The sequence below is a fragment of the Paracoccus liaowanqingii genome, from assembly GCF_004683865.2.
GTDB classification, from domain to species: Bacteria; Pseudomonadota; Alphaproteobacteria; order Rhodobacterales; family Rhodobacteraceae; genus Paracoccus; species Paracoccus liaowanqingii.
In genome coordinates this window covers 3121459-3177243 of the sequence record NZ_CP038439.1, presented here as the reverse complement: position 1 = coordinate 3177243, position 55785 = coordinate 3121459, and the positions used below count along the sequence as shown (strand labels likewise).

At 67.3% G+C, this 55785-nt stretch carries 51 protein-coding genes, 1 tRNA gene and 2 pseudogenes (2 of these 54 cut by a window edge); 28 read left to right on the top strand and 26 right to left on the bottom strand.

The genetic code is table 11. The features are described from left to right. A protein-coding gene (locus E4191_RS15375) for an aminotransferase class IV (RefSeq protein ID WP_135314175.1) crosses the window boundary here: on the top strand, positions 1-798 show its 3' portion. The gene continues 117 nt to the left of window position 1, outside the view; only the last 798 of its 915 coding nucleotides appear in the window; the start codon falls outside the window, past its left edge; its stop codon occupies positions 796-798. Between the two features lie 422 nt (positions 799-1220). Here the strand turns inward: E4191_RS15375 and E4191_RS15370 are convergent, their stop codons facing one another. Both E4191_RS15370 and E4191_RS15365 read right to left on the bottom strand, forming a co-directional pair. Then, positions 1221-3014: a TniQ family protein gene (locus E4191_RS15370; protein ID WP_135314174.1), complete on the bottom strand. Its 1794-nt coding sequence runs from the start codon at positions 3012-3014 to the stop codon at positions 1221-1223. Then, positions 3014-3967 (bottom strand): TniB family NTP-binding protein, encoded by a 954-nt coding sequence (locus tag E4191_RS15365; protein ID WP_135314173.1) that lies wholly within the window; start codon positions 3965-3967, stop codon positions 3014-3016. Before E4191_RS15365 ends, E4191_RS15370 begins: the two co-directional genes overlap by 1 nt. Positions 3968-4161: 194 nt before the next feature. Between E4191_RS15365 and istA the strand changes: the two are divergent. Both istA and istB read left to right on the top strand, forming a co-directional pair. Beyond that, positions 4162-5770, top strand: a pseudogene (istA, locus tag E4191_RS15360) (IS21 family transposase). After that, the gene (gene istB, locus E4191_RS15355; RefSeq protein WP_135312210.1) at positions 5703-6431 is read left to right on the top strand and encodes an IS21-like element helper ATPase IstB; all 729 of its coding nucleotides are present in this window, start codon (positions 5703-5705) and stop codon (positions 6429-6431) included. The pseudogene istA and the gene istB overlap by 68 nt, the downstream one beginning before the upstream one ends. Before the next feature lie 271 nt (positions 6432-6702). Here istB and E4191_RS15350 read toward each other — a convergent pair whose 3' ends face one another. Next, a complete protein-coding gene (locus E4191_RS15350) occupies positions 6703-7119 on the bottom strand; it encodes a VOC family protein (RefSeq protein WP_135314172.1) in 417 nt (138 codons plus the stop codon). A 369-nt stretch (positions 7120-7488) separates the two neighbouring features. Here E4191_RS15350 and E4191_RS15345 point away from each other — a divergent pair, with 369 nt between their 5' ends. After that, positions 7489-8337, top strand: a complete 849-nt coding sequence (locus E4191_RS15345; protein WP_135314171.1) for a phosphotransferase family protein — start codon at positions 7489-7491, stop codon at positions 8335-8337. Between the two features lie 135 nt (positions 8338-8472). On the opposite strand, the gene E4191_RS15340 is transcribed toward E4191_RS15345, so the two are convergent. From E4191_RS15340 to E4191_RS15330, 3 genes are all read right to left on the bottom strand, one after another. Then, positions 8473-9822, bottom strand: coding sequence for a DUF4041 domain-containing protein (locus E4191_RS15340; RefSeq protein ID WP_135314170.1), 1350 nt, complete (start codon positions 9820-9822; stop codon positions 8473-8475). A gap of 117 nt (positions 9823-9939) precedes the next feature. Continuing rightward, positions 9940-10539 carry a tyrosine-type recombinase/integrase gene (locus E4191_RS15335; RefSeq protein ID WP_135314169.1) on the bottom strand — a complete coding sequence of 200 codons (600 nt, stop codon included), beginning with the start codon at positions 10537-10539 and terminating at the stop codon, positions 9940-9942. A 77-nt stretch (positions 10540-10616) separates the two neighbouring features. After that, positions 10617-11654, bottom strand: coding sequence for a DUF429 domain-containing protein (locus tag E4191_RS15330; protein ID WP_135314168.1), 1038 nt, complete (start codon positions 11652-11654; stop codon positions 10617-10619). 360 nt (positions 11655-12014) lie between these two features. Between E4191_RS15330 and E4191_RS15320 the strand changes: the two genes are divergently transcribed. Beyond that, a complete protein-coding gene (locus E4191_RS15320; RefSeq protein ID WP_135314166.1) occupies positions 12015-12290 on the top strand; it encodes a hypothetical protein in 276 nt (91 codons plus the stop codon). Positions 12291-12355: 65 nt separating this feature from the next. On the opposite strand, the gene E4191_RS15315 is transcribed toward E4191_RS15320, so the two are convergent. The 6 genes and pseudogenes from E4191_RS15315 to leuB form a co-directional block, all read right to left on the bottom strand. Next, positions 12356-12655 (bottom strand): hypothetical protein, encoded by a 300-nt coding sequence (locus E4191_RS15315; protein WP_135314165.1) that lies wholly within the window; start codon positions 12653-12655, stop codon positions 12356-12358. 44 nt (positions 12656-12699) lie between these two features. Continuing rightward, positions 12700-12792, bottom strand: a pseudogene (locus E4191_RS24210) (IS5/IS1182 family transposase); the annotation flags it as partial. A 61-nt stretch (positions 12793-12853) separates the two neighbouring features. Beyond that, positions 12854-13219, bottom strand: a complete 366-nt coding sequence (locus E4191_RS15310; RefSeq protein ID WP_135314164.1) for a hypothetical protein — start codon at positions 13217-13219, stop codon at positions 12854-12856. Between the two features lie 419 nt (positions 13220-13638). Continuing rightward, positions 13639-13715: transfer RNA gene (locus tag E4191_RS15305), tRNA-Pro, on the bottom strand. Positions 13716-13763: 48 nt separating this feature from the next. Continuing rightward, positions 13764-14717, bottom strand: coding sequence for a DMT family transporter (locus E4191_RS15300; protein WP_135314521.1), 954 nt, complete (start codon positions 14715-14717; stop codon positions 13764-13766). Positions 14718-14723: 6 nt separating this feature from the next. Next, the gene (gene leuB, locus E4191_RS15295; protein WP_135314163.1) at positions 14724-15845 is read right to left on the bottom strand and encodes a 3-isopropylmalate dehydrogenase; all 1122 of its coding nucleotides are present in this window, start codon (positions 15843-15845) and stop codon (positions 14724-14726) included. A 181-nt stretch (positions 15846-16026) separates the two neighbouring features. Between leuB and E4191_RS15290 the strand changes: the two genes are divergently transcribed. The 6 genes from E4191_RS15290 to E4191_RS15265 all read left to right on the top strand — a co-directional run bounded on the left by E4191_RS15290 (position 16027) and on the right by E4191_RS15265 (position 21432). After that, positions 16027-16536, top strand: coding sequence for a hypothetical protein (locus tag E4191_RS15290; protein ID WP_176562724.1), 510 nt, complete (start codon positions 16027-16029; stop codon positions 16534-16536). Between the two features lie 78 nt (positions 16537-16614). After that, a complete protein-coding gene (locus E4191_RS15285) occupies positions 16615-17817 on the top strand; it encodes an MFS transporter (RefSeq protein ID WP_135314162.1) in 1203 nt (400 codons plus the stop codon). Then, the gene (locus E4191_RS15280) at positions 17814-18854 is read left to right on the top strand and encodes a glycosyltransferase family 4 protein (protein ID WP_135314161.1); all 1041 of its coding nucleotides are present in this window, start codon (positions 17814-17816) and stop codon (positions 18852-18854) included. Before E4191_RS15285 ends, E4191_RS15280 begins: the two co-directional genes overlap by 4 nt. Beyond that, positions 18851-19537 carry a glycosyltransferase family 29 protein gene (locus tag E4191_RS15275; protein WP_228461381.1) on the top strand — a complete coding sequence of 229 codons (687 nt, stop codon included), beginning with the start codon at positions 18851-18853 and terminating at the stop codon, positions 19535-19537. Before E4191_RS15280 ends, E4191_RS15275 begins: the two co-directional genes overlap by 4 nt. A 263-nt stretch (positions 19538-19800) precedes the next feature. Continuing rightward, complete coding sequence (locus E4191_RS15270) at positions 19801-20823, top strand: aspartate-semialdehyde dehydrogenase (protein ID WP_135314160.1); 1023 nt, start codon at positions 19801-19803, stop codon at positions 20821-20823. 3 nt (positions 20824-20826) lie between these two features. Beyond that, positions 20827-21432, top strand: coding sequence for a DedA family protein (locus E4191_RS15265; RefSeq protein ID WP_135314159.1), 606 nt, complete (start codon positions 20827-20829; stop codon positions 21430-21432). Here E4191_RS15265 and E4191_RS15260 read toward each other — a convergent pair. Beyond that, a complete protein-coding gene (locus tag E4191_RS15260) occupies positions 21424-22071 on the bottom strand; it encodes a carbonic anhydrase (protein WP_135314158.1) in 648 nt (215 codons plus the stop codon). The genes E4191_RS15265 and E4191_RS15260 overlap by 9 nt on opposite strands. A gap of 141 nt (positions 22072-22212) precedes the next feature. Between E4191_RS15260 and E4191_RS15255 the strand changes: the two genes are divergently transcribed. From E4191_RS15255 to E4191_RS15245, 3 genes are all read left to right on the top strand, one after another. Continuing rightward, positions 22213-22590: a hypothetical protein gene (locus E4191_RS15255; protein ID WP_135314157.1), complete on the top strand. Its 378-nt coding sequence runs from the start codon at positions 22213-22215 to the stop codon at positions 22588-22590. 77 nt (positions 22591-22667) lie between these two features. Next, the gene (locus tag E4191_RS15250; protein WP_135314156.1) at positions 22668-24032 is read left to right on the top strand and encodes a leucyl aminopeptidase family protein; all 1365 of its coding nucleotides are present in this window, start codon (positions 22668-22670) and stop codon (positions 24030-24032) included. Positions 24033-24034: 2 nt separating this feature from the next. Continuing rightward, on the top strand, positions 24035-24871 hold the full coding sequence (locus E4191_RS15245; RefSeq protein WP_135314155.1) for a C40 family peptidase: 837 nt from the start codon (positions 24035-24037) through the stop codon (positions 24869-24871). A 50-nt stretch (positions 24872-24921) separates the two neighbouring features. Here the strand turns inward: E4191_RS15245 and truB are convergent, their stop codons facing one another. The 3 genes from truB to rbfA are packed head-to-tail and all read right to left on the bottom strand — an operon-like array spanning position 24922 to position 27052. After that, positions 24922-25815 carry a tRNA pseudouridine(55) synthase TruB gene (truB, locus tag E4191_RS15240; protein WP_135314154.1) on the bottom strand — a complete coding sequence of 298 codons (894 nt, stop codon included), beginning with the start codon at positions 25813-25815 and terminating at the stop codon, positions 24922-24924. 54 nt (positions 25816-25869) lie between these two features. After that, complete coding sequence (locus E4191_RS15235) at positions 25870-26628, bottom strand: phosphodiester glycosidase family protein (RefSeq protein WP_135314519.1); 759 nt, start codon at positions 26626-26628, stop codon at positions 25870-25872. Beyond that, positions 26618-27052 (bottom strand): 30S ribosome-binding factor RbfA, encoded by a 435-nt coding sequence (rbfA, locus tag E4191_RS15230; RefSeq protein ID WP_135314153.1) that lies wholly within the window; start codon positions 27050-27052, stop codon positions 26618-26620. Before rbfA ends, E4191_RS15235 begins: the two co-directional genes overlap by 11 nt. 73 nt (positions 27053-27125) lie before the next feature. On the opposite strand from rbfA, the gene dapB reads away from it, so the two are divergent. Further along, the gene (gene dapB / locus E4191_RS15225; protein ID WP_135314152.1) at positions 27126-27959 is read left to right on the top strand and encodes a 4-hydroxy-tetrahydrodipicolinate reductase; all 834 of its coding nucleotides are present in this window, start codon (positions 27126-27128) and stop codon (positions 27957-27959) included. On the opposite strand, the gene E4191_RS15220 is transcribed toward dapB, so the two are convergent. Further along, positions 27956-28561 carry a COG3650 family protein gene (locus E4191_RS15220; protein ID WP_176562723.1) on the bottom strand — a complete coding sequence of 202 codons (606 nt, stop codon included), beginning with the start codon at positions 28559-28561 and terminating at the stop codon, positions 27956-27958. The two genes, dapB and E4191_RS15220, sit on opposite strands and share 4 nt — an antisense overlap. Before the next feature lie 97 nt (positions 28562-28658). On the opposite strand from E4191_RS15220, the gene tsaE reads away from it, so the two are divergent. From tsaE to trxA, 5 genes are all read left to right on the top strand, one after another. Beyond that, complete coding sequence (tsaE, locus tag E4191_RS15215) at positions 28659-30050, top strand: tRNA (adenosine(37)-N6)-threonylcarbamoyltransferase complex ATPase subunit type 1 TsaE (RefSeq protein ID WP_135314150.1); 1392 nt, start codon at positions 28659-28661, stop codon at positions 30048-30050. Beyond that, complete coding sequence (locus E4191_RS15210; RefSeq protein ID WP_228461379.1) at positions 30038-30706, top strand: nucleotidyltransferase family protein; 669 nt, start codon at positions 30038-30040, stop codon at positions 30704-30706. Before tsaE ends, E4191_RS15210 begins: the two co-directional genes overlap by 13 nt. A 1-nt stretch (position 30707) precedes the next feature. Then, entirely contained in the window at positions 30708-33641 is a 2934-nt protein-coding gene (gene addB, locus E4191_RS15205) for a double-strand break repair protein AddB (RefSeq protein WP_135314517.1), read from the top strand. Further along, positions 33634-37011: a double-strand break repair helicase AddA gene (gene addA, locus E4191_RS15200; RefSeq protein WP_135314149.1), complete on the top strand. Its 3378-nt coding sequence runs from the start codon at positions 33634-33636 to the stop codon at positions 37009-37011. Before addB ends, addA begins: the two co-directional genes overlap by 8 nt. Before the next feature lie 80 nt (positions 37012-37091). Further along, on the top strand, positions 37092-37412 hold the full coding sequence (gene trxA / locus E4191_RS15195; RefSeq protein ID WP_135314148.1) for a thioredoxin: 321 nt from the start codon (positions 37092-37094) through the stop codon (positions 37410-37412). A 34-nt stretch (positions 37413-37446) separates the two neighbouring features. Here trxA and E4191_RS15190 read toward each other — a convergent pair whose 3' ends face one another. Then, positions 37447-38349, bottom strand: coding sequence for a hypothetical protein (locus E4191_RS15190; RefSeq protein ID WP_135314147.1), 903 nt, complete (start codon positions 38347-38349; stop codon positions 37447-37449). A gap of 102 nt (positions 38350-38451) precedes the next feature. Here E4191_RS15190 and hslV point away from each other — a divergent pair, with 102 nt between their 5' ends. The 3 genes from hslV (at position 38452) to E4191_RS15175 (ending at position 40657) form a co-directional block, all read left to right on the top strand. Continuing rightward, positions 38452-39006 (top strand): ATP-dependent protease subunit HslV, encoded by a 555-nt coding sequence (gene hslV, locus E4191_RS15185; protein ID WP_135314146.1) that lies wholly within the window; start codon positions 38452-38454, stop codon positions 39004-39006. A 102-nt stretch (positions 39007-39108) separates the two neighbouring features. Beyond that, the gene (hslU, locus tag E4191_RS15180; RefSeq protein WP_135314145.1) at positions 39109-40416 is read left to right on the top strand and encodes an ATP-dependent protease ATPase subunit HslU; all 1308 of its coding nucleotides are present in this window, start codon (positions 39109-39111) and stop codon (positions 40414-40416) included. Positions 40417-40477: 61 nt separating this feature from the next. Further along, complete coding sequence (locus E4191_RS15175; RefSeq protein WP_135314144.1) at positions 40478-40657, top strand: PLDc N-terminal domain-containing protein; 180 nt, start codon at positions 40478-40480, stop codon at positions 40655-40657. Between the two features lie 48 nt (positions 40658-40705). Here E4191_RS15175 and E4191_RS15170 read toward each other — a convergent pair whose 3' ends face one another. Next, complete coding sequence (locus tag E4191_RS15170; RefSeq protein WP_135314143.1) at positions 40706-41332, bottom strand: Smr/MutS family protein; 627 nt, start codon at positions 41330-41332, stop codon at positions 40706-40708. Continuing rightward, the gene (locus tag E4191_RS15165; RefSeq protein WP_135314142.1) at positions 41332-41988 is read right to left on the bottom strand and encodes a Tim44/TimA family putative adaptor protein; all 657 of its coding nucleotides are present in this window, start codon (positions 41986-41988) and stop codon (positions 41332-41334) included. Before E4191_RS15165 ends, E4191_RS15170 begins: the two co-directional genes overlap by 1 nt. Positions 41989-42097: 109 nt before the next feature. Between E4191_RS15165 and E4191_RS15160 the strand changes: the two genes are divergently transcribed. Genes E4191_RS15160 through E4191_RS15150 form a run of 3 tightly spaced genes read left to right on the top strand, consistent with a single transcriptional unit; the run spans position 42098 to position 43875 of the window. Next, the gene (locus E4191_RS15160) at positions 42098-42658 is read left to right on the top strand and encodes an FxsA family protein (RefSeq protein ID WP_135314141.1); all 561 of its coding nucleotides are present in this window, start codon (positions 42098-42100) and stop codon (positions 42656-42658) included. Positions 42659-42715: 57 nt separating this feature from the next. Then, positions 42716-43261, top strand: coding sequence for a protein-export chaperone SecB (secB, locus tag E4191_RS15155; protein ID WP_135314140.1), 546 nt, complete (start codon positions 42716-42718; stop codon positions 43259-43261). A gap of 5 nt (positions 43262-43266) precedes the next feature. Further along, positions 43267-43875 (top strand): HD domain-containing protein, encoded by a 609-nt coding sequence (locus E4191_RS15150; RefSeq protein WP_135314139.1) that lies wholly within the window; start codon positions 43267-43269, stop codon positions 43873-43875. Between the two features lie 58 nt (positions 43876-43933). On the opposite strand, the gene E4191_RS15145 is transcribed toward E4191_RS15150, so the two are convergent. The 3 genes from E4191_RS15145 to E4191_RS15135 form a co-directional block, all read right to left on the bottom strand. Beyond that, positions 43934-44245 (bottom strand): H-NS histone family protein, encoded by a 312-nt coding sequence (locus tag E4191_RS15145; RefSeq protein WP_135314138.1) that lies wholly within the window; start codon positions 44243-44245, stop codon positions 43934-43936. Between the two features lie 81 nt (positions 44246-44326). Then, positions 44327-44878 (bottom strand): ActR/PrrA/RegA family redox response regulator transcription factor, encoded by a 552-nt coding sequence (locus E4191_RS15140; protein ID WP_135314137.1) that lies wholly within the window; start codon positions 44876-44878, stop codon positions 44327-44329. An 82-nt stretch (positions 44879-44960) separates the two neighbouring features. Further along, the gene (locus E4191_RS15135) at positions 44961-45584 is read right to left on the bottom strand and encodes an SCO family protein (protein ID WP_135314136.1); all 624 of its coding nucleotides are present in this window, start codon (positions 45582-45584) and stop codon (positions 44961-44963) included. 91 nt (positions 45585-45675) lie between these two features. Between E4191_RS15135 and E4191_RS15130 the strand changes: the two genes are divergently transcribed. Further along, complete coding sequence (locus E4191_RS15130; RefSeq protein ID WP_135314135.1) at positions 45676-46992, top strand: ActS/PrrB/RegB family redox-sensitive histidine kinase; 1317 nt, start codon at positions 45676-45678, stop codon at positions 46990-46992. A gap of 97 nt (positions 46993-47089) precedes the next feature. Beyond that, positions 47090-48670 carry a PAS-domain containing protein gene (locus tag E4191_RS15125; RefSeq protein WP_228461742.1) on the top strand — a complete coding sequence of 527 codons (1581 nt, stop codon included), beginning with the start codon at positions 47090-47092 and terminating at the stop codon, positions 48668-48670. Positions 48671-48706: 36 nt separating this feature from the next. On the opposite strand, the gene E4191_RS15120 is transcribed toward E4191_RS15125, so the two are convergent. The 3 genes from E4191_RS15120 to E4191_RS15110 form a co-directional block, all read right to left on the bottom strand. Beyond that, the gene (locus E4191_RS15120; RefSeq protein WP_135314133.1) at positions 48707-53188 is read right to left on the bottom strand and encodes a translocation/assembly module TamB domain-containing protein; all 4482 of its coding nucleotides are present in this window, start codon (positions 53186-53188) and stop codon (positions 48707-48709) included. Next, positions 53188-55068, bottom strand: coding sequence for an autotransporter assembly complex protein TamA (locus tag E4191_RS15115; RefSeq protein WP_135314132.1), 1881 nt, complete (start codon positions 55066-55068; stop codon positions 53188-53190). The genes E4191_RS15120 and E4191_RS15115 overlap by 1 nt, the downstream gene beginning before the upstream one ends. 117 nt (positions 55069-55185) lie before the next feature. Continuing rightward, positions 55186-55785, bottom strand: the 3' portion of a protein-coding gene (locus tag E4191_RS15110; RefSeq protein WP_135314131.1) for a glucokinase. Its footprint extends 327 nt past the window's final position; only the last 600 of its 927 coding nucleotides appear in the window; its start codon lies off the right edge, out of view; its stop codon occupies positions 55186-55188.

Below are 55785 nucleotides of genomic sequence, written 5' to 3'. Positions count from 1 at the left end.
TTTGATGCTGGTTTTGTTCTTGGGGACGGCGTTTGGGAAGGCATCCGCCTGATCAAGGGAAAGCTCCTTGCGATCGATGAACATATCGACCGTCTTTATGAAGGTGCAAACTCCATCCAGCTCGATATCGGTTACAGCAAGTCAGAGCTGGTCGAGGAAATCTGGAAGTGCCTTCGCCACAACGACATGCACGACGGTGTCCATATCCGGATGATGATCTCGCGTGGTCGCAAATCGACACCAAATCAAGATCCACGCTTCATTGTCGGTGGCGCGACCCTTGTCGTCGTGTCGGAATGGAAGCAGCCGAACCCGGCCCTGAAGGAAACGGGCATGAAGCTGATGACATCCACCATACGGTGCTCGACACCAGACGTTTTCGATCTTCGTTTGAACTCTCATTCGCGTCTTAATTTCATCCAAGCATTGCTTCAGGCGATCAACATGGGCGCTGACGAAGCCCTTATGCTGGACAGTCGCGGCTTCGTCGCGTCATGCAATTCTACGAACTTCTTTATCTTCAGAGGTGACGAGCTATGGACGTCCGACGGCCTAACCTGCTTCAACGGCATTACGCGCAAGAAGGTGATCAAATTGTGGCATGATGCCGGAATGATTGTTCATGAAAAGCCTTTTACTCTTTCCGAGGTATACAATGCTGATGAAGCGTTCGTGACCGGAACCCTTGGGGGCGTAACACCGGTGGCTTCAATTGACGGGCGCGCGATTGGAGGCGGCAAGCCTGGCGCAAGGACGAGCCGCATCAACGATATCTACCAAGCCTATATTGCCGGCTAAACAAATGGTCTCACCCTTGCGTTCCTCCCGGAGGTGACATTTGCTGCGCCGACTCCGGACTCCGCTACGCTTGCGAAGACTGATCCGACGGAGCGAGATTGCCTATACCATTCTCGCTGCACTTATCGGCGTCGTGGCTGGTACAGCTGTTGTCGCCATGCAGGAGGTGATCCACGTCCTGGGCCTGTGGATATTTGCAGTCGATGATGTCTGTGGAGCTGCGACTATCAGTCCTTGGCGAGCGTTTGTGCGTTGCTCCCGAACCTTAGACCGCCAGAGGAGTTTTTCAACGTGATCATAGCGACGGGCTATTTTAATCGCCATGAACACATTGCTTTTGATATCACATAGTTTTGCTTCCCATAGAGAGAAAAAAAGCCGACTACATGTCGGCTCGATCCCTTATCAAATAGTAGGCTAAGCTAGGCTATATCACATCGACGAAAAATCGTACTGCAACGTTCCCCCATCAAAAGCGGAATTGCTCCAAGACCCATTTGATACTCAAGCTCTGCGCCAGTTGTCCTTCCTGATATATCTGCCAGCTCATCTAATGATATATTTTGTGCTTTAAACCCATTTACAGACGATCTGGTGGAGTAATGTCCGCGACTGACCCATTTGCCTTTTCGCTCTGTAGCTAACTTCAAGTAGCCCTCTTGGCGGAGCCAGTATACGGTTTGACGGCTAACTTTCAGGATATTCGCTACTTCTAAAGAGGAAACGATTTTCTCCCTCTGCCGGCCGCTAAGGTGCGTTAGATCTTTGAGGCATACCCGAAATTCACGAAAGCTTTTGGGACGAACTTCATCAGTATAAAGATTAATTTTTCGTTTCAGGATGATCTCTGTTAGGGGCGCTATCATAACGCCCCGGAGGCGAGCAGCAGCGCCAATGTCCACGCACTTTAAGCCCACCGTAGGACGGTGCGCCAACCTCGTCAAATTTTCCATGAAATCTTCAACGTCCCTCCTATGATAGTAGGAAGTCACCTGGCCGTCTTCGTAATACCGCTTAACGAGGCCTTGTTCCGCCAAGCGCTCAAACAAAACATATCTTATTCCAATGCTTTTTGCGGCTTCCTTGGCGCCAACCAAGGAAACAACCTCGGAACGTATATCATTGAGAACTTCTGTAGGTATGTACCTTTGTAGGGTGTAGAACCTACCTCCAGCCTCGAGTTTTGCAATCCCCATAGTGGCTAACTTTCGGCCAAGTCTAATATGTGGAATTCGAAACATCTTATGAGCGGTTGTCAATGTATGAAGCCGCTGCTCCGGACAGGGCTTTCCAAACACGATAGATCCTTTCTGAATTGGAAAGTTCTTGAAAATAAAATCGCGGACGATATTGCGAAAGATGTCAAAGTCGGTGTCGTCATCACGATAACGCAACCATTCGAAGAACACTCGATAGTGAGCCCGATGGAGCTTTTCTTCTACTGGGTGTGAATCTCGGATCTCTTTGAGCTTCCCCCGCAGCCCTTTCGATCCCTTCCGAAGAGTTCGCAGGCCTGCCGTTCCTGCGACGGTCCACTGATCGACTGTCAGTTGCGATCGTCTGGCGTCGGGGCCGAGCGTTAACAATGCCCCAAGCATTTCGCAGGCCTGTGCTGCAACATGAAATGACGATCGGTCTAGCCAGAGCTTTGTCGGCCCGTTTCGGATCCGATTAAGCAAATACTGCTCTAGTTCCAGATCCTCGGGTCTGACCGCCTTGATGCCTTCAGGCAGGTGGTGGTCAACCATTGGGATGTGATCAAAGCAATCATTTGCGTTCCGAGGCTTCGGAACAGCGACAAGATAACATCCATGCTGCTCACATGTGCGAATTGATGCCAGCTGCCAGATGCCCTGATGAATAAGCCCAGTCCGATCCGGTGCCTCTTTGAGGCACACTGGGCAGATCCGGAGCGTTGTACGAATGAAGGCGGTGAATTTGATCCTTTCTTTTCCAAGCTGAAACCATCCTGGCTCGATAAGAGATGGAGTCGCTGCCTGCAGCGTGACCGGATCACAACCGCCTAGGGCTGCGAGTCTCTGGATCTCGAGTGACGCGCCGTTCACAAGGGCAAAGTAGTCGATGCCCAAGTCTGAGCAGAAGGTAATTAGCCGTGGCACGCCGTTGCGGCGTGCCAAGCGTGATGCAAACGAAGTGGCTGTCTCTCCTTCCCGTGAGGGTACCGTCAGCGGTAGTGGCTTTGTTGCGGTAAACATCAGCGATGCTCCCTGGCGTACACCTGGCGCGCATCGACCCGATGATAGTCTGGAATAATAAAGGGGTTGAATGCATCATCGGACCCGGATCGCTGAGCGTAGGCCTCCGCGAAATGCCTCAAGAATAGGGTGGACTCGTTTTTGAGATAGGCTTGCTCGATCGCAGCAAGGGTGAGCTCGATAACGAGTCCAAACTGATTTGCGGCGCCATGTATGAGACGTTCTGCCAGCTCTGCCGTGGCGGTATCGTCGTCGATCGTCAGGCATCCCCGCTCGCAGTAGTGCTCCAACAGGTCGAGAACGTCATCGGCATGACCGATGCCAGACAGGGGCCCAAAATAGACGGTCTTCATCCTTCTGGCGAGCTGCGGGTCGTGGTTTAGGATATCTTCCAATTCTATGGTGCCAGAGAGAATGATGCTAACTGGCCAGTCAGCATCGGTCATGAGGGTCTTGAGCATCGCGGAGACGGCGTTCAGCTCGTGCTTGGTGCCGCGTGATGCCAGGTCCTGTGCTTCGTCCAGGTGAACAAAGATGACCTTTCGTTCTCTGAGATGATGTCGCACCAAGTCCCAGATGTACCAAGCTTGTCGCTCAGAGCTGATCTGAAAACCGAGGGCGCGGAGCAAAGACAGCCCCACCAGCTTTAACGTGGCAGGCGATGGGACTCGGAGGCTGACAATGGTCAGATCAGCGTGATTGGCCTGATCGAGGCGCTCTCGAGCCCGACTAAGAAGATGGGACATCGCCGCGCTTTTCCCGGTTCCGGATGCCCCGGACAAGGCTAGTCCGTGGGCCTCAGTCCCTCGCTTCATGGCAATGTCGGCCAGGCGCTTTTCGGTGAGCATAGTGAAGCGGGCCTCCAGCGGCCCAAACCTCTCATGCATGATGAAATGATTCTTTAGCGCGGAAATCTTCCGAGCCGTTTCGACAATTCGATCATTTGTCATCATCAAATTTCCACCGATTGTGACGCACACGCGGCGTTGGCTTGATTGGCTGGTCTATTGACCCTCTTGGCGACTTCGCCCCTGGTTGTGTTTCGGCGTGCAAAACTGACCCCCTTGGCGGGGTAATCGGCGTCCAATTTTGACCCCCCTCGGGTTTCATCTGACCATCCGTTGCGAGGCAGCGGATGGAGGGGGAGTTGAAGCGAGTGGATACGATAGCGCGGGTGCGTCGGGCGTTTCATGTGCAGGGCTGGTCGATGAAGCGCATCGTCCGGGACCTGCATGTGTCGCGCAACACGGTGCGCAAGATCCTGCGGTCAGACGAGACGGACTTCACCTACGAGCGTGACCATCAGCCGATGCCGCGGGTTGGGCCCTGGCAGTCGGAGGTGGATCGGTTCCTAGTTGCCAATGAAGGCAAGGCGTCGCGAGAACGGCTGACCCTGATCCGGATCTACGAGGAGGTCCGGTCACTCGGCTACGAGGGCAGTTACGATGCAATCCGGCGTTACGCCAAGACTTGGTCGAAGGCGCGCGGATCAGCGGCTGCCGAAGCCTACGTGCCGCTCTACTATGCGCCCGGCGAGGCCTACCAATTCGACTGGAGCCATGAGGTCGTGCTGATCAACGGCGTGACGACGACGGTCAAGGTCGCGCATGTCAGGCTCTGCCACAGCCGCATGATGTTCGCCCGGGCGTATATGCGCGAGAGCCAGGAGCCTCAGCCATCGGGCTCAAACCGATGGCGCCGCGGTGGCTTCGATGTTCGACGCGCATGACCGGGCCTTCGCCTTCTTCAAGGGCACTTGCACGCGCGGGATCTACGACAACATGAAGACGGCGGTCGAGGCGGTCTTTATCGGCAAGGAGCGGCTCTACAATCGGCGCTTTTTGCAGATGTGCAGCCACTATCTGGTTCAGCCGGTTGCCTGCACGCCTGCGTCGGGCTGGGAGAAAGGCCAGGTCGAGAACCAGGTTGGCCTTGTGCGCGAACGGTTCTTCACCCCAAGGCTTCGGGTCAGGAGCCTGGACGAGCTGAACGTCTGGCTGCTCGACAAATGCATCGCCTATGCGAAGGCGCACAAGCACCCTGAGCGCAGCGATCAGATGATCTGGCAGATGTTCGAGACAGAGCGCGCGACCCTCGTCCCCTATGTCGGCTCGTTTGACGGCTTCCATTCCGTTCCGGCCTCCGTCTCCAAGACCTGCCTCGTCCGGTTCGACAACAACAGGTATTCCGTGATCTCGACGGCTGTCGGACGGCCCGTCGAAGTCCACGCTTATGCCGAGAAGATCGTCATCCGGCAGGACGGGGTCATCGTGGCAGAACATTCCCGCTGCTTTGGCAGGAACGAGACGGTCTACGATCCCTGGCACTATGTGCCTGTTCTGGCACGCAAACCCGGCGCCTTACGGAATGGTGCCCCGTTCCAGAACTGGGTGCTGCCGACCGCGATAGCGACGGTGCGCCGCAAGCTCAAGAGCATGAATGACGGCGACCGACAGATGGTGGCAATCCTCGGCTGCGTCGCGACCGATGGCCTCCTTGCTGTGGAAGCCGCGTGCCAGGAGGCCCTCGCACAGGGCGTCTTTTCGGCGCCGGTCATCATCAACATCCTCGCGCGCAGCCGGGACCCGGCACCACCTCCATTGCTTCTCACCCCCACCGCGTTGCGGCTGACCCACGAGCCCGTGGCTGATTGCGCACGCTACGACAGCCTCAGGAGGACAAACTACGATGGAACGCACCCAGGTTCTGGAATTGATGGCCACTCTCAAGCTCTACGGGATGCGCAGCGCCTATGACGAGATCATGGCCACCAGTATCAAGCGCCAGTTCGAACCGCCCCGTATTGTCGGTGATCTGTTGCAGTCAGAGATCGCCGAGAAGCAGGCCCGATCGATCAAGTATCAGCTCACCGTGGCAAAGCTGCCGCTCGCGAAGGATATCGAAGACTTCGACTTTGCCGACACACCGGTCAACGAGGGCCTGGTGCGCGATCTTGCGACTGGCACATTCGTGGCCGACCAGCGCAATGTCGTGCTGATCGGTGGCACTGGCACGGGAAAGTCACATCTCGCCATCGCGATCGCTCGCGCCTTGATACGGAACGGCACCCGAGGCCGCTTCTTCAACGTGGTCGATCTGGTGAACAGGCTCGATACCGAGAGCCGCAGCGGTAAACAGGGGCGCACGGCCGAATACCTGACCCGTCTCGACTTCATCGTACTCGACGAACTGGGATATCTTCCATTCGCTCAGGCAGGCGGCCAGTTGCTGTTCCACCTGATCAGCAAGCTCTACGAGCGCACGTCCATCATCGTCACGACGAACCTTGCCTTCGGCGAATGGCCGGCCGTCTTCGGCGATGCCAAGATGACAACGGCCCTGCTCGACCGCCTCACGCATCACTGCGAGATCCTCGAAACCGGCAACGAGTCCTGGCGCTTCAAGAACCGCGCCTGATCAGGGTCTGTCCCGCCTCCGCAACATGATCAGCTGCGTCGGGACAGACCCTGATCACCACACAGCTAAGGGGTCAAAATTGCACGCCGAAAGGGGGTCAATATTGGGCGCCGATTGACAGGTAGAGCGCTCCCTAGTTTTGTTGCATGCGGAGAACCTGCGTCCAAGGGCGGTTAAAGGCTCTTCACGTCGATGACCCTGCGCCGCGTCCTTGGCCGCTTTGCGGGACATGGACGAAGCGGGCTTTTATCGGACTTGGGCAAATGGCGGCCTAACCGTCTCGTCCGGGCTCGTCTGGATTGTTGGAATAAAGCGCGATCTTGTTTCCCTGAGGGTCCCGGAGATAGCCAACGTAGAAATGAGGGCCATACGCATCGCGGAAGCCGGGTTGCCCTTCGTCCCGGCCGTTAGCAGCGAGCGCTGCCGAATGAAGTTCACGGACTTCTTGTTGGCTCCGTGCATGGAACGCGACCATCGCGCCATTGCCGACCGATGCCGGACGTCCGTCAAATGGGGGTTTGACGTAAAATGCGGGCAAGACGGCAGGCTCATCATGAAGCTCGGGGAGCTCGTAGCTCAGACCTTCCTGGCCTTCTACCAGTTCGTAGCCGAGGGCAGGCAGGAATGCAGAGTAAAATCGCTTCGCGCGCGGGATGTCATCGGCACCAACGGTGATATAGCTGATCATACGACAGGTCCATTGTCAGAGGATGATAGGCGATTATGCCGAGTTTCATCTGCGATCCATAGGACAGAATACTGCACGGCTTCCAGAAATTGGCGCGCGATTTTACGAAAACTCAACGATTTAGGCATAGCGCGCCGTTTATAATTAAACGCTCGCCCCGTCGATGCCTGCCTGATGCACGGGCGGTAGCTATGAGGGACGGAGCTACCGTTGAATCTTTCTCACGCTTGGCGTCTTATCTCCGCATGACAGGGGGGTAGGACTGTGAAACTTTGGCCGGACATCTCGGATGAAGAAGACTTCGAGCGATGGCGGTCCGGCTCCCACCGCTGGTTGCCCCTCGTCATCGAGATTGCGCGAAGGGCAAATATGGATGCCATCTCGCCTACCTCGTTTAAAACCGGAACCAACCTCGTCGTCGATTTGAATGGCAGCGCCATCTTAAAGATTTTCCCGCCGATCTACGCTGCACAGTTCGCAGTCGAACGACTTGCCCTGCGCCAACTCGATGGCCGTTTGTCCGTCCCAATCCCTCGGATACTGGCAGAAGGGGAGGACAGCGGATGGTCATGGCTGATCATCACCAAGCTGCCCGGGACAGTAGGGTCCGAGGTCTGGCCGGTATTATCTGAGCAAGAACGCCTCGCCATTCTAGGCGAAATTGGGCGCACGATTGCAGAGGTCCAGGCCGTCGATCCCGGAGAGTTGCTTGAGATGCAGCCGGCCTGGCCAGACTTCATCAAGCGTCAGACCGAAGGCTGCATCGAGCGGCATAGACGTCAGGGCTTAGAGGAGTCCCTGTTAGCCGATCTGCCAGCCCTTCTACACGCGGCGCCCTCAGTGCTGCCCGCGGAAGTGCAGCCTGTTATCCTGACCGGGGAATGGATTCCAGAAAATTTGCTACTGACAGAAACGTCCGATGGCTGGCAGTTGGCGGCGGTCATCGACTTCGGTGACGTGATGACGGGCTGGCGCGAATACGATCTCTTGGGCCCAAGTACCTTCATGTGCGCAGGCGTCCCCGACCGCCTCCGGGCATTCCTTGAAGGCTATGGTGTGCCCGCAGAGGACTATAACAATGCAATGCGCCGACGCTTGACGACGCTGATGATGCTCCACGGGGCGAGTGACATGCGCGGCATCGCCATCTGCGACTGGCAGGCTTCCGTCAGAAAGCTAGAGGATCTTGAAGACCTGATCTGGCCCAAAGCCCTATAGGACTCCATCCTCACGAAAGGCAGCTTTGGGCTCTTCGCGACGATGCTTTTCCGACCGCTGAACGTCCGCTTCCTATGCGCACGAGGTAGCTGCACCGTTTGAGGACGCTCACATCTGGATTAAGTAATTTCGTCATCAGATCTCTGTCGGCAGCACCTCATTCCCTGCCAGCGGCTGTAGCGCGGCGAGGCTCGCATTCCGCCTCGCCATCGTCTCATGCCATTCCTGTGCCTCCCTGTCCTTAAAGAAGGCGGCATCCGGTGCAAGCCGTGTCACCGCCTCCTCGACGGCGTCAATGCCGACACGGAAAAACTCCTTCCGCATATTTTGCAGGTTGATTCTCTGCGCCGCAAATTCAGTGTGCAGGGCGGCCTCGAGCGCGGGTGCATTCTCGGAGTAGATCATGGCGTGCGTGTCAAACAAAAACGGTACACTCGCATCGCCCAGCTCGCGCACGCGGTCATCAGGATCGAGGCGGCGCGTGAGGCCGATCTTGACGACATCCTCGCCAAACGACCCGATGTTGGAGATGATGTAGACATAGCCTGTTCTGGTCATTTCGGCCATTGCCCGCGCCCGCTCTGTCGCGGCATGCGCCGTGGCAAGCTCAGCCTCAAGCAGGGCCACCTTCTCCGAAAGTGCTTCGTTTCCGACCGCTGCCTCGGCTTCCTTCCTGGCCTTGTCCAGCAGGGCCTCATACTTGGCCTCCTCGCGCTCGGCAGCCTCAGCGTCTCGAAGCAACTTTGCCTCTTCACGCGAAAGCCTGGCGGCCTCAGCCCGTTCGTCTTTCTCTGCCTTCAGCTTTTCCCGATACTCGTGCGTCAGCCGGATTTCTTTGATCTTCAAGGCGACATACGCCTCGGACAGCTCGATCTGCATGGATGCGTTCGAGTCGTCGATAGATTTGACCGCGGCATGGACGCGCTTCTCCATCGCATTCACATTGTTCCAACGGACGTTGGCAATCGCTGCTTCGGCCTCGTTGTTGAACGCCCGCATTGTCAGGCGGGTCTGCCGGTTGATCATGGTCTGGCCCTTGGCCTTGCTTCCGTCGACCGTCCAGTTGTTATTCGCAGAGACTGCCGTTTTCGCCGAGACCATCCGCTTTTGCTTTTCGCGGCAGTCCTTGATCGCGTCCTTGTAGGCTTCGCTATCCGTGAAATCGAAATGGGGCTCATAGACACCAAGCTCGGCAAAGGCCAAGCGCTCATCGTAAACCGCGACTTGCTCACTGAGCCTGTCCAGCAGGGCCCGCTTCTCCTTATATGCAGCACGTATTTCATCGATCTGCGCTTCAAGCGCCGAGCGCTCGCCACGGAGGGTTTCTGCCTGAGCTTCGATGGAGAGGATGGGCTTGAGCCGGCTCCGAAAAGCGTCGTTTTCGTGCCGGGCTCTCCCAAGCTTCTTTCGTGTCCGGAGCCAGAGAACGAGAAAAAAAGGGCTTGCCAGCATCAGGGCAAGCAGGATCCAAACAAATGCGTCCATCGGTCCACCGTTTGCCTCTTTTTTCGATGTTCTCTCGCTGGTTGTTTCTGGACAAGCCATATCACCCACGGCTGCCGAAAGTGGGAGCGACAGTGTCCTCGATGCCGCATAGAGCTGCTACCAAAGCCCTTCGAACCGCGTCGCAGCCGTTCTCGTATAGCGCGCTGTATGCCGGGGATCGCGATGACCCAGATAATCCTGGATCAGACGCAGGTCTCGTCCTGCATGGGCCAAAGCATGACCGCAGGAATGTCGCAGCATATGGGGATGGACAGCGTCGACGCCGGCCCGTGTCGCGATGACCGTCAAGAGATAATTGACGGCCTGCCGCGTCATTGGCTGACCGCGCTCGGACAGGAACAGCCAGGACAGGCTGTCCTGCCGCTTCGTGAGGAGGCGCCGGACCGCGCGCAACTCATCGCCGGCGAGGGGGTGATTGGTGGAGAGACCGCGTTTCAGACGATGGACCCAGAGATGGCCGGATTGCAGATCAAGGTCGGTGCGGCGCAGGGCGATCAGCTCGCTGACTCGTAGTCCATGTCGATACATGAGGAGCAGCATGGCATGATCGCGCGGGCCATGCCGCCCGGATCGGGACGCGGCCAGCAGACGCGTCATCTCCTCCGGCGTCAGATAATCACGGTGGCGCTGATGGGCATCGACGTGCGCGATCCCGTCACTCTTGACGAAACGCCGGTTGGCGCGGGGCTCGGCCATGCAATCCTCCCCCTACAAATGCTGTCTGCGTGTTTTCCCACTCTTGACGAAACGCTCATTGTGTAAAGAGTGCCTCGTTACGGCTTTGACCCCGTCTCCTCCGAGGCAAGCCGGTCCATCAGCGCCTGCAGGATCAGATTTTCTATTTCGTGCAGCCGCAGTCCATGTTCCAGAGCGAGGCGACTGACGAGCTGGTTGATCTCGGCGTTCTTGGGGCCGTAGGTCGCCCAATCATTCAGTTCGTGACTGTCTGGATGATGAGCCACCGCAACAGCAGGCTGAGGGTACTGATGCGCAGGAGGACAATCGGAAATGTGCGGATCGGCGATCCATCCTTCCAATGGGTCTACGACATCCGGCGCGCCAAACCTCGCATCACGCTGCCGCCAAGCCCACGCAGCCTGAACGGCGCAGAGGAGAGCGTCGAGATGGTCAGCGCCGGGATCGTCGCAGAGGTTATCGGGGGCGATGATGCCGAAGCCGTATCGGGCTAGCGCCGCGTTACGAAGGGCATGAAGCAAGCTATGGCGAGCCTGCCGCTGATCGGCAGTTTGCTTGCTGCGCGTATCGTTCTTGTAGCTACGGAGACCGATGAATTGACGGGCCAGAACGCCAGGATAGGCCTCAACCACGATACGCTGCGCATCACCGGCATGGAGGTGGGGGATGGTCACGCCTGAAGCAAGAAGACGGGGAGCACCCTCGAAGAACATCAGACCGACAGGCACCCCATAAAGCTTCTGTGGACTAATCGAGCTCGCCTGCTTGTCGGTTTCACGACGATGCTCTTTGTCACCCGCAGCCCGGGTTTCCTTGTACACTTCCAGGGCTTCGCGAAAGCCGTCGCGACCAAGCTGTCCCGCGTGTCGAACATATCCCTCCCAGGTCGATGGCCAGCCAGCAGTCTCGACAAAGCGGCGGGCCTGACCGAAGGGAAAATCAATTCCCGCAATCCACGGCCCGGGCTGCGCCAATGCTGCGTCGAACGCGCCAAAGTCGGACCACTCCTCAAGGGACCGCGTGAGCAGATGATCTCCCTCCAGTGTGCACCAAAGACAAGTGATAGGCTTGCGCCGAGAGGGGCTGCTTGTGAAATCAATGCCGAGAATGTTCATGCAGAGACAGTAGCTAGGACGTGTGCCAAGATCGAACTTCCTCTATCGGGCAGACAGTCGAAATCATTTCGTAACGCGAGAAACAGCCCGTGGTCGTTCGGTCTGGAATACCTCGCTCTGTGTAAAAGGCTAGTTGAATATAGCGATGCCTGCAGGTCTCGGAATGCGCCCCGTAGACGCATTCATACTTCAGGGACCGCCAGAGGCGTTCGATGAAGATGTTGTCGATGCACCGGCCCTTGCCATCCATCGAGATCCGGGTGCCGACCTGCGGCCGGACGGTGATCTGACACACGGGGCCGGAGCGGTGAAATTGGGAGGGGCCCGCGCGCTTGCGCGTGGGAGGAAAAGGATTTCTCCGTGGAGGCTGACGCGCAGCGGCACCAGAGCCCGTGTTCGGATCGCCGGCCGGATGGCAGGCGGAAAAACGAAATGCAAGATTGTCAGCGGTGCCAGAGCGAAGCGGAGGCGCGGCTGTCCGCTGGATCAGCGATCGCGGTGCCCGCGATCACCATATTTCTGAAAAGCAGCCTCTCGGCAACCTGGTCGCATCGACGCGAAGAGCCCGAAGCGGACGGTCGTTACGCCGCCCCAAGCACGCTGCTGAAAAACGCTCTTCTGGACGCTGAACCGTAACATCGTTCACTTTCCGGGCGGTTTGATGGGGAACCCCCGGCCTGCCTCACTTTTGAGGAGCGGTGTTATGCGCCACGAAGTGGGCTAATTTTAACCCGCGGCGAAGTTGTGACGATGTAGCCCTCCTGCCGAAGTGCTTCTGTCAGTTCCTGTTTTGCTTTTCCTCCTGTATGATTGCGAGCCTTCGCGATCATTTCGGGAAGCCACGCAAGAACCTCATCCAGACTGACAGATGCCTTGATTCTCAAGCCGCGCTCACCGCCTGTTAAGCCCGATAGGACCAGATCACCGTTAGGATGAACGGCTACGGACATTGGCCCATTGTTAACCTCAAAATCGGGCTTTGATCTTTGGGTAGCGATCATCGTCGCGCCCTTTTCTGTTTTAGTAGTCAAAGAAAGTCCTCCGCTCCATTAAGTGCTTTCTCTTGAAGGGTAATGAACCGCTCAAAGAAGGCCCACTCCTTGTCCGACATCAAGACTCGTGCCAAGCTAGTCTCCATCGCAAATACCAGCTTGAATCATGCCTCCACAGCGATGAGAATCCGTATTTGTTAACACGACCTAGATCGGAAGGATCAAGAATACTAATGTCTTGAAGATTTGAGCGCTCCTGCTAATCGAGGAGCCGTCGGCAACCCTCAGGGCTTTGGTGCCTTCCTCGGCGACGAGTGAGTAGCTGTCAGCATACGTGTCGAACCAGCCGTGCTGAACATCGAGAGAAAAGCCTCCGTTCAGGTCAAATAGGATGACGTCTGATGTTGCTGCAGCTGATCCATCATGGCTCATTTCTGCAATCGAGCCGCCTGACGCGGTCAGAAGCACGGAACCAGGGCCTTCGCATACCCTCATGACAAAGCCTGATTGAAGCAGCGTCCCCAAACGGATATCCAGCACGGACCGGAGCGTCACCGAGCCATCGAAACCCATGACGTTTATCATCCGAACAGCAATCTGAGCGCCGTCAGCCAGATCCACGCAAACGTAACGCCGATCATGTGGCCCTCGCGCTCCAAACGCACCGCTCCCGTCTTCGGGCACGTAGGTCGACACGAGCCAGCGGTTACTGAGAACCCGGGGCATCATCCAGGCAAGAGGGCGAGCCGGCCCGAACACACCTCTTCGATCAGGCCTTAGGTTGGGACCAGGAAACATTAGTCTGCATATGGCCATCTATGGACTGAGGCTCAATCGGCCTTCAAGGCATGCGCTGACATACCGAACACTCCGCCGATGTATGCGCCAGAGATCAGGCCGCTTCAATGCAATGGCTGTGAGGGTCGTTTGCGCCAAAAGGCAAATCGCCTGACGAAAAAGGCAGAACTATCTGCCCCTAAACACCGGGGAAATGGTCGGAGCGAGAGGATTCGAACCTCCGACCCCCTGCTCCCGAAGCAGGTGCGCTACCAGGCTGCGCTACGCTCCGACCGTAGGACGGGCAGGTAGCGCCAGATGCGGGCGAATGCAAGCCCTCTCAGCGGCGGGGCGCCCACAATCTTTGCAGGATCGTCGACTTGGGGGCGGTCACCACCTCGGCGCGCAGGCGGGCGCTGGTCGCGGGGCGGTGGGCCGAGACGCCGCCGCGCCCCTCGCGCCAGACGACGTAGATGCCCGAGGCGATGATCACCCCGGCGCCCAGCAGCGTGGCCGGGTCCACCCCCTCGCCGAACAGGAACCAGCCATAGATCGTGGCCCAGAGGATCTGCGAATACTGCATGGGCGCGACGATGGCGGCTTCTCCGGCACGATAGGCCAGGATGACCAGGAACCCGGCCGCCAGGCCCAGCGCCGCGATGACGCCGGTCAGGGCCAGGTGGGCCAGCTCCATCGGCTGATAGGCGACGGACAGCGCCGCGCCCGTGGCCACGAAGTTGCCCAGCATCGGCCACATCATCAGCACCATCGGCCGCTCGGCCCGGCCCAGGCGGCGGATGATGACGGCGGCCATGGCGCTGGCCACGGCCCCGGCCATCGCCGCGACATGGCCCATCTGCAGCTCCTGGCCCCCGGGGCGCAGCACGATCAGCACGCCCGACAGGCCCACCACCACCGCGGCCCAGCGATGCAGCCCGACCTTTTCGCCCAAGAGAGGGATCGACAGGATGGTGATCAGCAGCGGCGTGGTGAAGAGGATCGCATAGACCTGCGTCAGCGGCAGGGTCGAGAAGGCGTAGAACCCCGCCATCCCCGCCACCACCGCGCAGAGCGTGCGCAGGACCACCCAGCCCGGGTTGTTGGGGCGCAGGGTACCGGGCTGCGGGTCGCGCATCAGCACGATCGAGACCAGCGGAAAGGACAGCAGCGAGGCGAAGAACAGGATCTGCATCGCCGGGTAGGTCTCGCCCAGCGTCTTGATCACCACGTCATGCGTGGCGTAGAGGCCCATCGCCGCAAGCTGCAGCAGGGCCCCGCGCAGATTTCCCGTCAGCGCCAATCAGGCCTCCAGGGCGGCGACGATGCGGTCGCCCATCTCGGCGGTGCCGACCGGCCGTCCCCCCTCGGGGGTCATCAGGTCGGCGGTGCGCACGCCGTCCGCCAGCACCCGCTCGACCGCCGCCTCCAGCGCGTCGGCGGCGGCCAGTTCCCCTAAGGAATAGCGCAGCGCCATCGCAAAGCTGAGGATGCAGGCGATCGGGTTGGCCATCCCCTGGCCCGCGATGTCGGGGGCCGATCCGTGGACGGGCTCGTAGAGCGCCTTGGGCCGGCCATTGGCCATCGGCGCGCCCAGGCTGGCCGAGGGCAGCATCCCCAGGCTGCCCGTCAGCATCGCCGCCGCATCCGACAGGATGTCGCCGAAGAGGTTGTCGGTCACGATCACGTCGAACTGGCGCGGGTTGCGCACCAGCTGCATGGCGCCGTTGTCGGCATACATGTGCGACAGCTCCACGTCGGGATATTCCTGCTGGTGGACCCAGGTGACCTCCTCGCGCCACAGGATGCCCGATTCCATCACATTGGCCTTTTCCATCGAACAGACCCGGTTGCCGCGCTTGCGGGCCAGCTCGAAAGCGGACCGGGCGACGCGGCGGATCTCTCCGCTGGTATAGCGCTGCGTGTTGATGCCCACGCGGCCGCCCTCGTTATCCGGGTTGTTGTCGTCGGAATGGATGCCGCGCGGCTCGCCGAAATAGATGCCGCTGGTCAGCTCGCGCACGATCAGGATGTCGAGGCCGGCCACGACCTCGCGCTTGAGGCTGCTGAAATCGGCCAGCGCGTCGAAGCATTGCGCGGGGCGCAGGTTGGCGAACAGGTCCATCTCCTTGCGCAGGCGCAGCAGGCCGCGCTCGGGCTTCACGCCGAAGTCCAGCGCGTCGTATTTCGGGCCGCCGACCGCGCCCAGCAGGACCGCATCCACCGCCTGCGCCCGTGCCATCGTGGCGTCCGACAGGGGCGCGCCATGGGCGTCATAGGCCGCGCCGCCGACCAGGTCGTGGCTGACGTCGAAGGCCATGCCCCGGTTCGCCTGAAACCAGTCGATGACCTTGACGACCTCGGCCATGACCTCGGGGCCGATCCCGTCGCCGGGCAGGATGAGAAGCGAATAGCGGTCGGACATGATCCCTCCTTCTGGGGCCCGCGGCGCGGGGGGCGCGGGCTGCGGGTTCGGGTTAGACCCCGCCCGGGCCCCGGTCAAGATCGGCAAGGCTCCGCCGACCGCTCACGACAGTTTGCCTTGCGCCGGACGCGCGGCTGGCGGACCTTTCGCGCGCAACACCGGGGCGACGATGGGGACAGCGATGAACAGCCGGAATGTCATGTGGATCGCCGCGGCCTGCGCGGCCGCGCTTCTGTCGCCCGCCATGGCGCAGGACGGGGTGCCGGGCGACCGGCTGGTCGTGCCGCTGCCCGACGTCTCGGCCCTGTCCGACGACGAGGCGCAGGCCCTGGCGCGCGAGCTGGCGCAGATGAACGTGATCACCTCGGAATGTCCCGACCACGATGTCAGCGACCCCGAATGGCAGCTGATGAACGGTACCACCGACGCGCTGAGGGCGCGGCTGGGGCTGGACCCGCTGGCCTATGACCGCGAGTATTTCCGCCCCGCCTTCTCGGTCCTCGACGATCCCGACAGCTGCGACCGCCTCGGCCCCGAGGCCCCCGCCCTGATCGCGCGGCTGGAACAGTTGGGCGGCGGCACCACCCCCGTCACCCCCGGCCTGCAGGCCGCGCCCGGCACCGTGATCGACGCCGACACGCCCCCGGAGCCCGACCCCGAGACGGACACCGAGGCCGACACCGCCCCCTGACGCCGCCCCTCCCCGTTTTGCACGTCTTGCAGCTTTCCCTCCGTTGGACCAGCGTGGCGCCGGGGAACGGAGGATCACATGCCCATCGTCACGGCCGGATTGGTCAGCCTCGTGCTGGCCTACATGCTCAGTCAATTCTATCGCGCCTTCCTGGCGGTTCTGGCCCCGGTCCTGCAGGACCAGGTCGGCGCCACGCCGGGGGACCTGGCCCTGTCCTCGGGGCTGTGGTTCATCGCCTTCGCGCTGATGCAGATGCCGGTGGGGGCCAGCCTGGACCGCTTCGGCCCGCGCCGCACGGTGGCCTGGCTGCTGGCGGTCGGCGGATGCGGGGGCGCGATCCTCTTCGCGATGGCCGGGGCGCCCTGGCACTTGCATCTGGCGATGACGCTGCTGGGGATCGGCTGCTCTCCGGCGCTGATGGGACCCTACTACATCTTCGCCCGCGAATATCCGCCCGCCGCCTTCGGGATGCTGGCGGGGATGCTGGTGGGCTTCGGCTCCCTGGGCAACATCCTCGGCGCCTCGCCGCTGGTCTGGGTGATCGAGGGGCTGGGCTGGCGCCAGACCCTGTGGGGGCTGGCCGCGGCGACGCTGATGGTGGCGGCGCTGGTGCTGGCCTGCGTGCGCGATCCGGCCCGTCTGGGGTCGGACCATCCGCAGGGCTCCCTCGGCCAGATCCTGCGGCTGCGCGCGATCTGGTTCATCCTGCCGCTGTTTGCGGTCAACTATGCGGTGACGGCGGCGATCCGGGGCCTCTGGGCGGCGCCTTGGCTGGAACAGGTCCACGGCGCCGACGCGACCCAGATCGGGCGCGTCACGCTGGCCATGGGGCTGGCGATGGTCGCGGGCAGCTTCGCGGTGGGACCCGCCGCGCGGCTGGCGGGCGGTCCGCGCCGCGCCACGATGATCTTCTCGGCCGTGATGATCGCGGTCATGGCGGTGATGATCGCGCAGCCCGCCCTGCCCCTGCCGGTCATCACCGCGCTTCTGGTGGTGCTGGGCTTCTTCGGCTCGGCCTATCCGCTGCTGATGGCGCATGGCCGGTCCTTCCTGCCCCCCCATCTGGTGGGGCGCGGGATGACCTTCCTCAACATGGTCTCGATCGGCGGGGTGGGGATCATGCAGTTCGCCTCGCGCCCCGTCTACCGGGCGGCCGAGGCCGCCTATCCCCCCGCGCAGGCCTTCGCTATGCTGTGGCTGTTCTTCCTGATCCCGCTGGTCGCGGGGTTCCTGCTGTATTTCCTGACGCCCGACGCGCAAACCGACAAGGCCCCCGCATGACCGACACGCCGCTGGTGATCGCCCCCAACCTCAAGCGCCGCCTGTCGGGCGTGACGGCGACGGTGGTGCGGCTGATCCCGGTGCAGGCCCGCCTGATCGCCATCGCGGCCACCGGCCCCGGCCTGCCGCCCGAGGTGCCGCATATCCCGCTGTGGCGCGCCGCCACCCTGCCCCGCGACCGCTGGCGCGTCTGGCATGCGCGGCGCAACACGGAGATGGCCCTGGGCCTGATCCTGCGCCGCCTGCTGCGGCGGCGCTACCGGCTGCTGTTCACGTCCGCCGCCCAGCGCCGGCACACCGGCTTCACCCGCTGGCTGATCCGCCAGCAGGATGCGCTGGTGGCGACCTCGCCGCAGGCGGCCAGCTATCTGGAACGCCCCGCCACCGTCATCCTGCACGGGGTCGACACGCAGGTCTTCACCCCCGCCCCCGACCGCGCCGCCCTGCGCCGCGATCTGGGGCTGGATCCCGACGCGCTGCTGATCGGCTGCTTCGGGCGCATCCGCGCGCAGAAGGGCGTCGACCTGCTGGTGCAGGCGGGGCTGGACCTGCTGCCCGACCGCCCCCGCGCGCAGATCATCTTCACCGGCCGCATCACGCCCGACAACCGCGCCTTCGCCGACGAGCTGCAGGCCCGCATTACAGCTGCGGGCCTGTCCGACCGCATCCGCTTTCTGGGCGAGCTGCCATGGGACCAGCTGATCCGCCATTATCAGGCGCTGGACCTCTTCGCCGCCCCCGCCCGGTGGGAGGGTTTCGGCCTGACGCCCTTGGAGGCCGCCGCCTGCGCCGTCCCCACCGTCGCCGCCCGCGTCGGCGCCTACGAGACGCTGATCCGCGACGGCCGGACGGGCAGCCTGGTCCCCATCGACGACGCCCCGGCGCTGACGGCGGCGCTGGCCCGCTGGCTGGACGACGATTCGGGCCGCGCCGCCGCAGGTCAGGCCGCCCGCGCCCATGTCGCGCAGACCCACGCGATCGAGGGCGAGGCCCGCGCGCTGGTGCAGGTCTATCGCGACCTCCTGGCCCGGCCATGATGCCGCCGCGCCTGCCCTTCGGCCTGTCATCCAGCCTCTCGGCGCTGGTCCCCGACCTGTCGCCCGCCCGGCTGGGCTTCGCGGCCGCCCGCCTGGCCCGGGCCGAGGCGCCCCTGGCCGGCCTTTCGGTCCCGCAGCCCGACCTGCTGGACGATCTGGCGGGGCGCCATGTGGCGCTGATCGGCAATGCCCGGGCACTGGCGCAGGGCCGCCACGGCGCGGCCATCGACGCCGCCGATCTGGTCATCCGCATCAACCGCGCGCCTTTGCCAGATCCGGCCAGCCACGGCACCCGCACCGACTGGCTGGCGCTGGCCGTGCGCCTGTCAGACGCCGACCGCGCCCGCCTGTCGCCGCGCCGCATCCTGTGGATGTCGCCCAAGCGCAAGCGGCTGGACTGGGACAGCGCCCGCAGCCCGGGCTTCTACCTGCATCCGTTGGCCGACATCGCTCAGCTGCAGGGCCGCCTGGCGGCGCCGCCCACGACCGGCGCGATGATGATCGACCTGGCGCTGCGCGCCGATCTGGCCTCGCTGACGCTTTACGGCTTCGACTTCTTCGCCAGCCTCAGCCTGTCGGGCCGCCGCACGGTCGCCGACGTGCCCCACGACTTCACCGCCGAGGCGGCCTGGGTCCAGGACCTGCTGCGCCACGATCCCCGCCTGAGCCTCGTCAGACCCTGATGCGGGGCGCGCGGGGGCCTTGCACGCAACGCCCGATGCCGGTGTACGCCCTGTGCACATCCGGTGCCTGCCCGGTGCCGCCTTGGTGCGGGCCGTTTTCCCAGCGATTGCTGGCCCCCCGGCCTTGCCCCATGCGCCCCGTTGCGCCCGGCACCGAAAGCACCGCGCGCTGCCGTTGCGCGGCCGGGTCCGGGCCAAGACCCTTCCCTTGACCCCCCGATTGCGGTAGACGCCCCCGATCGCAGACAAAGGAGTTTCCCGACATGGGTTACAAAGTCGTCGTCGCCGGTGCCACGGGCAATGTGGGCCGCGAAATGCTGAACATCCTGGCCGAGCGCCAGTTCCCGGTGGACGAGATCGCCGTCCTGGCCTCGCGCCGCAGCCAGGGAACCGAGGTCAGCTTCGGCAACAAGACTTTGAAGATCAAGGATATCGAGCAGTTCGACTGGACCGGATGGGACATGGCGCTGTTCGCCATCGGCTCGGACGCGACCAAGATCCACGCCCCCAAGGCGGCCGCCGCCGGCTGCGTGGTGATCGACAACTCCTCGCTCTATCGCTACGACCCGCAGATCCCGCTGATCGTCCCCGAGGTGAACCCCGAGGCGATCCACGACTACAAGAACAAGATGATCATCGCCAACCCCAACTGCTCGACCGCGCAGATGGTGGTGGCGCTGAAGCCGCTGCACGACCGGGCGCGCATCAAGCGCGTGGTCGTCTCGACTTATCAGTCCGTTAGCGGCGCCGGCAAGGACGGCATGGACGAGCTGTGGGACCAGACCAAGGGCATGTACGTGCCCGGCCAGGAAAAGGCCCCCAACAAGTTCCAGAAGCAGATCGCCTTCAACGTCATCCCCCAGATCGACGTCTTCATGGAAGACGGCACGACCAAGGAGGAATGGAAGATGGTGGTCGAGACCAAGAAGATCATCGACCCCTCGATCAAGGTCACCGCGACCTGCGTGCGGGTGCCTGTCTTCGTCGGCCATTCGGAATCCATCAACATCGAGTTCGAGGATTTCCTGGACGAGGACGAGGCCCGCGACATCCTGCGCGAGGCCCCCGGCATCCTGGTGATCGACAAGCGCGAGCCCGGCGGCTACATGACGCCCATCGAATGCGTGGGCGATTACGCGACTTTCATCAGCCGCATCCGCCAGGACGGCACGGTCGAGAACGGCCTGAACCTGTGGTGCGTCAGCGACAACCTGCGCAAGGGCGCGGCGCTGAACGCCGTGCAGATCGCCGAATTGCTGGGGAATCGCTGCCTGAAGAAGGGCTGATCCTTGTTCGACTGGATCACCGGATTGCTGGAGGGCGGCGGGGCTTGGGCCATCGCTGCCCTCATGCTGCTGGAAAACGTCTTCCCGCCGATCCCGTCCGAACTGATCATGCCGCTGGCGGGCTTCAACGCCGCGCGCGGCGGCACGCCCCTGTGGCTGGCGATCCTGGCAGGGGGCATCGGCTCGACGCTTGGCGCGTGGTTCTGGTATGCCCTGGGCCGCGCCTACGGGCCTGCCCGCCTGCATCTGCTGGTCGCGCGGCATGGCCGCTGGCTGACCCTGACCCCGTCCGAGCTGACCCGCGCGCAGGGCTGGTTCGCCCGCCACGGCGGGGCCGCGGTCTTCTTCGGACGCTTCCTGCCGACGATCCGGACGCTGATCTCGGTCCCGGCGGGACTGGCGCGGATGCCCACGGGGCGCTTCCTGATCTTCACCGCCCTGGGCAGCTTCATCTGGTCCGGCGGGCTGGCCTTGGCCGGCTACGCGCTGGAGGACGGCTATGACGCCGTCAGCGGCTGGATCGACCCGCTGTCGACCGCCATCGTGCTGGCGATCGTCGCGGCCTATCTGTGGCGCGTGGTGCGCTGGCGGCCCGACCTCTCAGACTGAGACCCACCGCCTGCCGCCATCCTCGGCCTGGACCAGCGTGCCCTCGGTGATGTCGTGCACGATGCCGTGCAGCGACATCTCTCCGGCCTCGACGGCCGAGCGGACGAAGGGGAAGGTCATCAGGTTCTCCAGCGAGACCAGCACCGCCTCGCGTTCCAGCGCCGGGACCTGATCGGCCTCGGGCAGCTCCTTCACGCGGTCGTATCCGGGGCGCAGGATGTCCATCCAGCGACCCACGAAGCTGGTCTTCTCCTCCAGCTCGGGGGCGGCGCCCGAACACATCGCGTGGCAGCCCGCGACGCCGCCGCAATTCGTGTGCCCCACCACGATCAGATGCGCGACCTTCAGCGCCGCCACCGCATATTCCACCGCCGCGGAGGTGCCGTGCTGCAGCCCGTCGGGCGCATAGGCGGGCACCAGGTTGGCGATGTTGCGATGGATGAAGAACTCGCCCGAATCGGCGCCGAAGATGCTGGTGACATGCACGCGGCTGTCGCAGCAGGAAATCACCATGGCGCGCGGGCGCTGCCCTTCGGTCGCCAGGCGGCGGAACCAGGCACGGTTCTCGTTGTAGGAGGTGGCCTTCCAGCCGTGATAGCGCTTGGTCAGATATTGTGGCAACGGCGACAGGTTGTGCATCTGGAACCTCGTTTTCTGACCTGCGTGATAGGCCCTGATTGAAACAAATTCGAGCCTTTTCTTGCGCGCGCCTCAAGGCTTTCTTCACCGCTTCCCGCCCATGCTTGGCCGGTGCATGGATGGATCCTGCCGGAGGACAGCTTGGTACATATTTCGGCCCTCGTCATCTCGGAAGCGGTCCGCGTCGACAGCCGCCGAGTGTCGGACATCGTCGTCGAACTGGGGGAAACGGCCGCCCAGAACGTCATCGGCCTGGCTTTGGAACAGCTGGCCGGCACCCTGGTCGCCGTGCAGGAGGCGCTGGAACGCGAGGATCTGACCCAGGCCGCCACCCAGTCCGACCGCCTGTCGCGCCTGGCTTGGCAGATCGGGCTTCTCTCGCTGGCCGGGGTGGCGATGGACCTCAGCTCCATGGCCGAACGCGGCGACCTGCCGGCCGTGGCCGCGATCGGGGCGCGGCTGGCGCGGGTCGGCAACCAGTCCCTGACCGAGATCTGGGACCGCACCGCGCTGGCCTGAGGGGTGGGCCCCGGGGTCGGGGTTGCGGGCACCGGCCGGTCCTGTAGGCTGGTCGCCGATCTGCCAAGGAACCTGCCATGACCCTCGAATTCGCCCCCGCCTCGGACACCGCGCTGCCCCTCTGGCCCGTCTGGTCGGACGAGGACCTGCCGCCCGAGGCCGGGACCTGGCCCGGGGCCTGCGGCTTTGCGGGCAAGACCGGCCAGATCTGCCTGCTGCCCGACAGCGACGGCGGGCTGCGCGGGGCGCTTCTGGGTCTGGGCGAGCGCGCGCAGGCGGCGCGGGACCGCTTTCCGCTGGCCCGCGCCCAAGGCCTGCCCAAGGGCGACTGGCGCTTGGCCGCGCTGCCGTCCGGGCTGGATCCCGACCGGCTGATCCTGGGCTGGCTTCTGGGCCAGTACCGTTTCACCCGCTACAAGGGCGCGCCGCTCCAGGGCCCGCGCCTCGTCTGCCCGGACGGGGTCGACGGCCCCCGCCTGCTGGCCATCGCCGAGGCCGAGTTCCTGACCCGCGACCTGATCAACACCCCCGCCAGCGACCTGGGCCCCGACCGGCTGGAGGCCGCCGCCCGGGCGCTGGCCAACCAGATCGGCGCCCGGGTCGAGGTCATCTCGGGCACCGCGCTGGTCAAGCAGAACTTCCCGTTGATCCACGCCGTGGGCCGCGCCGCCGCGTCCGAGCCGCGCCTGATCGACATCCGGCTCGGCGACGCGGGGCCGATGCTGACCATCGTCGGCAAGGGCGTCTGCTTCGACACGGGCGGGCTGAACCTCAAGCCCGGCGCCTCGATGGGGCTGATGAAGAAGGACATGGGCGGGGCGGCGACCGCGCTCGGACTGCTGAAGATGCTGGCCGGCACGGGGGCCGCAGCGGGCCTGCGCATCCGCGTGCTGATCCCGGCGGTCGAGAACAGCGTCGCGGGCAATGCCTTCCGCCCCGGCGACGTGCTGTCCAGCCGCAAGGGCCTGTCGGTCGAGGTCAACAACACCGATGCCGAGGGACGGCTGGTGCTGGCCGACGCGATGACCTACGCGGCCGAGGAAAACCCCGACCTGATGATCTCGCTGGCGACGCTGACGGGGGCGGCGCGGGTGGCGCTTGGCCCCGACCTGCCGCCGCTCTATTGCGACGACGATGCGACCGCCCTGGCGCTGCAGCAGGCGGGCATGGCGGTGGGCGATCCGCTGTGGCGCATGCCCTTCTGGGATGCCTACGAGCCACAGATCGAGCCCGCCATCGCCGATCTGGACAACGCCCCCTCGGGCGGGATGGCCGGGTCGATCACTGCGGCCCTGTTCCTGCGCCGCTTCGCCGAGGGCGCGGGCCGCTATGCCCATCTGGACATCTACGGCTGGCAGCCGGTGGCCGCGCCGGGCCGGCCCAAGGGCGGGGTGGGCCAAGGCGCCCGCGCCATCCTGGCGGCCCTGCCCCGGCTCTTCTGATCATGGACCGCCGCCTGACGCCCGCCACCGACCGCGTGGCGCTGGAGGCCCTGCGCGGCCAGCTGGACCGCCCCCGCTTCACGCCCGGCCACCCCGCGCGGCTGGCCGTGCCGCTGGTCGACCTGCTGACCGCCCCGGACGGCCGCCGCGACCGGCAGGTGAATTTCGGCGCCGACCTGACGGTGATCGAGGATCGCGGCCCGATGAGCTTCGTGCAGGCCGCCTTGGACGGCTATTGCGGCTGGCTGCCCACGGCCGCCCTGACCCGCGACCTGCCGCCCCTGACCCATCGGGTCACGGCCCCTGCGACCCATGTCTATCCCGGCCCCGACATGAAGCTGCGCGAGATGGCCTCGCTGTCCCTCGGCGCCCGCCTGTCGGTCACGGGAACCGAGGGCGGCTTTGCCCGCCTCGCCACCGGGGACTTCGTCCCCCTGCAACATATCGGCGACAGCCCCGCCCCGGACCCCGCCGCCGTGGCCGAGACGCTCATCGGCACCCCCTATCTCTGGGGCGGCAACAGCCGGGCGGGCATCGACTGCTCGGGCCTCGTGCAGGCGGCGCTGACCGCGGCGGGCATCCCCTGCCCCGGCGACAGCGACCTGCAGCGCGCCGCCTTCCCCCCGACCGACGACATCCGGCGCGGCGACCTGCTCTTCTGGCCCGGCCATGTCGCCATGGCCCTCTCGGCCGTCCTGATGATCCACGCCACCGCCGGGACCATGTCCGTCACGACCGAACCCATCGCCGCCGCCCTCGCCCGCATCAATGCCGCAGGCCAAGGCCCCTTCCAGGGCGCCCACAGGCCCACCTCAAGCCCCGCCATTTCTTCTTCATGAAAATATTCCGGGGGGAGTCCGCAGGACGGGGGGCAGCGCCCCCTGCGGCGTCACAGATTGAACACCCGCTCGGGCTGCACCATCCCGCCCTGATAGCGTCCGATGCAGACCGGCCCCTGCGCATCCATGACCCAGACCAGTTCGCCCCATTCCGCCCCGCCGGTCACCTCGCCGGGATTGCCGTTGCGGATCCGGATGCCGCCCTCGGGCGTGGCGCGCAGCATGGGCAGGTCGGTGAGGCCCGTCTCCAGCGGCAGGATCTGGCCATCCAGCCACTCCTGTGCCTCGCGGTCCACGCGGTCGAAGGGCACGGCATGGTCCACCTCGAAGGGCCCCGACCAGGTGCGGCGCAGATGGGCGACATGGCCAAGACAGCCCAGCACCCGGCCCAGATCGCGGGCGATGGAGCGCACATAGCCGCCCTTGCCGCAGACCATCTCCAGCCGGGCATGGCCCTCGCCTGCCTCCAGCAGGGTCAGGCTGTCGACCCAGAGCGGCCGGGCGGCAAGCTCCATCTCGACCCCCTCGCGGGCCAGATCATAGGCGCGCTCGCCCTCGACCTTGACGGCCGAGAAGGCGGGGGGGATCTGCATGATGTCGCCGGTGAAGCCCGCCAGTGCCGCCTGCACCTCGGCCTCGGACGGCCGTGCCTCCGAGGTCCGCAGCACCTCGCCCGAGGCATCGTCGGTCGCCGTCTCGGCCCCCCAGGTCACCACAAAGTTATAGCATTTCAGCGCATCGGTCACGATGGGCACGGTCTTGGTGGCCTCGCCCAGGGCGATGGCCAGCACGCCGGTCGCATCGGGGTCCAGCGTGCCCGCATGGCCCGCCTTCTTGGCATCCAGCGCCCACCTGACCTTGGCCACGACGGCGGTCGAGCCCACCCCTGCGGGCTTGTCCACGATCAGCCAGCCGCTGATGTCCCGGCCCTTCTTGCGCGCCATGCGATCACTCCTGCAAAACCAAGCGCCGGGGCATAGCGCCGCCGCATCGGGGGGTCAACCGCCCGGCTGGACCAGCCCGATGATCGGCCCCATGCTGCGCCCGAAATCCGCCCGCCGGACCGCGGGCGCATAGAGCCGCGAGATCGAGCCGTCGAAATACAGCGCATCCCGCACCCCCAGCCCGTCGCGGAAGAAGCGCCCAAACTCGTGGAAGGTCACCGGTCGGCTGGAGATGGCGAACCACGCCGTCTGCCCGTCGGGCGCCACGCCCACGCCGTTCCTGATATAGCGGCTGTCGCTGTCCACCAGGAAGCGCGGATGCAACTCGCCGTCGACGACCAGCATCGGCCCGGATTGCGACGCCAGCCGGCAGTCAGGGCGGGTCTCGGCGAACTCCAGCGTCTCGATCACCGAAAAGGGCCGGTCGCCGCCCGTGCAGAAGACTCCGTTGGGCAGCATCCCGAAATTGTCGCGGCTGGCGCCGGTGACGATGGGCGACAGCTCGACCCCGTCGATGACCAGCAGGCCCACGGCGCGGTAATCGGCATGGAACATGCCCGCGTTCATCGCGAAGGACAGATCCTCGTCCGGCCCGAGGATGCGGCGGACATTGGCGAAGTTGCGCAGGGGCGCGCCGTCCGGGCCGTCCTGCCACAGGCGCAGCGCGGGTTCCTGCGCGGCACCGACCTCACAGAGGACATAGCCCTGCCCGTCATGGTCCACCCGCTCGCAGGTCGCAGCCGCCGAGGGCAACGCCATCGCCATCAGCATCCCGCAGGCCACCGCAAGGCGGCGCGGCAGGTCAGCGGGCATCGTCATCCGCGGGTGCGTCGGTATCGGGCGCCTCGACATCGCGGCGCACGCGCTCGTCCTCGAACAGGCGGCGCGTGTCGTCCATCATGTCGAAGGTCTCGTCCAGCTGGAAGCGCAGCTCGGGCGCGTATTTCAGCGTCATCCCCTTGGCGACCAGATGGCGCAACTCGGGCGCGTTGCGGCGGAGCGCCAGCAGCGCCTCGTCGGCCTCGCGCCCGCCCAGGGGCAGCACGAAGGCCGTGGCCACCTTGAGGTCGGTCGAGGTGCGCACCTCGCCCACGGTGATGGAATGCCGGTTCAGGTCGGGGTCGTGGACATCGCCACGCGCCAGCACCTCGGCCAGCGTGCGACGGATCAGTTCGCCCACACGCAGCTGGCGCTGCGCCTTGGAGCCCTGACCATGGGAATTGCGGTTCTGTGCCATGATCCCCGATGTAGGGGGTCGCGGGCCGCGCCGCAACGGGGTAAAAGCCCCGCAACATCAGCAGGGGTGGACCATGAGCGATTTGCAGAACACCGACCAGCCGCCGCGCCCGGGCGTGGTGGTGACCGGCGCCTCGGGGCGGATGGGGCAGATGCTGGTCCGGCTGATCCTGGATCATCCCGAGCTGCGGCTGGTCGGCGCGCTGGACCGGCCGGGCCAGCCCTGGATCGGGCAGGACATCGGTACGGCCCTGGGCGGGGCGCCCGCGGGCGTGATCGTCAGCGACGATGCGGTGACGGCCATCGCGCAGGCGCAGGCGGTGATCGACTTCACCACGCCGGACGCGACCGTGGGCTTTGCCGAACTGACCGCCCAGGCCCGCGCCGTCCACGTGATCGGCACCACGGGGCTGGAACCTGCGCATCTGGCAGCCCTGGAGGCCGCCGCCCGCCACGCCCCGATCATCCGGGCGGGCAACATGTCGCTTGGCGTGAACCTGCTGGTGGGCCTGACCCGCAAGGTCGCCGCCGCCCTGGGCGAGGACTGGGACATCGAGGTGGTCGAATCCCATCACCGCCACAAGGTCGACGCGCCCTCGGGCACCGCGCTGATGCTGGGCGAGGCGGCCGCCGAGGGGCGGGGCACGACCCTCGACGATGTGCGCACGCCCGCGCGCGAGGGGATCACCGGCGCCCGCGAGCCCGGCACCATCGGGTTCGCCGCCATCCGGGGCGGCGACGTGGTGGGCGAGCATGACGTGATCTTCGCCGCCGAGGGCGAGCGTATCGTGCTGCGCCACTTGGCGACCGACCGGGCGATCTTTGCGCGCGGCGCGATCCGGGCGGCGCTCTGGGGCCAGGACAAGGGTCCCGGCAGCTATGACATGCACGACGTGCTGGGGCTTTAGTCGCGCGGCTGGACCGAACAGCAGCCCGTCAGCATCCGGGGCCGGTCGCCCTGCAGCACGACCAGCGCCCGCAATCCGAACTGGCGGTCCGACATGCCGTCGCCGCAGATCTGCGGCGCGGCAGTCAGGGTCAGGCCCTCGGCCAGCACCGCGCGGGTCGGATCGCGGAAGACGCCGGTCGACAGCACCGCCGTCAGCGGCATCGTCAGGTCGGGCTCGCCCAGCTGCTGCAGGGCGATCTGGTCCTCGGTCGCGCGCAGGTTCCAGAACGGCTCGGTCCCGTAGCAGGCGAAGCCTTCGGGCAGCGCGCCCTCCTCCCAGACATCGGTGCGGTAATCCAGATAGCGGGCCGACACCCACCCCGTCCCCTCGCCGATGTTGACCCGGGCCCAGCCCCGGATCTCCTCGACCACCTCGATGCGGGTGGCATCAGGGGCCAGCGTGCCGAGGATCGGGGCGCTGGCCGAAGGGTCGGCGCGGATGTTCAGCACATCGTCCGGGGCCACGCGGGCCACGTCGAACAGGGTGGGCAGGATGTATTCCTGCGTGGCCAGGGCGGGGCCCGCAAGGGCCAGGGTCAGGACAAGGGCGGTGCGCAGCATGGGGACCTCGGGGAATCGCGTAGTCTCATCATACCCCATCCGCGCGCCGGTTCGCACCCTGTTCCCCCCGGCCCGACAAGCCGCTAGAACGGCGGGCATGAGCACGCGCCTGATCGCCTCCGAACCCCTGACCGCCGCGCTGGCGCGGATGCTGGCCGCCGATCTGGCGCCCGGCGCGACCGTGCTGCTGGAGGGCCCGGTGGGCGCGGGCAAGACGCATTTCGCCCGCGCCTTCATCCGCGCGCGGCAGGGCGATCTGGCCGAGGACGTGCCCAGCCCGACCTTCACGCTGGTCCAGACCTATGACGACCCGAGGGGCAGCCAGATCTGGCATGCCGACCTCTATCGCCTGACCGACCCGTCCGAGCTGTCCGAGCTGGGCCTGGACGAGGCGATGGACGAGGCGATCTGCCTGATCGAATGGCCCGACCGGCTGACGGCCCCGCCCCCCGGTGCGCTGACCGTCACGCTGTCCGCCTGCCCCGATCCCGACCTGCGCGGGATCGAGCTGGACTTTCCCGGCGCCGCGCGGCTGGCCGCACGGGCCGGCTTCGTCACGCAGGCGGGCTGGGACGAGGCGCGGGTGCTGCCCTTGGCAGGCGACGCCTCGGCCCGGCGCTATTTCCGGCTGGAGGGCCCGGGGGGCACGGCGGTGCTGATGGACGATGCTTCGGGCGCGGTGGCGCCTTTCGTGGCGATGACGGACTGGCTGCGCGACCGGGGCTTCGGCGCCCCCGCGATCCTGGCGCAGGATGCCGGACAGGGGCTGCTGCTGCTGCAGGATCTGGGCGACGATCTGGTTGCCCGCGCGCTGGCCCGCCAGCCGGATCTGGCGCTCGTGATCCACGACCGCATCACCGACCTGCTGGTCGACCTGCACCACCAGCCGGTGCCGGGTTTCGTGGCGCCGCTGGACGGGGCGGCGATGGCGGATCTGGTGCGGCTTTTCACCGAGCAGTACCCCGGCGCGTCTGCGGCGCCGCGGATCCCCGCCCTGATCGCCGAGCTTCACGACCGGCTGTGCAGGGACCTGCCCCCGGCCCTCAGCCTGCGCGATTTCCATGCCGAGAACCTGGTCTGGCGCGACGCGGCGCCCCTGGGCCTTCTGGACTATCAGGACGCGGTGGCGGCGCATCCGGCCTATGATCTGGTCTCCTGCCTGCAGGACGCGCGGCGCGACGTGGACCCGGCGGTGGAGCAGGCGCAGATCGCCCGCTATCTGGCCGCGACCGGCGCCGACGAGGCCGCCTTCCGGGCCGCCTATGCGCTGATCGGCGCGCAGCGGGCGCTGCGGATCCTGGGCATCTTCGTCCGGCTGGCGGTGCGGGACGGCAAGCCGCGCTATCTGGACTTCATGCCCCGGGTCTGGGGGCATCTGTCGCGCAACCTGACCCATCCGGCGCTGGCCCCGCTGGCCGATGCGCTGGCCGGCATCCCCGCCCCCGATGAGGCGACCCGCGAAAGGATCCGTGCCCGATGCCGCCCCTGATGATCTTTGCAGCAGGCCTGGGCACCCGGATGCGGCCCCTGACCGACACGCGCCCCAAGCCGCTGATCGAGGTCGCGGGCCGCAGCCTGCTGGACCGTGCGCTGGATCTGGGGCGGCAGGCGGGCGCCGCCCCCATCGTGGTCAACACCCACTACCTCGGCGCCCAGATCGAGCGGCATCTGCAGGGGCAGGACATCGCCATCAGCCGTGAGGCGGGCCAGATCCTGGAGACCGGCGGAGGGCTGCGCCACGCCCTGCCGCTGCTGGGCGACGGCCCGGTGATGACGCTGAACCCGGATGTCGTCTGGACGGGGCCGAACGTGCTGACCGCGCTGGCCGGGGCCTGGCGCGACGACATGGACGCGCTGCTGGCGCTGGTGCCGCTGGACCGCGCGACGGCCCGGCAGGGCGCGGGGGATTTCAGCCTGGATCCGGGGCACCGGCTGATCCGGCAGGGCGATCACGTCTATGCGGGCGCGCAGATCATCCGCCCCGACCGGCTGGCAGGGATCGCCGATGCCGCCTTCTCGCTCAACCGCTTGTGGGACCTGCTGATCGCCGAAGGGCGGGCCTTCGGGATGATCCATCCGGGCGGCTGGTGCGACGTGGGCACGCCGCAGGCGATCCCCCTGGCCGAGGCGCTGCTGCGTGGGTGAGATGCGCGGCCTTTATGCCCTGCCCCCCGGCGTCGATTTCGCCGAGGGCTTCGTGCAGGGCCTGCTGGCGCGGATGCGCGACCAGCCGCCCGAGGCGCTGGCCCGCGTCACCGTGCTGACCAATGCCGCGCCCACGCGCGGCGCCCTATTCCGGGCCTTTGACAAAGCCGGACCTCTGCTGCTGCCGCAGATCCGATCCATCACCGGGGTCGATCCCGGACCGCTGGTCATGCCCGACCCGCCCGAGGCGCCGCTGGCGCGCCGCCTGCAGCTGGCCCGGCTGATCGCGCAGATGATGCGGCTGCGCCCCGATCTGGGCGCCGGCCATTCCATCCCCGTACTGGCGCAATCGCTGTCGCAGCTGATGGTAGAGATGCAGACCGAAGGGCGCGACATCACCGCGCTGGAGGCGATCGACACCGGCGATCACGCGCGCCACTGGCAGAACGCCCTGGCCTTCCTGCGGATCGCGGCGGATTTCCACCTGGGCAACCCCGCGCTGGACCGCCCCGCCCGCCAGCGCGCCGCGGCCGAGGCCGCACAGGCCGACTGGCCGCAGGGTCTGAACCTGCCCGAGGGGCCGGTGATCGTGGCGGGCTCGACCGGCTCGCACGGGGCGACGCGGCTCTACATGCAGGCGGTGGCGGCACTGCCCAACGGCGCGGTGGTGCTGCCCGGCTTCGATTTCGACCAGCCCCCCGAGGTGTGGGAGGGGCTGGCGCAGGCCGACGACCATCCGCAGGCCCGCTTTGCGCCGCTGATCGCCGCCGCCGGCTATCCCGGCCGCTGGACCGAGGAACGCCCGCTTTCCGAGGATCGCAACCGCCTGATCTCGCTGGCGCTGCGTCCCGCCCCGGTCACCGACCAGTGGATCGCCGAGGGGCCCGACCTGCCCGACCTGATCCCCGCGACCAAGGATCTGACCCTGATCGAGGCCGACCAGCCGGGGCAGGAGGCCGAGGCCATCGCGCTGGTCATGCGCGACGCCGCCGAACGCGGCACGCTGATCACCCTGATCGCGGCCGACAGCGGGCTGATCCGCCGCGTCACCGCCGCGCTGGACCGCTGGCACATCCGCCCCGACGACAGCGCCGGGCGGCCCCTGCCGCTGACCGCGCCGGGCCTGTTCCTGCGCCAGGTCGCGGCGCTGTTCGGGCAGCCGCTGACCATCGACCGGCTGCTGATCCTGCTCAAGCATCCGCTGACGGCCACCGGCTCCGAGGCGATCGGCCGCAACCAGATGCTGCGCGAGACGCGCGAGCTGGAACTGCAGCTGCGCCGCCGCGGCCCGGCCTTCCCCGATGCCGCCACCCTGGCCGATTGGGCGACGAAGGGCGACGAGACGCGCAAGATCTGGGCGGGCTGGCTGGCCGGGATGCTGGACCGCATCACGCCCCTGGCCCGCGACCGCGCGCCCCGCCCCCTGCCCGACCGTCTGGCCGACATGATGTCGCTGGCCGAGGCCTTGGCCGCCGGACCGGGCGGCACGGTCGATGCCTCGCGCCTGTGGCAGGACAAGGCGGGCCAGATGGCGCAGGCCGTGCTGGCCTATCTGGCCGAACACGCGCCCCTGGGCCCCGAAATCGGCCCCACCGACTTCAGCGCGCTTCTGGTCACCGAACTGCAGGCCAAGGCCCTGCGCGAGGATGTGGCGGGCCATCACTGCCTGCGCATCCGCGGCCCGCGCGAGGCGCGGCTTTACGCCCATGGCACGGTGATCCTGTCGGGGCTGAATGAGGGGGGCTGGCCCCAGCCCTTGTCACCCGACCCCTGGCTGTCGCGCCAGATGCGGGCGCAGGCGGGCCTGCCCCTGCCCGAACGCCAGATCGGGCTGGCCGCGCATGACTTCCAGCAGGGCATCGCCGCCGACCGGGTGTTCCTGACCCGCGCCCGCCGCGATGCCGAGGCCGAGACCATCCCCTCGCGCTGGCTGAACCGGATGCTGAACCTGATGGGCGGCCTGCCCGACCGGAACGGCCCCCAGGCCCTGGCCGCGATGCGGGCGCGCGGCGCCGAATGGCTGGCCATGGCCGAGGCGGTGGCCCGCCCGCCCGCGCCCGTGGCCCCCGCGCCGCGCCCCTCTCCGGTGCCGCCGGGGCCGCCCTTCCGGGAGCTGCCGGTCACCGATGTCTCGCTGCTGATCCGCGATCCCTATGCGGTCTATGCCAAGCGGGTGCTGGGCTTGCGCCCGCTGCCGCCCCTGCGGCCCCAGCCCGATGCGGCCCTGCGCGGCCAGACCCTGCATGCCATCGTCGAGGCTCTGCTGAACAGCCGCCCCACCCCCGAAACCCCGCCCGAGGCGCTGCGCGCGACCTTCCTGTCGCTGACCGCAGAGGTGCTGCAGGCCGACGTGCCCTGGCCCGCCGCCCGCGCCTTCTGGTCGGCGCGGATCGCGGCCATTGCCGACCGGATCGTCGCCGACGAGCTGGCCCGCCTGGCCGAGGGCATGCCGATGGTCGTGGAAAAGAGGGGCCGGGTCGCGCTGTCGGGGATGGATTTCACCCTGACCGCCAAGCCCGACCGGATCGACCTGCTGACCGAGGGGCGGGTCGTCGTCTATGACTACAAGTCCGGCACGCCGCCCACCGATGCGATGATCCGCCATTTCGACAAGCAGCTGATGCTGGAGGCCGCGATGGCCCGGCGCGGCGGCTTCGACGCGCTCGGCCCCGTGGACGTGGCAGGCTTGCGCTACATCCAGCTGGGCGGCGAGGGCAGGACCCATGACCGCGAGCATTCCGACCAGATCGAGGGCGAGACTTGGGACGGCTTCGTGCGCCTGATCGAGGCCTATCTGACCGGGGATGCGGGCTTCACCGCCATGCGGGCGCCTCAGCGGACCTCCTATGCCGGGGATTACGACCATCTGGCGCGGTTCGGGGAATGGGCGCTGACCGATCAGGCCCGGCCGCAGAAGGTGGGCGATCATGGATGAGGCGACGCTGAACCAGATCGCGGCGGCCGATCCGCTGCGGTCCACCTGGCTGACGGCCAATGCGGGATCGGGCAAGACGCGGGTGCTGACCGACCGCGTGGCGCGGCTGCTGCTGGCGGGCACCCCGCCCGAGCGCATCCTGTGCCTGACCTATACCAAGGCCGCCGCGACCGAGATGCAGAACCGCCTGCTGGCCCGGCTTGGCCGGTGGGCGATGCTGCCCGAGCCCGACCTGCGCGCCGAACTGGCGCAGTTGGGCGAGGGACAGGAGGCCGCGCCCGACTTGCCCGCCGCGCGGCGCCTGTTCGCGCGTGCCATCGAGACTCCGGGCGGGCTGAAGGTGCAGACCATCCACAGCTTCTGCGCGGCCCTGCTGCGGCGCTTTCCGCTGGAGGCGGGGGTGCCGATGGGCTTTGCGGAACTGGACGACCGCAGCGCCCGCGCCCTGCGAGGCGAGATCATCGAGGAGATGGCCGAAGGGGACCACCCGGCCATCGCCGACCTGACGCGGCTGCATTCGGGCGACGATCTGGACCGCTTCCTGGCCAGCCTGTCGCTGGCCGATTTCGAGACCGCGCCCGATCCGGACGCGCTGTGGGCGGCGCTGGACGTGCCGCCCGGGCTGACGGCGGACAGCCTGCTGGCGCAGGTCTTCCTGGGCGCCGAGGGCGATCTGGCCGACGCGCTGATCCCCGCCCTGCGGACGGGCAAGGTCACCGACGCCAAGCTGGCCGAGGCGCTGGCGCAGGTCCGCTGGCGCGATCCCGGCATGGCCGATCTGGCGCGCCTGTTCGGTTGCCTGCTGTTCGGCGGCAGCGCCAAGGTGCCCTTCGGCGCCAAGACCGGAAAGATTCCCACCAAGGATCTGGCGATTGGCGCCTGCGCGCCCTTCATGGACGATCTGAACGACCTGATGGAGCGGGTCGAGCTGGCCCGCCCGCAGGCCTTGGCACTGACGGCGGCGGAAAAGTCGCTGGCCCTGCACCGCTTCGGCCATGCCTTCGCCACCCGCATGAACGCCGCCAAGGCCGCGCATGGCTGGCTGGATTTCGACGACCTGATCCGCCGCACCGCGCAGCTGCTGGAGGAATCCAGCATGGCGCAATGGGTGCTGTGGCGGCTGGACGGCGGCATCGACCACATCCTGGTGGACGAGGCGCAGGACACCAGCCCGGAACAATGGCGCGTGATCCGCCGCCTGACCGACGAGTTCACCAGCGGCGCGGGCACCCATGACCGGCCCCGCACGCTGTTCGTGGTGGGCGATCCCAAGCAGTCGATCTATTCCTTCCAAGGCGCCGACATCGCCGTCTTCGAGGCGATGCGCGACCTCTTCGACCGGGACTTCCAGGCCGTGCAACAGCCGATGCAGCGGCGCGGGCTGGCGCACAGCTTCCGGTCCTCTCCGGCGATCCTGCGGCTGGTCGATGCGGTGTTCCAGGGCGAGGCGGCGGCGGGTCTGGGCGATCCGCCGCGCCATCTGGCCTTCCGTGACGCCCTGCCCGGGCGCGTGGACCTGTGGCCCGCCCTGCCCAAGCCCGACAAGACCGACCCCGAAGACTGGACCCGCCCCGTCGACGCGCCATCAGAGAACGACGCCGAGACGCAGCTGGCCCGCCATATCGCGGCGCAGATCGGCGCGATGATCGGCACGCCGATCCTGGACGCGAAGACGGGGGCGGCCCGGCCCATCGGCGCGGGCGACATCCAGATCCTGGTGCAGCGCCGGGCCGACCTGTTCGCCGCGCTGATCGCGGAGCTGAAATCGGCGGGCCTGCCGGTGGCGGGCGCCGACCGGCTGCGGCTGGCGGGCGAGCTGGCGGTGCGCGACATCACCGCCACCCTGTCGGTGCTGGCCACCCCCGAGGACGACCTGGCGCTGGCCGCCAGCCTGCGCTCGCCCCTGTTCGGGCTGTCCGAGGATGACCTCTACCACCTGGCGCAGGGGCGAAAGAAGGGCGAGTATCTCTGGATTCGTCTGCGCGAGTCCCAGCACAGCGAAATTCAGGCGGTTTTCAACGACCTCGCCAAGAACGCCGACTACCTGCGTCCCCATGACCTGATCGCCCGCCTGCTGACCCGGCATGGCGGCCGGGCCGCCCTGCTGGCGCGGCTTGGCCCCGAGGCTGTGGACGGCATCGACGAGCTGATGTCGCAGGCCCTGGCCTATGAGCAGGTCGAAACCCCCTCGCTGACCGGCTTCCTGGTCTGGCTGGCCAGCGACGAGGTCGAGGTCAAGCGCCAGCTGCCCGGCGGCGCGGGCGGGCTGATCCGGGTGATGACCGTGCATGGTTCCAAGGGTCTGGAAAGCCCGATCGTCATCCTGCCCGAGACGCAGACCCGCCGCGCCGCCAGCCGCCAGCCGCTGGTGCGGCTGGACCGCTTGCCCGTCTGGCGCGGCGCGGCGGCGGATCGCTGCGATTCCGTCGCGCTGGCCGTGGCCGATTGGGACCGGCGTCAGGGCGAGGAACGGCGGCGCCTGCTCTATGTGGCGATGACCCGGGCGGAAAGCTGGCTGATCGTGGCGGCGGCGGGCGAGACGGGCGAGGGGCTGGACAGCTGGCACGCGATGGTGGCCGAGGGCGCGGGCCGCGCCGGGCTGGACCGATCCGACCTGACCGTCGAGGGAATCGGGACGGGCCTGCGCCTGTCCTGGGGCGACTGGCCCGAACAGGCGCCCTCCGTCGCCACGGCCCTGCCGCCGCGGCGCAATCCTCCGGACTGGGCGCTGCGCATGGCGCCGCCGGCGCCCGATTTCGTGGCTCCCGTCACCGCCAGCGGGCTGGGCGGGGCCAAGGTGCTGGCCGCGACCTCGGACGGCGACCGCGAGGCCGCGATGCTGCGCGGCACCCGCCTGCACCTGCTGCTAGAGCATCTGCCCGCCCATCCCGCCCCCGACTGGCCCCGCATCGCGGGGGCGATCCTGTCGGGGGCCGAGGGCGGGCTGCCGGACGGGGCCGACATGGCCCTGCTGCTGGCCGAGGCGGGCGAAATCCTGTCCGCCCCCGCGCTGTCGCAGGTCCTGCAGCCCGGCCCGGAGGCGCAGATCCTGTCCGAGGTCGCGCTGACGGCACCCCTGCCGGGCTTGGGCTTGCTGAACGGGGTGATCGACCGGCTGGTCGTGACGCCCGACCTGATCACGGCAGTCGATTACAAGACGAATGCCGATGTCCCCGCCACGCCCGAGGCGGTGCCCGAGGGAATCCTGCGCCAGATGGCCGCCTATCGCGCCGCCCTGCGGGGCATCTGGCCGGGTCGGCCCCTGCGCATGGCGGTGCTGTGGACGGCCAGCCGCAGCCTGATGGACCTGCCCGATGCGGTGCTGGACCCGGTCATGGCCAGGCTGGGTGTCGAGGCCCCTGCCTCTTGACCCCGGGCGCCTTGGTTCATAGCTGTTGAGGGAACCCATCCCTGCCGGTCCCGTCCGGCCCCCCCTGACAGGAGCTGACCATGGCCACCGTGCATGTGAACGACACCGATTTCGACGCCGAAGTGCGTCAGGCCGACACCCCCGTGATCGTCGATTTCTGGGCCGAATGGTGCGGCCCCTGCAAGCAGATCGGCCCGGCTCTGGAAGAGCTGTCGGACGAATATGCCGGCCGCATCAAGATCGTGAAGATCAACGTGGACGAGAACCCCGAGCAAGCGGCGGCCTTGGGCGTGCGCGGCATCCCCGCGCTGTTCATGTTCAAGGGCGGCGAGGTCGTGTCGAACCGCATGGGCGCGGCCCCCAAGGCGGCGCTGAAAAGCTGGATCGACGAATCGGTCTGATCCTCCTGCGCGCGACGTGAAAGGCGGCGGCCCCTCAGACGGGCCAGCCGCCTTTTTTCATGGCTGCCAGCAACCGGTCGTCGGCATCGGGCGCCATCATGTCCAGGCTGGTGCGGCGCAGGAACCAGTCGAGGTACTTCTCGGTCGGAGGGGCGTGATCGGGGGCGCGGGCCAGCGCCTTGTCGGCGCCGAGGCGCCCCGCGTTCAGCGCGACGTGGTGATAGTCGCTTTGCGCATAGAGGACGACCGGCTTGCCCAGGATCAGCCCGTCGAAGCCCACCGCGCTGTTTTGCGTCACCACGAAGGCGCAGTCGCGCAGCCGGGCGGTCGTGTCGCCGCCGATGGTCACGTTGCCATGGGCGCGGGCCAGCCAGTCGAGCGCGGCCCGATCCTCGTCATCATAGACCTCCTTGAGGTGCAGGGTGACGATGCAGGGCCGGCCGGTCGCGGCGGCGTCGCGGATCATCTGCAGGGGGCTGGCCGACTGGAAGCTGCGCTGGCGGCGGATATGGCCCTGCAGCGGGATCAGGATGTGATCGCCCCGCTCGGGCGCCGGGCCCGGCAGCACGCGGTGGCGCAGGCGGCGGACGAAGTCCTGCGCGGGCTGGGCCTCGATCCGCGACGGCTCGAACCGGGTCAGGGCGATGGGCCAGCGCCAGCGCTCGGCCTCGCGTTCCAGCCGCCAGTAGGGGAAGTGATAGGCCAGGCGGAAGGTCAGCGCCCGGTCATGCGTCGGGCGTTCCATGTTGAACAACGCATAGCCCGCGCGCCCGGGCGCCTCGGCCCGGGGCCCGGTGCCCGAGGGCCGCACCTCGATCCGCCATCCGCGCGGCGCCAGAAGCGCCCGGATGCGATTGAGAAAGCCCAGCTTGCCCGCCCGCGCAGTGTGCAGGATCGGCGGATGCAGATAGACGGTCAGCAGCAGATCGGCGCTCATGCGGCGACGCTAGGGCGGGACGGGGCCGGTTTCAATGGGTTGCATGGCCTGCCCGGCACCCATATCTGCCCATGGACAACGAATGATGAACGGAGCAGGCCCATGGCAGAGGACAGATTTCCCGGCTGGCACGGCACGACGATCCTGGCGGTGCGCCGGGACGGCAAGGTGGTCGTCGCGGGCGACGGGCAGGTCAGCGTCGGCCAGACGGTGATGAAGGGCAGCGCCCGCAAGGTGCGCCGCCTGACCCCCGGCGGACGCGACGTGGTGGTGGGCTTTGCCGGCTCGACCGCCGACGCCTTCACCCTGCTGGAGCGGCTGGAGAAGAAGCTGGAGGCCGCGCCCGGCCAGCTGCAGCGCGCCTGCGTGGATCTGGCCAAGGATTGGCGCATGGACAAGTACCTGCGCAATCTGGAAGCGATGCTGATCGTGACCGACGGGGTCGACCTGCTGGTCGTCACCGGCGCGGGCGACGTGCTGGAGCCGGAGCATGACGTGGCGGCCATCGGCTCGGGCGGCAACTTCGCCCTGGCGGCGGCGCGCGGTCTGCTGGAAAGCGACCTGGACGCCGAGGCGATCGCCCGCAAGGCCATGGCGATCGCGGCCGACATCTGCGTCTACACCAACGGGCGGCTGACGGTCGAGACGATCGGCTAGGCAGGCCGGGGGCGCTTCGCCCCCCGGACCCCCCGAGGATATTTGAGTGAAGAAGAAAGGGCGGGCGGTGCGATGCGCCGGGCCCTTATCGGGAGACAAGCGATGAGTGATCTGACCCCCCGCGAGATCGTGTCCGAGCTGGACCGGTTCATCATCGGGCAGAACGACGCCAAGCGGGCCGTGGCCGTGGCGATGCGCAACCGCTGGCGCCGCAAGCAGCTGGGCGACGACCTGCGCGACGAGGTCTATCCCAAGAACATCCTGATGATCGGCCCCACCGGCGTCGGCAAGACCGAGATCAGCCGTCGTCTGGCCAAGCTGGCCAACGCGCCCTTCATCAAGGTCGAGGCGACCAAGTTCACCGAGGTGGGCTATGTCGGGCGCGATGTCGAGCAGATCATCCGCGATCTGGTCGATGCCTCGGTGATCGACACCCGCGAGCGCATGCGCGAGGCGGTCAAGGCGCGCGCTCACAAGGCCGCCGAGGAGCGCGTCGTCGAGGCGCTGGCCGGCAAGGATGCCCGCGACGGCACCCGCCAGATGTTCCGCGACAAGCTGAAGCGCGGCGAGCTGGATGACACGGTCATCGAGCTGGAGATGCAGGACACCTCGAACCCGCTCGGCGGGATGGAGATGCCGGGGCAGCCGGGCCAGCCGCTTGGCGGAATGATGGACCTGTCAGGGCTGATGAAGGCCTTCGGCGGGCGGCGCGTGCGGCGCAAGATCACGGTGTCGGAAAGCTACGAACTGCTGATCGCGGAAGAGGCCGACAAGCTTCTGGACGACGACGCGGTCAAGGCGGCGGCGCTGGAGGCGGTGCAGGAGAACGGCATCGTCTTCATCGACGAGATCGACAAGGTCTGCGCGCGCTCGGACGCGCGCGGCGGCGATGTCAGCCGCGAGGGGGTGCAGCGCGACCTGCTGCCGCTGATCGAGGGCACCACCGTCAGCACCAAGTACGGCGCGGTGCGGACCGATCACATCCTGTTCATCGCATCGGGCGCCTTCCATGTCGCGAAGCCGAGCGATCTGCTGCCCGAGCTGCAGGGCCGCCTGCCCATCCGGGTCGAGCTGCGCGCCCTGACCGAGGAGGATTTCATCCGCATCCTGACCGAGACGGACAACGCCCTGACGCGCCAGTACAGCGCGCTGATGGCGACCGAAGGGGTGAGTGTCGAGTTCACCCCCGACGGCATCGCCGCCTTGGCGCGGATCGCGGCCGAGGTGAATGCCTCGGTCGAGAATATCGGCGCGCGGCGGCTGTACACGGTGATCGAGCGGGTCTTCGAGGAGCTGTCCTTTACCGCCCCCGACCGCAGCGGGCAGTCGGTCAGCGTGGATGCGGGTTTCGTCGAGCAGCATCTGGGCGATCTGTCGCGATCGACCGACCTGTCGCGCTATGTCCTGTGATCGCGGAACCGCGGGCCGGGTCGATGTGTTGGCAGGCTGAACAGGACAGGGGACGGATCACATGGGTTGGCTTTTCAGCGTCATCATCTTTGCACTGGATGTCTGGGCGATCGCCTCGATCATCAACACCAATGTCAGCACCAAGTCGAAGATCCTCTGGATCCTGCTGATCGTCATCCTGCCGGTCGTGGGCCTGATCATCTGGTATTTCGCCGGACCCAAGGCCAACCTGCAGCGCTGACCCCGCCATCACCGATGCTGACACGCGCGTCCCTTGGGGCGCGCGTTGTCATTTGAAGCGGCGCAGATAGACGTAATAGGCGCCCTCGCCGCCATGGCGGTAATGCGCGGCCGTCACCTGCTGGACGGCCGCCGACAGGGGCGGGCTGTGCAGCCAGTAGGGCACCTGATGGCGCAGCGCGCCGGGCCGAGTGGGCAGCGGCCCGTGGTCGCCCCGGCCCTTGCCGGTGATGACCAGCACCAGCCGCAGCCCCGAGGCCTGGCAGGACAGGATGAAATGCATCAGCTCGGGCTGGGCCGCCGAGAGGGTCAGCCCGTGCAAGTCCAGCCGTGCCTCGGGCATCATGCGGCCCTGGCTCATCTTGCGGTGGGTCTTGGCATCCATGCGCAGGCCGGCCTGTTCCAAGCGCTCGGCCGGCGTCGAGGGGCGGGCGATCTGGGTCGGGGGGGTGCCTGCGGCCTGGCCGATGCGGAACCGGGGCATCGCCGCCGAGGCCGCGGCAGCAGAGGCCGGCGATACGGACAAGGATGCCGCCGGGCGGGCCGGCGGCAGGTCGCTCAGCTGGGGAAGGTCGGCGGCCTGGCCCTTGCGCTTGGGGTCAAGCGGAACGGTGGTCCGGGCCACCCGCGACCACAGATCGCGGTCCTCGGGCGACAGGCCCTTGCGACGGCGCATCAGCCAGTCGCGACAAGCTGCCAGTTCGGGTCGTCCTGACCCATCGGGCGGGCGAAGGTCCACATGTCCTTCTGCTTGCGCGAGACCTTGGGATCGCCCTCGACGACGGTGCCGTCTGCGTCGCGGGTCGCGGCAATCAGCTCGCCCACGAAGCGGACCGAGATCTCGGCCACGCCGGTCGCCGGGTCGAACTCGGCCAGGGCAAGGCTGGTGTCGCGGGTGCCCAGATACTGGGCCTGCACGGTCTGGCCCTTGGCGACGCGCTGGTCGATGACCGACTGGAAGGCCTCGGCCACGGGATCTGACAGGAAGGGCCGCACCTCGGAGAGGTCGCCCCGCTCGAAGGCCATCAGGATCATCTCGTAGGCCTGGCGCGAGCCGCTGAGGAAGTCGCGCAGTCCGAAGGACGGCTCGGCGCGCTTCATCGCGGCCAGGGCCTCGGCCGAGGGCGATCCCGCCTCGGCATGGTCCAGGATGTCGTGGTCGATCTCGTCGGCGCTGCCTTCGATCACCTCGAAGCGGGTCGGACGCGCGGCCGGCTGGTCGACCTGCGGCGGCTCGAAGCCGTCGCGCGTCCCCAGCACGTTGCGCAGTCGCAGGATCAGGAAGATCGCGATCCCGGCAAGGACGATCAGCTGGAGAAGCGGGTTGGACATGCAGGCAACCTCTGGGTCAAACGGGTCGTTGGTATCGGGCGGTCTGTGCATTATGTAGGGAGTGCCTTGGCGCAAGTCCAGTTTCCGCGCAGGCAGAAGGGGAATTCCGATGCGGCTGTTCGCACTGTTTCTTGTGGTCCCGATCATCGAGATCGCGTTGTTCATCCAGGTGGGCGGCCTGATCGGGCTGTGGCCGACGCTGGCCATCGTCGTCCTGACCGCCGTCGCGGGTACGCTTCTGATGCGCAGCCAGGGGGCCCATGCCTGGCGCGAGATCCAGCGCAGCTTCCAGGAAATGCGCGATCCCACCGGGCCTCTGGCGCATGGCGTGATGATTCTGGTCGCCGGGATGCTGCTGCTGACCCCGGGCTTCTTCACCGACACGGTGGGGGTCCTGCTGCTGATCCCGCAGGTCCGCGCGGCGGTCATGCGGCAGGTCGGGCGGCGGATCACCGTCAGCCGGATGGGCATGGCATCTGCGACCATGGGCCGCGATTCGCACCGCCCGCCCTATAGCGATGGCGTGATCGACGGCGACTATGTCGTGGCCGACGACGAGCCGCGTCCGTCCCGCCCGCCCGTCGATCTGCCGCCCGAGATCGACGACCTGCAGCCGCCCCGCCCGTCCGGCGGGCCGGGAACGCGCGGTTCGGGCTGGACCCGCCATTGAGGGCAGGCGGCCGGGCTGATACAAGCAGGGCCGAATTCGCATCGAAAAGGTACACCCATGGCCGAAGATACCCCGCAGAACGGCGCCGCACAGCCGCAGGCCGCTCCGGCACAGACGCAAGCCGTGGCGCAGCCCCGGATGCAGATCCTGGCCCAGTTCATCCGCGACCTGTCGTTCGAGAACGCGGTGGCCCAGAAGGGCGCCCCTCAGGGCGAGGTCCAGCCCGAGATCACCGTCCAGGTCAGCCTGGACGCGCGCAAGCGGGGCTCGGAGACGCAGTTCGAGGTGATCACCAAGTTCCGCGTCACCTCGACCAACAAGGCCGACGGCGCGACGCTGTTCCTGGCCGAGCTGGATTATGGCGGGGTCTTCCAGATCGAGGGCGTGGCCACCGACCAGCTGCACCCCTACCTGATGATCGAATGCCCGCGCATGCTGTTTCCCTATGTCCGGCGCATCATCTCGGACCTGACGCGGGACGGCGGCTTTCCGGCCTTCAACATGGATCCGGTCGATTTCGTGGCTCTGTACCGCCAGGAACTGGCACGCCGCGCCCAGCAGGCCGCGCAGACCCAGATCCCGGCCGACCAGAAGCTGTCCTAGGCCCCATGGCGCCCCCGCCCCGGCGGGCCTGGCAGCGGATGCTGTCGGGCCGCAGGCTGGACCTGCTGGATCCCACGCCCCTCGACATCGAGATCGAGGACATCGCCCACGGCCTGGCCTTCGTGGCGCGCTGGAACGGGCAGACGCGGGGCGACTGGCCCTATTCGGTGGCCGAGCATTCCCTGCTGGTCGAGGAGATCTTCGACCGGCAGGAACCGGGCGGCGATCCCTGCTGGCGCCTGGCCGCGCTGCTGCATGACGCGCCCGAATACGTGATCGGGGACATGATCTCTCCTGTCAAGGCGGCCTTGGGGCGGGAATACGGCGCGATGGACGAACGGCTGGCCTCGGCCATCCACCGCCGCTTCGGCCTGCCGGCCACCCTGCCCTTGGCCATCAAGAAGCGCATCAAGGCTGCCGACCGCATCTCGGCCCGGCTGGAGGCTGTCTCCATCGCGGGCTTCGGCGAGGCCGAGGCGCGGCGCCTGTTCCCCATTCCGGATGCCGCGGTCATGGAGGGGCTGTCCATCGCCTTGCGCCCCCCCTCGGACAGCCGGAGCGCCTATCTGGAAAGGTTCGGGGCGCTGATGACGCTGATCGACGCGCGGACCTGACAGGCAGGCATGAAAAAGGGGACCCTGCGGCCCCCTTTTCCTAGTTCTGCAAAACGGATCAGATCAGCAGATCGTCCAGTTCCTTGCCGCCATCCAGGCTTTCCTGGACCCATTTGGGTTTGCGGCCCCGGCCCGTCCAGGTCATCGTCGGATCGGTCGGGTTGGCGTATTTCGGTGCCACCGAACCCGCACGCTTCGTCTTCGTCCCGGTCAGTTCAGCCAGATTGAAGCCATGCTCGCGCGCGGCTTCCTCGACGGCGGACATCGCCTCGCGGCGTTTCCGATCCTCGTAGGAATTGATCGCGCGGTCCAGTTTGACCCGCAGATCGCGCATTTCCTTGAGGGACATGGTGTCGAAATCGATGCTCATGATGCTGTTTTTCTTTTCCGAGAATTATCTATGCCGTCCGAGATAACCGGAAAATATTAACTCTTCAAGAACGTCTTTCGATTATCTTGGACCGCGCTTTGCAAGAATGCGCTGAAGCGTGCGGCGATGCATATGCAATCGGCGCGCGGTTTCGCTGACATTTCTTTCGCACTGTTCATAAACACGTTGAATATGTTCCCACCGGACGCGATCCGCCGACATGGGGTTTTCCGGCGGCGGCGGCAGGAATTCGCCGCTGGACAGCAGTGCCGACGTCACGTCATTGGCATCGGCCGGTTTCGCCAGATAGTCGGTGGCGCCCATCTTCACCGCAGCCACCGCCGTCGCGATGGCGCCATAGCCCGTCAGCACGATGATCCGGGCATCGGCGCGCTTGTCGCGCAGCGCCTCGACCACATCCAGACCGTTCCCGTCCTCCAGCCGCAGGTCCACCACTGCATAGGCGGGCGCACGACGCTCGATCAGCCGCATGGCGGCGGCCACGGACAGCGCAGTTTCGCTTTGAAACCCGCGCTTGTCCATGGCCCGGGCCAACCGGGTCAGGAAGATCTCGTCGTCATCGACCAGCAGCAGGGACGCGTCAGAGCCGATCTGTGTGTTCATGTCATCCATTTCAGGCCCTTTGGGTCAGGAAATCTGCGATTTAAATGGGCTGCCCGTCCGGGAATATCAAACCCCGTGCGACAAACTGCCTTCAGCTGGTCGCCCCGATATGGCAGGCAACGGTCTCGGCCATCACCTCGGGCGGAGTATCGCGCGAAAAGAATTCGACGGTCTCCGTCCCAGGCATGACCAGATAGGTATTCGTCATGTGGTCGACCAGATAATATTCCTGATCCTCGGCGTCATTCGCCTTGAAGTAATTGCGCCAGCCCTTGTTCACGGCGGCGATTTCCTCGTCGCTTCCGGTCAGCCCGATCATGTCGTCAGAAAACAGGCTGGTATAATCGGCCAGAACCTCGGGCGTGTCGCGGCGCGGATCCACGGTGACGAAGACGGTCTGCACCTCCATCCCGTCCTCGTCCAGAAGGGCCGCGGCCTCGGCATTGCGGGCGCTGTCCAGCGGGCAGACATCGGGGCAGAACGTGTAGCCGAAATAGAGCAGCGAGGGGCGGTCGAAGACCTCGGCCGAGGTCACGCGCTGCCCGTCCTGCCGCGTCAGGGTGAATTCGGTGCCGAAGGCATCCATCCCCCCCGCCACGGTGCTGGCGCTGCAGCCGGTTCCGGCGCCGCCTTGCTGGGTCAGGAACAGCGCCCCGCCCGCCAGAAGGCCGATGGCTGCGGCCGAGCCGATCAGCAGGATCTTGCGGTCGCCCATGGCAGACCTCCTTCGCGTGTCAAATGCCCGCATTGATCGCCCATCGACGCCCGGGTATCAAGATCAGGCAATGTCGCATCAGGGGCCCCCGATGATCACATCCGAGGTCTTGTCCGACCTGACCCCGATCGAGACGCCCAAGGCCGAGCCGATCCGGATGCGCACGCTGGTGCACCTGCGCTGGTTCGCCATCGGTGGGCAGATGGCGGCGGTGGTGGTCGCCTGGTCCATGGGCATCGGATTTCCCAAGACGCCGATCATCCTGCTGATCGCGGCCTCGATCACCATGAACCTGTGGCTGTTCCTGCGCCCGCCCAAGCGGACCTCGGCGGGCCGGGCCGTGGGGCAGCTCAGCTTCGATCTGGTGCAGATCTCGACCCTGATGGCGCTGACCGGGGGGATGGCCAATCCCTTCGCGCTGCTGGTGCTGGCACCGGTGACCATCGCCGCCGCCTCGCTGAACGCCCGGCAGGTGCTGGCCTTGGGGCTGGCGACGGTGGCGCTGATCTCGGTCGCGGCGGTCTTCGGCGTGCCGCTGCGCGAGCCCGGGGGTGAGATCCTGCGGATGGAGCCGATCCTGGCGGTTGGCCACTGGGTCGCGCTGGTCATCGGCGTGGTCTTCTTCGCGGGCTATGCGCACCGGGTCACGGCGGAACTGTCGGACACCTCGGGCGCGCTCTTCGCCACGCAGATGGCGCTGTCGCGCGAGCAGCGCCTGCAGCATCTGGGCGGCGTGGTGGCGGCGGCGGCGCACGAGATGGGCACGCCCCTGGCCACTATTAAGCTGATCGCCGGAGAACTGGCGGACGAGCTGAGGGATGATCCCGACCTGCATGCCGATGCCATCGCGCTGCGCGTCGCCGCCGACCGCTGCGCCGCGATCCTGCGCAGCATGGGTCGGGCGGGCAAGGACGACCTGCACATGCGCGCGGCCCCCCTGCGCGCCGTGCTGGAGGATGCCGCCCAGCCCCATGCCGATCGCGGCCCCCTGGTCGAGATCCATGCCGAGGGCCCCATCGTGCGCCGCGATCCCGCCATCATCCATGCGCTGCGCAACCTGATCCAGAACGCCGTCGATTTCGCTGAAAGCCGCGTGGTGATCGAGACGCAGGTGACCCAGGGCGCGCTGGTCGTGACCGTGCGCGACGACGGGCCGGGCTATCCGGTGCAGCTGCTGTCGCGGATCGGCGATCCCTACCTGACCCGCCGGGCCGAGGCGCAGCGCGGCAGCTATGAGGGGATGGGGCTGGGCCTCTTCATCGCCAAGACGCTGCTGGAACGCTCGGGCGCGCGGCTGACCTTCGCCAATGGCGGGCCGGGGGCGGTGGTGTCCGTGCGCTGGCCGCTGGACCGCATCCGGGCCGAGGATCGCATCGCGCTGGCCCACAATCCGAATTTCGAGCCATGAGGATCTTAACGCCTTTTTAATCCTGTATTGTCTATGCTTGCCCGAACGGCCGAGTCGGAGCGGGGCGTCAGTGGACATTCAGGGTGCGGCTTTGATTGTGACGGCGGTCCTGTGCGGGACCCTTTCGGTGCTGCTGGCCGTGGCCGCGATCCGGCTGTGGGACCGCGCCGGGATCCGGATCGGCGCCTCCCGCAATGCGGCGCGGGCGCTCGAGGGGCAGGTCGAACCGATCGTCTTCCTGTTCCGCGGCACCGGCCTGATCGACGCGACGCCCCCGGCCCGCGCGCTTCTGGACCGGATCGGCGGGCCCGAGGATGACTGGACGCGCCTGATGCGCTGGATCGGACCCCGCTTTCCCGATGCGCCCGACCGTCTGGCCCAGCTGTCCAGCCGCGCCCGGGTCGAGATCCTGGGCCATGAGGGACAGGGCAGCGCGACGCTGCGCCTGCTGGCCGAGGATCTGGGCGACGGGATCTGGCGGCTGACCGTCACCGATCCCGGCGCCGACCATGCCGGGATCGTGGTCGATTCGATGTCCCTGCAGGCGATGGAGGAAGAACTTCACCTGCTGCGCGGGGCGCTGGACCAGACGCCCATGCTGGTCTGGCGCCTGGATCCCGACGACCGCGTGACCTGGGCCAACGGCGCCTATCTGCGCCGGGCCGAGGCGCAGGGCGACGGCGCCATCGGCTGGCCGCTGCCGCGTCTGCTGGACGTGCCCCGCCCGCTGCCCGGCACCGAGCCCGTCGCACGCCGGGCCGCGGTCGAGGATCGCGGCATCGCCTCGTGGTACGATTGCCACAGCCACCGGATGGGCGAGCATCTGATGATGTTCGCCCTGCCCGCCGATGCCGCCGTGCGGGCCGAACGCAGCCTGCGCGAATTCGTGCAGACCCTGACCAAGACCTTCGCCGACCTTCCCATCGGACTGGCGATCTTCGACCAGGGGCGCAAGCTGCAGCTGTTCAACCCGGCGCTGATCGACCTGACCAACCTGCCCACCGGCTTTCTGACCGCGCGCCCCTCGCTGGTCGACTTCCTCGACCAGCTGCGCGAGCAGCGCATGGTGCCGGAGCCCAAGGACTATCGCAGCTGGCGCCAGCACATGGCCAATCTGGAAAGCGCCGCCGCCACCGGCCACCATGTCGAAACCTGGTCCCTGCCCGGCGGCCAGACCTACCGCGTCACGGGCCGCCCCCATCCCGACGGCGCCGTGGCCTTCCTGTTCGAGAACATCACGACCGAGATTTCCGTCACCCGCAGGTTCCGCGCCGAGCTGCTGCTGAGCGCACAGGTGCTGGACGGGCTGGACGATGCGCTGGCGGTCTTCGCGACCACGGGGCAGCTGGTCCTGAGCAACCAGGCCTATCGCAGCCTCTGGGGTCCACCGCCGGGCGGCCTGTCGGACGCGATCGCGGGATGGGAGGCGATGACCGCCGCCAGCCCGGGCCTTGCCACCCTGCGCGGTGCCCTGACCCTGGGCGATGGCCTGCCCGCGCATGCGCCGTCCAGCGGCGCGATGACGGGACCGCAGGGGCAGGCCCTGGGATGGACCGTGACCGACCTGTCGGGCGGACGGCGCATGCTGCGGTTCTGGACCGGGTCGGGGCAATCCCTCACCTCGGACGAGGCGATGCCCACCCTGCGCTGCCTGCCCCAGACGCGCTCCTCGGACTGACGCCCGCGCCCCGGGGGCGGGGCACGGGCGCCGTCCTCAGTAGTCGCGTTCGAAGAACAGCCCGAGCGAGCTGCCGCCGTCGCTGCCGACCGAGCCCCGCGCCCGCAGGGATCGTGTGATGTCCAGGTTGAGGTTGATCGAGGTGCGGCCGCCCTCGCCCACCGAAAGGTCGGTATAGACGTTCTCGGACAGGTAGCGCCCGGCGCGCAGCTCGATATTGCCCTCGTCGTCTGTGGTCAGGTCCAGATCGTCCAGGCCCGCACTTTCGCGCAGGTTGCCGATGATCCCGTCCCCGCCGCGACCCGCCAGGACCGCGATGGCATTGGCCAGCTGCGCCGCCTGCAGCGGGCTGATGCTGTCCAGACCGCGACCGAACAGCAGTTGGGACAGCACCTCCTCCTGCGGCAGTTCGGGCGAGGATTCGAAGGTGATCTCGGGGTCGCGCACCTCGCCGTCGATGATGATGCGGGTGGTGATGCTGTCCCGTTCGGTCTCGGCCACCAGGCCGATGACCGGGATCAGGCTGCCCTGCAATTCGACCAGCCCCTCGGTCAGCACGAAGCGGTTGCCCAGCAGATCGACCCGGCCGCGGATCAGCTCCAGATTGCCGATCGGCACGACATTGCGCGGCGTGCCGGTGATGCGGAAGCCGCCGCCCAGTTCGGCGTCGATCCCCCGGCCCCGGATGAAGACCCGGCTTGGCGCGTTGATGACCAGATCCAGCCGCGGCGGGTTGGCCGGCGGCGTGGCGGGCGGACCCGACAGGCCCGCATCCTGCGCCGCCTGGCTGGGATAACCCTCAAGCCCCGCCCGCGCCCGCGTGGCCCGGACCGGCGGGCGCTGGCTGCCCACATGGGTGATGTCGGGAATGGCCCGCGCGCCACCGAGGCCGGTCGAGGGGATGCGGATCTCGGTCTCGCCCAAGGCGATCTGGCCCGCGATCAGCTGTCCCGTCGCGGGAGAGCCGCTGAAGCGCACATTGCCCGTCACGCTGGTCTCGTAGAGGTTGGGGTCGCGCAGCACGACCTCGGCCAGCACCACCGCGATGTCGACGCCGCCATTGGTCAGGTCCACCGGCCCGTTCAGCGTCACGCGCCCCCCGGCCGAGACATTGGCCGCCCCGTCGATCTGCAATTGCCCGCCCTGAAAACCGGCAGTCACGTCAATGCCCTCCAGCCGCAGGCCCAGGCCTGGATCGGCCAGCTGGCCGTTCTGCAGCCGCACCTGGCCCGACAGGGCCTGCAGCGACGGCGCGCCCTGCAGCCGCAGGTCGATCGCCAGCGGCCCCGAGACCGAGCGCGTGCGCAGGGTGGTGTTGGCCAGCGCCGAATCGGCGCTGCCGGTGATCGCCAGATCGGTGGTCGACCCGTCCCGCGCCGCCGTGCCGGTGATCGCCAGAGCGGTGCTGCCCGGGGCGGTGGCCCGCAGGTCCAGCGCAAAGTTCGGCCCCTCTTCCCGGACCGTGCCGGTCACGGCGACAGCACCAGGGAATTCGGGCACGATCAGCCCCAGATCGGCCAGCCGCGCCTGCAGGTTGATGCCCGAGGCGGGTGCCCCGTCCGCCGTCACCTGCAACTGCGGATTGGTGACGTTCAGCCGCTGGACCGAGATCCCCTCGGCCCCCTGGCTGGCCGCCAGGTCGAAGCTGGTCTGTCCCGCCAGGATCGGATCGACCTGCGGCTGGCCCACCGACAGGCCGCTGGCCTGCCCCGTCGTCTCGATCCGGCGGGTGGTGCCGTCATCGGTCAGCCGGGCCTCGGCCGTGACGGCGCCGCTGATGCCGTTGCCCAGGAACCGCAGATCGCCCGCGTTCAGGTCGATCGCGACATCGGTCGCGCCCGCGCCGACCTGGCCGGTGGCGCTGGCGGTCAGGCGGGGGTTTTCCACCTGCGCCGTCCGGATGGTGAAGATGCCGTCCTGTTCGGTGCCGGTGACCGCCAGCCGCGTCTCTCCGGCCAGCGCGCCATCGACCTGCGCCTGCCCGAAGGACAGGTCGCGCCCGGTCCCGGTCAGCTCGAGCTGCCGCACGCCGTCGCCCGCCTCGCGGAAACTGCCCTGCGCCTGCAGGCTGCCGCGCCAGCCGGGCCCAAAGGGCGCCAGCGAGGCCACGTCCACGTCGCCGGTCAGGTCCGTGACGCCCTCGCCATACACGCCCTGCACGACGGCCTGCATCTGGTCGTTGGTCAGCCGGCCGTCCGAGATGGTGATGACCCCGTCGCGTTCCGAGGCCTGGAAGGCCAGCCTTGTGGTCCCGGTCAGCGCGCCATCGGCCGCCGACTGGCCAAGCGACAGGTCCTGCCCGCTGCCGGTGACGTCGATCAGCCGCGCGCCCTCCTCTTCGGTCAGGGTCGCGCGGGCCTCGAACCCGCCCGACCAGTCCGCGCGGATCGAGGACAGGTCCGCGACCGCCACCTCTGCCACCGCATCCAGCGCCCCTTGGGCAAAGCTGCCTTGGGCCTCGGCGCTCAGCTGCGGGTTGGTCAGGCTGAAATCCTGCAGCTCGAAGCCCTCGGGCGACTGCTGAGCAGAAAGCGCCAGCTGCGTCTGGCCGCTCAGCGCGTTGTCCAGCGCCTCGATGCCGATGCGCAGGTCCTGCGTCTGGCCCAAGACGGTGACGCGCCGGGCATCCTGCGGGCCGGTCAGTGCCGCCTCGGCCTCCAGCGCGCCGCCGAAATCGGGGCCGGCATCGGCCAGCGACGGCATCGAGATGCGCGCCTGCAGGGTGCTGTCGGTGCTGCTGACCAGACCCTGCGCGGTGGCGGTCAGGCGGTTGGCGTCGATGCGGAAATCCTCGATCTCCAACCCCAGCTCGTCGCGCCGCGCCTGCAGCAGGATGTCCGAGGCCCCGCCCAGCAGCGGGTCCAGCTGCGGCTGGTCCAGCGTGATGTCGCGCCCGGTGATGCGGGCGTCGATGTCGAAGCCGTCGTTCAGAAGGATGTAGTAGCCCTCGACCGAGGCATCGGCGGCCCCGGTCAGCGGACGGCCCGCCAGCCCCGACAGCCGCGCCAGGTCGGTGTAGCGCGCGCCGGCATCCACCGACAGGGTGATGCCGCTGCTGAGGCCCGAGACCAGGAAGTTGCCGTCCAGCCCGTAATCCGACCCCGACACCCGCAGGTTGGTGATGTCCAGGGCATTGCCGGGGGTGAAGTTGAAGCCGGTCCGCCCCTCGATCCCCGTGCCCACGGCCTGCGCCAGGTCGGCATCGTCGAAAGCCAGGTCGCGGACGTCGAAATCGATCGCGCCGATCACCTCGGACAGGGCGCCATCGTCCAGGAACACCTGCCCGCGCCCCGCCAGGTCCAGCGCGCCCAAGGCGACGCCGTCTAGGTTCAGCGCGCCCACGCGGCCGTCCAGCCGCCAGCCGTCGCCTTGCGCCGCGTCATAGTCCAGCGACAGGCGGCCGGTCTCGACCGTCGTTTCGGGCCCCGCGAAGGGCAGCGGGACCGGCACCTGCGTGGCCCCGGCATCGCGGCCGAGCGTCATCTGCAGCTCGGCGCGCTGCGGGGCGGACAGATCGTTGGTCGACAGCGACCCGGCGATGCGCAGCGCCTCGGTCCGGATGTCCAGCACGGGGATCTCCAGCCGCCCGGTCTCGGCACGCCAGCCCTCGGCCAGCAGCTGCGTGTCGCGGCCGAAGAAGGCGCGATCCTCGGGGCGCAGCAGCGTGGCCACGTCGCCGCCCAGCTGGAACCGGAAGCCGGTGCCCGGCGTGCCATCCTCGCCGGCCCGGCCCGAGGCGCTGACCTGCCCGGTGATCCGGGGCTGGCCGTCGGTCGCCAGCCGGATGTCGGCGGCAAAGTCGCGGATCTGCCCCTCGCCGCTGATCTGGGCGGTGACGGCGGGGCGGTCATGGACGCCCACCAGGTTGACCAGCAGGCCGTCGGCGGCCTCGTCCAGGCCCAGGTTAAGGCGCAGCACCTGCGTCTCGTTGCTGTAGCCCGCGTCCAGCACGAACTGGCCGCGCGGTCCGTCCAGCCGGTCGATGGTCAGCTGGGCCTCGCCCTCGCCGCCCTCCAGGCTGAAGCCGCCCGCGATGCGCAGCGCCGCCTCGACGCCGATCACCGGCTGGCCCAGCTCGACGCGCTCGATCGTGATCTGGTCGATGTTCAGGGACACGGGCAGTTCGGGCAGCGCGAAGACCGGCGCCTCGGCCTGGACGCCGGTCTCCTCGCCCTGCGGCAGGCGGGGCAGGATGATCTCGGCGGCGGACAGTTCGGCGATCTCGACCCGGCGGCGCAGCAGGGCCGAGCGGTTCCACTGGATCGCCCCGTCGCGCAGGGTCAGCCACGCGCCCTCGTCATCCGAGATGCGCATCTCGGTGAAGGTCGCGCGCGAGGACAGCGCGCCCTCGAAGCCCTCGATCACCACCTGGCGCCCGGCACCCGACAGGTTGCGTTCCAGAAGCCCGGTCAGGAAGCCGCGGTCGTCGTCGGCCTCGGCTGCCAGATCGGCCAGGCCCTGGGCCAGCACGGCCAGCGGGAACAGCAGGGCGACGAGGATGATCCAGAACTTGCGCATCAGAATGCCTGCCCCAATCCGAGGTAAAGTTGCACGCCGCTGCCGGTATCGCCGCTGACCGGCCCCGCGACGTCGAAGCGCAGCGGCCCGATCGGCGTGTCATAGCGCAGGCCCAGGCCCGCGCCCGCATGGTCGTCACTGTCGCCGCCGAAGCTGCCCTCGGTCCAGACCTGACCGTAATCGGCAAAGGCCACCAGCCCGATGTTCTCGCGGACCTGGAAGCGGACCTCGGCGGTGGCGCTGGCCACCGAGAGGCCGCCGGTCTTGATCGGCACGCCGCCGGGACCGGCGATCTCCTCGACCCCGAGCGACTGGTAGGGATGGCCCCGCACCGTGCCGCCGCCGCCCGAGAAGAACAGGTAGTTGCGCGGCGTCGTCTCGATATCGGTGCCGAAGACCGACCCGGCCCGCGCCCGGCCCGCCAGGGTGAAGCGGTCATCCGCCCCGAACGACCGGTAGGCGCGGCCCTCGCCCAGGGCCCGAAAGCCCGAGCTGGTGCCGTCGAAGCCCGAGAAGGGCGTCGCCTCGCCGGACAGGTAGAAGCCGCTCTTCGCGTTGTTCTGGTCGTCGCGGCGGTCCCAGATCACGTCCATGGGCAGGGCCAGCACCTTGAAGTCGGTGCGGCCGTTGGCGTCGAAGACGCGCGAGTACTGGTATTCCAGCGCGGCATTGGCGGTCAGGCGGTCGCTGAAGATGTGGTTGGCGCCGAAGCCGAGCGTGACGGTATCCTCGTCGTAATCCTCCTCGCGCATCTGGGCGACCTCGGCCTCGATGAAGGCGGTGGTGTCGGCGGTGATCGTGGCGGGACGGTCCAGGCGGATGGTCAGCTCGTCGTCGCGGTCGCTGGTTTCCGATCCGATGTCCTTGACCCGGCCGTCGATGCGCAGCCGTTCGCCCCCGCCCAGCAGGTTGCGGTGCATCCAGTAGGCCGAGACCAGCGCCCCGTCGATGGTCGAAACCTCGAACCCTGCGCCGATGCGGCGGGGGGCCTGCTCGACCACGGTCAGGTCCATGTCCAGCGTGTTGCCGGGGCCCAGGTCGTCGGCCTCCTGCAGGGTGATGGCCGAAAAGATGCCGGTGCGGCGCAGGCGCGTGCGCACGGTCTCCAGTTCCTCGGGGTCGAAGCGGGTGCCCTCGGGATAGCCCGCGATCTTGCGCAGGCGGCGCTCGTTCAGGCGCTGGTTGCCGCTGACCGCCATGCGGCCGAAGGTGACGGCGGGGCCGGGGGCCAGGGCGATCTGGCTGTCCACCTGGGCGGCATCGTGATCGGCCACGATCTGCTGGTCGCCCACATCGGCCTTGGCATGTCCGTAGTTGCGCCAGCCGTCGACGCCCGCCAGCGCCGCGCGGCGCATCAGGCCGGTGCCGGCGATCTCGCCCTGCACGTACTCGGTCGGGATCTCGCTTTCGGGGGCGACGGGCGCGATGGCCGCGCGGGAAAAGCGGAAGGCCCTGCCGGGATCGACTGCGACCATCACGCGGGCCACCTGCGGCGGCGCGTCCAGAGGCGCCACCTCGGCGGCCTCGACCCCGTCCAGCGTGATGCTGATGGCGGCGTCGTAGAACCCCTCGTCATACAGCAGGCCCAGGACGCGGGCATAGTCGCCCCGCGCGGCGGCCAGGATGTCCTGTCCGGTGGTGCGATCCTCGTCCAGCGCGCCGGTGATCAGCAGGGACTGGCGGATGCGCCGGGTCAGGGCCCCGTCCTCTCCTCCCTCGTCGCCCGAGACACGAACGTCCAGCGCCACCGGCCCCTCGGCCTCGCTGCCGCCGCCGAAGAGGCCCGAGAAGGGAGACGAGCTTTGCGCCAGCGCCGTGCCGACGCCCGCGCCGCCGAGCGCCACCCCGGCAACCAGAATTGCCTTGAAATATGCCCGCATCGCGCCTGCCCCGTTTTTCTTGCTTGCGCCAATAGAAGCAGGATCGACCCGCTGAATCCAGCAGACTTTGGCCTTGGGGGGCGTTTCGGCGTTAACCTTTGTATGATCGCGGGATCGTCAGGTCAGGGCGGCCAGGCATCCGTGCAGGGCGGCCATGTCGTCACGGATCAGGAAAACCGGCGTGTTTTCGGGGATATGGCGCATATGCGCCTCGGCCAGGAAGGCCCGTTCGAAGAGGGGCATCCGGTCGGCGATGCTGCGCCCCACGCTGCCCGCCAGGAACAGCCCCTCCAGCGGCATGAAGCGCAAGGCCAGTTCGCGGCACAAGAGGCCCACCAGCTCGGCGAACAGGTCATAGGTCGCCACGGCCTGCGGATCGCCCGCCTCGGCCGCCTGCGCGATCTGTTCGCTGCGCACCGTCGCGGTGCCGGTCAGGGCCGCATGCAGGCGCGACAGCCCGCGCCCGGCGAAGGTCTCCTCGGTCGAGAAGAAGCCCTGCGCGGCATCCGGGCCCACGCGGTCGATCAGGCGGGCCATGATGTTGGCGGGCAGGTGGGTGTGGCCCTCTTCCGCCTCGAGGACGGTGATCGCGCCGCCGGGCAGGACGCGGACCGCGCAGACGTTGAAGCCGGTGCCCAGACCCACGACCAGCGCCTGCCCGTTGCGCGACCGGTCGTCGGGCGCGGCGCGCAGGATGGCCAGATGCTCGCCGGTCAG

Bases quoted from the DNA above. Each gene is read 5' to 3' on its own strand.
- E4191_RS15370 (WP_135314174.1), bottom strand. From the start codon at position 3,014: ATGTTTACCGCAACAAAGCCACTACCGCTGACGGTACCCTCACGGGAA.
- E4191_RS15365 (WP_135314173.1), bottom strand. From the start codon at position 3,967: ATGATGACAAATGATCGAATTGTCGAAACGGCTCGGAAGATTTCCGCG.
- istB (WP_135312210.1), top strand. From the start codon at position 5,703: ATGGAACGCACCCAGGTTCTGGAATTGATGGCCACTCTCAAGCTCTAC.
- E4191_RS15350 (WP_135314172.1), bottom strand. From the start codon at position 7,119: ATGATCAGCTATATCACCGTTGGTGCCGATGACATCCCGCGCGCGAAG.
- E4191_RS15345 (WP_135314171.1), top strand. From the start codon at position 7,489: ATGGATGCCATCTCGCCTACCTCGTTTAAAACCGGAACCAACCTCGTC.
- E4191_RS15340 (WP_135314170.1), bottom strand. From the start codon at position 9,822: ATGGACGCATTTGTTTGGATCCTGCTTGCCCTGATGCTGGCAAGCCCT.
- E4191_RS15335 (WP_135314169.1), bottom strand. From the start codon at position 10,539: ATGGCCGAGCCCCGCGCCAACCGGCGTTTCGTCAAGAGTGACGGGATC.
- E4191_RS15330 (WP_135314168.1), bottom strand. From the start codon at position 11,654: ATGAACATTCTCGGCATTGATTTCACAAGCAGCCCCTCTCGGCGCAAG.
- E4191_RS15315 (WP_135314165.1), bottom strand. From the start codon at position 12,655: ATGATCGCTACCCAAAGATCAAAGCCCGATTTTGAGGTTAACAATGGG.
- E4191_RS15310 (WP_135314164.1), bottom strand. From the start codon at position 13,219: ATGGGTTTCGATGGCTCGGTGACGCTCCGGTCCGTGCTGGATATCCGT.
- leuB (WP_135314163.1), bottom strand. From the start codon at position 15,845: ATGTCCGACCGCTATTCGCTTCTCATCCTGCCCGGCGACGGGATCGGC.
- E4191_RS15290 (WP_176562724.1), top strand. From the start codon at position 16,027: ATGAACAGCCGGAATGTCATGTGGATCGCCGCGGCCTGCGCGGCCGCG.
- E4191_RS15285 (WP_135314162.1), top strand. From the start codon at position 16,615: ATGCCCATCGTCACGGCCGGATTGGTCAGCCTCGTGCTGGCCTACATG.
- E4191_RS15280 (WP_135314161.1), top strand. From the start codon at position 17,814: ATGACCGACACGCCGCTGGTGATCGCCCCCAACCTCAAGCGCCGCCTG.
- E4191_RS15275 (WP_228461381.1), top strand. From the start codon at position 18,851: ATGATGCCGCCGCGCCTGCCCTTCGGCCTGTCATCCAGCCTCTCGGCG.
- E4191_RS15270 (WP_135314160.1), top strand. From the start codon at position 19,801: ATGGGTTACAAAGTCGTCGTCGCCGGTGCCACGGGCAATGTGGGCCGC.
- E4191_RS15260 (WP_135314158.1), bottom strand. From the start codon at position 22,071: ATGCACAACCTGTCGCCGTTGCCACAATATCTGACCAAGCGCTATCAC.
- E4191_RS15250 (WP_135314156.1), top strand. From the start codon at position 22,668: ATGACCCTCGAATTCGCCCCCGCCTCGGACACCGCGCTGCCCCTCTGG.
- E4191_RS15245 (WP_135314155.1), top strand. From the start codon at position 24,035: ATGGACCGCCGCCTGACGCCCGCCACCGACCGCGTGGCGCTGGAGGCC.
- truB (WP_135314154.1), bottom strand. From the start codon at position 25,815: ATGGCGCGCAAGAAGGGCCGGGACATCAGCGGCTGGCTGATCGTGGAC.
- E4191_RS15235 (WP_135314519.1), bottom strand. From the start codon at position 26,628: ATGCCCGCTGACCTGCCGCGCCGCCTTGCGGTGGCCTGCGGGATGCTG.
- rbfA (WP_135314153.1), bottom strand. From the start codon at position 27,052: ATGGCACAGAACCGCAATTCCCATGGTCAGGGCTCCAAGGCGCAGCGC.
- dapB (WP_135314152.1), top strand. From the start codon at position 27,126: ATGAGCGATTTGCAGAACACCGACCAGCCGCCGCGCCCGGGCGTGGTG.
- E4191_RS15220 (WP_176562723.1), bottom strand. From the start codon at position 28,561: ATGCTGCGCACCGCCCTTGTCCTGACCCTGGCCCTTGCGGGCCCCGCC.
- tsaE (WP_135314150.1), top strand. From the start codon at position 28,659: ATGAGCACGCGCCTGATCGCCTCCGAACCCCTGACCGCCGCGCTGGCG.
- E4191_RS15210 (WP_228461379.1), top strand. From the start codon at position 30,038: ATGCCGCCCCTGATGATCTTTGCAGCAGGCCTGGGCACCCGGATGCGG.
- addB (WP_135314517.1), top strand. From the start codon at position 30,708: ATGCGCGGCCTTTATGCCCTGCCCCCCGGCGTCGATTTCGCCGAGGGC.
- addA (WP_135314149.1), top strand. From the start codon at position 33,634: ATGGATGAGGCGACGCTGAACCAGATCGCGGCGGCCGATCCGCTGCGG.
- trxA (WP_135314148.1), top strand. From the start codon at position 37,092: ATGGCCACCGTGCATGTGAACGACACCGATTTCGACGCCGAAGTGCGT.
- E4191_RS15190 (WP_135314147.1), bottom strand. From the start codon at position 38,349: ATGAGCGCCGATCTGCTGCTGACCGTCTATCTGCATCCGCCGATCCTG.
- hslV (WP_135314146.1), top strand. From the start codon at position 38,452: ATGGCAGAGGACAGATTTCCCGGCTGGCACGGCACGACGATCCTGGCG.
- hslU (WP_135314145.1), top strand. From the start codon at position 39,109: ATGAGTGATCTGACCCCCCGCGAGATCGTGTCCGAGCTGGACCGGTTC.
- E4191_RS15175 (WP_135314144.1), top strand. From the start codon at position 40,478: ATGGGTTGGCTTTTCAGCGTCATCATCTTTGCACTGGATGTCTGGGCG.
- E4191_RS15170 (WP_135314143.1), bottom strand. From the start codon at position 41,332: ATGCGCCGTCGCAAGGGCCTGTCGCCCGAGGACCGCGATCTGTGGTCG.
- E4191_RS15165 (WP_135314142.1), bottom strand. From the start codon at position 41,988: ATGTCCAACCCGCTTCTCCAGCTGATCGTCCTTGCCGGGATCGCGATC.
- E4191_RS15160 (WP_135314141.1), top strand. From the start codon at position 42,098: ATGCGGCTGTTCGCACTGTTTCTTGTGGTCCCGATCATCGAGATCGCG.
- secB (WP_135314140.1), top strand. From the start codon at position 42,716: ATGGCCGAAGATACCCCGCAGAACGGCGCCGCACAGCCGCAGGCCGCT.
- E4191_RS15150 (WP_135314139.1), top strand. From the start codon at position 43,267: ATGGCGCCCCCGCCCCGGCGGGCCTGGCAGCGGATGCTGTCGGGCCGC.
- E4191_RS15145 (WP_135314138.1), bottom strand. From the start codon at position 44,245: ATGAGCATCGATTTCGACACCATGTCCCTCAAGGAAATGCGCGATCTG.
- E4191_RS15140 (WP_135314137.1), bottom strand. From the start codon at position 44,878: ATGGATGACATGAACACACAGATCGGCTCTGACGCGTCCCTGCTGCTG.
- E4191_RS15135 (WP_135314136.1), bottom strand. From the start codon at position 45,584: ATGGGCGACCGCAAGATCCTGCTGATCGGCTCGGCCGCAGCCATCGGC.
- E4191_RS15130 (WP_135314135.1), top strand. From the start codon at position 45,676: ATGATCACATCCGAGGTCTTGTCCGACCTGACCCCGATCGAGACGCCC.
- E4191_RS15120 (WP_135314133.1), bottom strand. From the start codon at position 53,188: ATGCGCAAGTTCTGGATCATCCTCGTCGCCCTGCTGTTCCCGCTGGCC.
- E4191_RS15115 (WP_135314132.1), bottom strand. From the start codon at position 55,068: ATGCGGGCATATTTCAAGGCAATTCTGGTTGCCGGGGTGGCGCTCGGC.